Genomic DNA, 57,671 nt, shown 5'->3' with positions numbered 1-57,671 from the left:
GCCGGGGTGTGCTTTGTTTCCCAGCCCACGCTCAGTATTGCCATCCGCAAACTGGAAGACGAATTCGGGGCGGCGCTGTTTGAACGTCATCGCCACGAAGTGCTGGTGACACCGGCCGGTGAGCGGCTGGTGGAACAGGCGCGGCGTGTGCTGCAGGAAGCCGACTTGTTGAAGGACATGGCGCGGGCGGAGCGGGATGAGTTCGCCCAACCGCTGCGGCTGGGGGCCATTTTCACCGTCGCCCCTTATATCTTCCCGGCGCTGGTGCCGGCGCTGCATCGCAACGCCCCCTCGCTGCTGCTGTATCTGGAAGAAAACTACACCCATGTGCTGACTGAAAAACTGGCCAACGGTGAACTGGATGTGATCCTGGTGGCAGAGCCGTTCGATCTTCCGGAAACCCAGGTGCAGCCGCTGTTCAACGAAGAGTTCCGGCTGTTGCTGCCGCGTGATCACGCCTGGGCCGGGCGCGACTGTGTCAACGCTGCCGAACTGAACGAGGCCCCGATGCTGATGCTGGGCGAAGGCCACTGCTTCCGCGACCAGATACTGGCCGTGTGCCCGGTCAGCCATGCACGGCTGTCCAACGGCAATTCGCTGGAAACCCTGCGTTACATGGTGGCCAACGGCCTGGGCCTGACGCTGATTCCGGCCATTGGCGAACCCTTCCTGCTCAACGACAGCCTCACAGCCGTCCGCGTGGAACCCGCCCCGCACCGACGCATCATTGCGGTGTGGCGGCGGCGCTTTCCCCGGCCGAAGGCCATTCGCGCGCTGCTGGACACCCTGCAGTCGGTTCCCGTGCCGGGCAGCCTGCCGCCATGATGCAAGTGCTGGCGCAGACTTCGGTAATGAACCTGAAGGGCGTGGGCGCCGCCCTGGCCGAAAAGCTGGAACGCCTGGGCATCCGCACGGTACAGGACCTGCTCTTCCACCTGCCGCGTGACTATGAGGACCGCAGCCGCCTGACCCCGCTGGACCGGCTGGAAGTGGGGCGCAGCGTGCTGGTGGAAGGCATTGTGCACTCCTGCGAGGAAGTGCGCGGGCGACGGCCTTCGTTGGCGGTGCGCCTGACCGAGGGCAATCGCGGCCTCACCTTGCGCTTCTACCATTTCTATCCGCAGCAGAAAGCGCATTTTCCGGCCGGGCAGCGGCTGCGGGTGTTCGGCGAGGTGCGGCTGGGTTCGTCCGGGGTGGAGATGTATCACCCGGAGTACAAGATCACCCGCCCCGGCGAGCCCCTGCCCGAGGCGACGCTGACACCGCTCTACCCCGCCACCGACGGCCTGCAGCAACCGAAGATTCGGCAACTGGTAAGCCAGGCGCTGGCGCTGGTGACGCCGCAATCGCTGCCGGAGCTGCTGCCTCCCGGCGTCAGCCCGCGCTTCAGTCTGCTGGACGCGCTGCAAATGGTGCATCGCCCGCCTGCCGACACCCCGCGCGAGCCGCTATTGATGGGCCTGCACCCGGCCCAACAGCGGCTGGCCTTCGAGGAACTGGCCGCGCATCAGGTCAGCCTGGCGCAGCGCCGTCACCATATCCGCTCACAGCAGGCCCCGGCGCTGCCGCGCCAAACGCCGCTGGCCGCTCCGTTCCTTCAGGGCTTGCCGTTCAGCCTGACCGGCGCCCAGCAACGGGTGTGGGACGAAGTGGCCGACGATCTGGCCAAGACCCGGCCGATGCTGCGGCTGGTGCAGGGCGATGTCGGCGCCGGCAAAACCGTGGTGGCGGCGCTTGCGGCCTGCCATGCCGTCAGCGGCGGCTGGCAGACGGCGCTGATGGCCCCCACCGAAATCCTTGCGGAACAACACTTCCTGAACTTCAAGCGCTGGTTTGAATCACTGGGCATTGCCGTGGCCTGGCTGAGCGGCAAGCAGGGCGTCAAGGACCGGCGGCAGTCGCTGGAAAAAGTGCAGTCCGGCGAGGCGCGGATTGTGGTCGGCACCCATGCCTTGTTTCAGGAAAGCGTGCAGTTTGAGCGGCTGGGGCTGGTGATCATTGACGAACAGCACCGCTTTGGCGTGGACCAACGCCTCGCCCTGCGTGAAAAGGGGCTGGCCACCGGCCTGAGCCCGCACCAGCTGGTGATGACCGCCACCCCCATTCCACGCACGCTGGCGATGAGCGCCTACGGCGATCTCGACACCTCGATCATTGATGAACTGCCCCCCAACCGCACGCCGGTGACCACCGTGGCGCTGGCCAATACCCGCCGCGAGGAAGTGGTGGAGCGGGTGCGGGCGAACTGCGAGCAGGGACGGCAGGCCTATTGGGTCTGCACCCTGATTGACGAGTCGGAAGTGCTGGAAGCGCAAGCCGCCGAAGCTACATTTCTCGAGTTGCAGGAACGGTTGCCGCAGCAAAGGCTGGGGCTGGTGCATGGCCGTTTGAAGCCCGCCGAAAAACAGGCGGTGATGCTGGAGTTCAAGGAAGGCAAGCTGGACCTGCTGGTGGCGACCACCGTCATTGAAGTGGGCGTGGATGTGCCCAACGCCTCGCTGATGATCATTGAAAACGCCGAGCGGCTGGGGTTGTCGCAACTGCACCAGTTGCGCGGCCGGGTGGGTCGCGGCAGCACGGTCAGCTATTGCGTGCTGCTGTACAAGCCGCCGTTGTCGGCCATGGGCCAGGAACGGCTGACCATCATGCGCAGCACCACCGACGGTTTCCTGATTGCCGAAAAGGATCTGGAGCTGCGCGGCCCCGGTGAAGTGCTGGGCACCCGTCAGACCGGTCTGGTGGGCTTCCGGGTGGCCGATCTGGTGCGGGACGGGGCCATGCTGCCTGCCGCGCAGAAACTGGCTCGTCAACTGGAGCAGCAGGCGCCAGAACAGGCCGAGGCGCTGGTGCGGCGCTGGCTGCCGCAAGCGCCGAGGTACAGCGCAGTCTGAACCCGACGAGTTTTCACCCTTTCCCGAATTCATCCTTTTTCTCATCCCTGTTTTCATCCCGGCGGTGGATACCGCCCTCCCCCTGTTTTGCCCGAAAGTAGCCACCGCCGGGAGCCCGATGCAGGCCGCCTGTTGCAGCGACAGCCTGCCGCGCCCGTCATAAAAACAACCAAAACACGGGATATAACCATGAACAGCTCGCTGAAATTCGCCTGCGCCCTGGCGCTGGCCGCCTCCGCCCTCGTCAGCCCCGCCGCCAACGCCGGATACACCACCACCAAGTACCCGATTGTTCTGGTGCACGGCATTTTCGGCTTCAACAATTTCCTGGGTGCAGATTACTTCTACCAGATCCCTGGCACTCTGCGTAACGAGGGCGCGAAGGTCTTTGTCTCGACCGTGGCGGCAGGTAACAGCAATGAAGTCCGGGGCGAACAACTGCTGCAGCAAGTGCTCAGCTACAAGGCCATTTCCGGTGCGGCCAAGTTCAACCTGATCGGCCACAGCCAGGGCAGCCCCACCTCCCGATATGTCGCGGCCGTGCGTCCGGACTTGGTCGCCTCGGTCACCAGCGTGGACGGCGTCAACAAGGGCTCACGCGTGGCGGATATCGTGCGCAAGGTGGCTCCTGCCGGAACGGTGACGGAAGCCGTGGCTGCCACCGTCGGCAACGCCTTCTCCAGCCTGCTCAGTTTCGCCACCGGCAGCAGCAGCCTCAGCCAGAGCACTGTGGCCGCGCTGGACAGCCTGACTACCACCGGGCTTAGCAAATTCAACGCCAAATACCCGGCCGGTGTGCCCAGCGGTTGTGGTGAAGGCGCTTATTCCGTCAATGGCGTGAAGTACTATTCCTGGGGTGGCGCCAAGTCGCTGACCAATGTGCTGGACCCGCTGGACGCCGGCATTGGCCTGCTGTCTGTCGCCTTTGCCTTTAGCGGTGAAGCCAACGACGGTCTGGTCAGCACCTGCTCGCAACGGTTGGGCAAGGTAATCCGCGCCGACTACGGCATGAACCACCTGGACGCCGTGAACGGTTATTTCGGCATCGTCAACCTCTTCGAAACCAATCCGAAATCGGTCTATCGCGCCCATGCCAACCGCCTGCAGGCGGCCGGAATCTGAATCAACTCCATGGGGGCAACGCCTGTTCCTCCCTTTCATGCAGGCTGGCTCCGGCAGAAGGCGGCCTGCTTTTTTGGCAACCGGAATAACAGACAATCGTCCATCAATTCTCCGCTGCACGGTCCGCTACGGCGCACCCCTTGCTGTACAAAGACCAAGCAATTTTCAGGAATTAATCACGCCAACACTTGACGCTTTTTCACAATCAGACAGGGCTTTTGAGTGATATACAGGCGCGGTCAGCCACTGACACCCCCATAACAACAATAAACCCTGCCGGCCCCTTCCCCTCCGCCCGCGGACCGGACCGTGAACCGGCCACAATAAAACAGTGATGGCTATGGAAGACATCCTTTCCACCCAAACCGCTATCCCCGACAGTCCGGCGCTGATGCTGGACCGGCCCCGACTGCAGTTACCAGCAGAACTGCCGCGCGTAACCCTGGTCTGCGCACCCGCCGGCTACGGCAAGACCACGCTGCTGGCCGACTGGACCCGACACCACCACGTCAAGACCGCCTGGCTATCACTGGATGACGGCGACAACGACCCGCTGCGCTTCATGCTGCATTTCATCACCGCCATCCAGAGAGGCTTTCCCGGTTTCGGGCAGACCACCGTCGAGGCGCTGAGCCACACCCAGCCGCCGTCAGTGGCAGGGCTGATGCGGACGCTGATCAACCCCTTATGCCTGTTGTCGGAACAGCTATGTCTGGTGCTGGATGACCTGCACATGATCCGGGAGGCCACCATCCACGATGCGCTGGCGGCGCTGCTGGAGCATCGTCCACCACAACTGCACCTGATGCTGTCAAGCCGCAGCGAGCCGCCGTTTTCACTGGCCCGCCTGCGCGGACAACGGCAGTTGCACGAGATCCGCCTCGACGACTTGCGCTTTACCCCGGAAGAAGCCGCAAACTTCTGTAACGGCATCATGCAACTGAACTTGCCGCAACCGCAGCTGGCCATGCTGGAAAGCCGCACCGAAGGCTGGATCGTGGGGCTGCAACTGGCCGCGCTGTCGCTGCACAACAACCCGGACAAGGCCGGTTTCATCCGCCAGTTTGCCGGGGACGACCGCCACATTACCGATTTCCTGATGGAAGAAGTGCTGCGCAGCCGTCCACCGGAGATCCAGGAGTTCCTGCTGCAAACCTCCATCCTGGAACGCTTTACCGATGGGCTGTGTGCAGCCGTGACCGGGCATGCCGATTGCCGCAGCCGACTGGACGGGATGGAGCGCAGCAACCTGTTTCTGGTCAGTCTGGATCATCGTCGCCAGTGGTACCGTTATCACCATCTGTTTGCCTCACTGCTGCAGAGTCGCCTGCATCGGGAACACCCGGCGCTGGAACCGGAACTGCATCGCCGCGCCGCGCAATGGTATGCCGCCGAAGGGCATTTTCACGAAGCCATCCACCACGCCATTGCCGCCGGGGCCTTCGAAACCGCCGCCGCACTGATGGAGGAACACAGCGGCGAACTCTTCGCGCTGGGCCGCTTTGTCACCGCGCTGGGCTGGGCCTGGCGCTTACCGCCGGAGTTGCTGGCCAGCCACCCACGGCTGTCGATGACCTGCGCCTGGGGTAGCCTGGCTATGGACAACCTGCCGGAAACCGAACGCCATGTCCGCGCCGCCACTGCTTGCCTGTTACCCTTCAAAAACAGCCCCGTCGGCAGCCGCGAACGCACGCTGTGGGGGCAACTGGCGCTGATCCGCAGTTGCCAGTGCTGTCTGGCGGGAGATCTGGAAGGCGCCGCCCGTTCGGTGCAGGAAGCACTGGATGCGCTGCAACCGGGGCGGGTGCTGCACAGCGCCGCCATGGTCTGCCAGGCTTTCTGCCATTACGTCCGGGGTAATCTGGCGCTGGCGCGGCCGTTGTTTGCCCGCTGCACCGGCCTGCCCGAGGCCCGGGGCAACCTGATGATGCCGGTGCTGGCGGCGCTGGGACTGGGCCGCACCCATTTTCGTGAGGGTCATGCGCATCTGGCGCGGCGGGTCTACACTCAGACGCTGGCGGATTGTGAGGCGCAGGGCTGGCACGAACTGCCCGCCGTGGGCATGTTGTATCTGGGATTGGGCGAACTGGCGCTGGAAGCCGGTGACCTGCCCGAAGCCGGGCGGTTGCTGGCCAAGGGTGTGGAAATGACCGCCGCCGCTTGCATGCAATATGTGCATGCCTGGGGGCAGGTGCTGCTGGCGCAGGTGAAGGTGCTGGGCGGTCAGGCGGACGGCGGCCTGACTCCGGGCCAGGACAGCATGCTGGCTCGCTACTCGGGACGCTTCGTAGTGGAAATTCCGCCGTTGTCCGCCTGTCTGGTGCGCTTATGGCTGAGTCAGGGCCGGGTGGACCGGGTGGATGACTGGCTGGAGGATATCGATGTGCAGCTACAGGGTGACTTGAAGACGGAGCGGGAGGCGGAGTACCGGGCATTGGCCAAGGTATGGCTAACGCGAGGGGAAACAAGGAAGACGCTGGCGCTGCTGGACCGCTTGCTTCCATGGCTGGAAAACAGCGGGCAACGTCAGGCAATGGCCGAAATACGGCAATTGCGGGAAGAAGCCCTGCATCGGGAAAGTCGGCCGGAGCTAGCCGGAATGATTGTCGCCCCCGCCCGCCGCAACAGTCCGGTAGAACCCTTCCCCTTCCTGCTCAGCCGCAAGGAGAAGCAGGTGGCACGCCACCTGATCCGGGGCGCCACCAGCCCGGAAATTGCGGAACGGCTCTACGTCTCGCTCAGCACCATCAAGACCCACACCCGCAACATCTACGCCAAGCTGGGCGTCAACCGGCGGCTGCAGGCCATTGAAGCGCTATTGAAAGTGGACTTGGCCTGAAACTCACTTCAGGCCCAGCAACTCGATGCGGTAGCCGTCCGGATCTTCCACAAAGGCCAGGATGGTGGAACCGTGTTTCATCGGCCCCGGCTCGCGCACAATCCTGCCGCCCGCCGACCGGATCTTCTCGCAGGCCGCATAGACATCATCCACGCCAATGGCGATATGGCCATAACCCGCCCCCAGGTCGTAGCTGGATGTATCCCAGTTATGGGTCAGCTCCAGCACGGTACTGTCATGTTCTTCGCCATAACCGACAAAGGCCAGTGTGAAACGGCCTTCCGGATAATCCTGTTGGCGCAGCAGGCGCATGCCCAGTACTTGCGTGTAGAAAGCCAGGGAACGCGACAGGTCGCCGACCCGCAGCATGGTATGAAGCAGACGCATGGAAAAACCCTCCGGTGAACTAGATATCGGAAGGGGGCGCAACCGGCTCCTTCCAGAACAGCCGCAACAATAACTGCTTCAGCCGTTCCAGCTCCAGCGGTTTGGTGAGGAAATCATCCATGCCGGATTGCAGGCATTGCTGCTGCTGCTCGCGCAAGGCATGCGCTGTCAGTGCCACGATCAGCGACGCCGGGATGGCCGCCTCCTGCTCCAGCCGCCGGATTTCCTCGGTCGTCTGATAACCGTCCATCTCCGGCATTTCGCAGTCCATCAGGATCAGGTCGTAACTGGCCGGTCTGGACCGGTACAGCCCCAGCGCTTCGCGGCCGTTGTTGGCGACATCACTGGTGAGCCCCAGCTTGCGCAACATGCCTACAATCACCATCTGGTTGACGGCATTGTCCTCCGCCACCAGCACATGCTTGCCGGTCAGCCACTCGCGGAAACGTCCGGGATCGCTGCGCCGGTCGGTCTCGGAGCGGAACTCCTCCTGCCGTCCCAGCAGCTTCAGCAGGGCATCGCGCAGCACCGAAGCCGAGGTCGGTTTCTGGATCACCAGACTCAGCCCTGCCCGCGCCAGCTCTTCCCTGGAAGGATAGACCCGCATTGCCGTCAGCAGGATACGCCGGGTGGCCATCAGCATCGGATCGGTGGTCATCCACAGCGCAAGCTCCATGCCGCTCATGCCGGGCATGCGCATGTCGAGGGTTACGATGTCATAAGGTTCACCCCGCCCGGCCGCTGCCTGCATTTTCATCAGTGCGTCTTCACCGCTGTGGGCGAAATCCGGCTGCATGCCCCAGGCGGTGGCCTGTTCCATCATCATGTTGGCGAAGTCGGGCGAGTCATCCACAAACAGGATGCGCAGTTGGTGCAGCGCCGTCAGCGGCACCAGATGGTCATTCACGAAACCGGGGCTGGCGGCCACTACCGGCAGCGTAAACCAGAACTTTGAGCCCTGCCCGGCCTGGCTGTTGACGCCGATGCTGCCGCCCAGCAAGCCCACCAGATGATGACAGATGCTGAGCCCCAGGCCGGTGCCGCCAAAGCGCCGGGTCATGGAGCTGTCACCTTGTTCAAAAGGGTGAAACAGCCGCAGCTGATGTTCTGTATCCATGCCGACACCGGTATCGGCCACCTCAAAGCGCAGTACAGGCTGTGCACCCCGGCTTTCCGGCAACAAGTGTACTCGCAGGCTGACCTGCCCCTTCTGGGTGAATTTGAAAGCATTGCCCAGCAAGTTCAGCAAAATCTGGCGGATACGGGTGGGGTCGGAATTGATGAATACCGGCACATCAGGGTCAATGAACGCCAGGAATTCCAGTCGCTTCTGCTCCGCCGTCAGCGAGAACACCGAGGCGCATTCCAGCACCAGGTTGTCGAGATCCATGTCGATCTGCTCGATGTCCATCTTGCCCGCCTCGATCTTGGAATAATCAAGGATGTCATTGATGATGTTCAGCAGGGCTTTGCCTGAACCGCTGATGACCTGCACAAACTGCTGCTGCTGCGGCGTCAGCTCGGTATTCTGCAACAACTCGGTCATGCCCAGCACCCCATTCATGGGCGTGCGGATTTCGTGGCTCATGGTGGCCAGAAACAGGCTTTTGGCCCGGCTTTCCGACTGCGCCTGATACACCGCCTGCCGCGCCCGGATTTCCTCCTCGCGCGCCTTCAGCTTGGTGCGCAAGTGTTCCTCGCGCTCGGCGTTGGCCCGCCGCTCTTCGCTCAGCGCCTTGTCCTGCGCGTCCATGCGGTCCTGCCGGGCAATGTTGATGCGGTCGGCCAGCGCAAAGGACAGCAGCAGCACTTCACACAACTCGCCAATCTGGATACCGATATTCGTGAGGTTGGTTTTGGGGATGAAACCGAGCTGGCTGAGATCATAGAGCACCACCATGAACGCCAGGCAGGCCCAAGCCAGCACGAAATAGCGCGCCGCCCGGTTACCCGCCCGCCAGTTGAGGATGCCGGTGGAAATAACCGTCAGCGACACCCCCATCGACAGCACCAGCGTGATCACGATCATGATGCGATAAGGGAAAACAAGCCCGCCCAACGCCATCAGCCCCATCACCACCGCATAGCCCGACAGCAGACGGTTCATCAGCGGGTTATAGCGCCGGGTGTGCAGGAAATGCTTGCTGAACACCATGCTGAAACCCAACGCCAGACAAAGCACCACTACTACCGAACGGCCGTTCCACCACACCGCGTCCGGCCACAGGTACTGGTAGGTGAAACCATCCAGCGTTGCCAGCAGAGTGCAGAAGCAGATCACGAAAATGACGTAATAAAAGTAACTTTTTTCGCGGATGGACAGCCAGATGAACAGGTTGTAGCAGACCATCACCAGCAACGCGCCATAGAAGAATCCCAGCGCCGCCTGGCGGCTGGTGTCATGGTTCAGGAAGGCGTTCGGCTCCCACAGTGTCAGCGGAATCTGCAGACCACTGGTGCTTTCCACCCGCACCAGCAGGCGGTAGTCCTGACCGGGTTGCAGGCTTAAGGGAAACAGGAACAGCCGGTGCTGCACCGGGCGCTGACTGAAGGAGCCTCCGTCACCGCTATGGTACTGACGCACCGCCTGCCCGCCGGCGTCCACCAGCAGCACGGTGATGTCATCCAGCAAGGGATAGGCTATTTCCAGCATCCGCTCCACCGGGGCCGCGCTTCCGTTTCGCAACGACGCCTGCACCCAGAACGCGCTGTTGGAATAACCGAAATGGGGAATTTCTCGGTCAATGGTCTGCCATTGCCCCGCTGACGGCAGGTGTTGCCAATCCAGTTGCGCCGATTTGTCCTCGAAAACCAGCAGGCCGTGACCCAATCGCAGACGCGGATCGGACACCTCATGGGCAGGCACCGCCACCGCCACGCCGTGCAGCAGCGCCAGCAGACAGAATGTCACCCAGAACCTCAACCTGCACAGGCCATGCATGTTTCCGCAATCCGTTCATTTTTCTTATGACCTTAGCGTAGCCGGAACCCGTACAAACGGAAAGAAACAAATTCCGCCGTACCATTGGAGCCGCCAGCCTGCAGCGCTAGAATGACCGGATACCCTCCAAGGACTTCCCTTCATGAAAAGCAACATCGCCCACCTTCGTCAGGACTACATGAAAGAGCGTCTGGACGAACAGGATATGCAGCCCGGCCCCCTCGACCAGTTCCATCGCTGGTTTGAAGAAGCGCGCCTGGCCGAAATTCCCGAACCGAACGCTATGATCCTGTCCACCGCCGATGCACAGGGACGGCCATGCGCCCGCACCCTGCTGCTAAAGGAATACGACGATCAGGGTTTTGTCTTCTTCACCAACTACGAATCCCGCAAGGGCCTGGAACTGGCGGAAAACCCGCAGGCCTGCATGCTGTTCATGTGGCTGGAGTTGCAACGGCAGGTGCGGATTGAAGGCCGTGTTGAGAAGGTGTCGGCGGAAGAGTCGGATGCCTATTTCCTGCAACGGCCGCTGGGCAGCCGTTGGGGCGCGCATGCCTCACCGCAAAGCCGGGTGATTGCCGGTCGCGAAGTGCTGGAAGAGACGCTGAAGGCGGTGCAGGAGCAGTTTGGCGACACCCCGCCGCGTCCGGCGCATTGGGGCGGCTACCGGGTGATTCCCGAGAAAGTGGAGTTCTGGCAGGGACGGCCCAGCCGCTTGCATGACCGGCTGGTGTATGTTCGTGAGAGTGAGGGGTGGAAGGTGGAGCGGCTGGCTCCGTAAGCTCCCGTTGTAGGTCGGGCTTCAGCCCGACAACACTCCCCCGTTCAGAGGATATTGTCGGGCTGAAGCCCGACCTACACTACGGCTTTGATCAATGTTTTGAAAAGAGCGGCACCAGGACCGCTGCCAGAATACCGAACAACAGCCCGCCACCGAACAGAATCGCCGCCCACATCGACCACTTGCGCTGACTCTGGTTGAAATGCTCCACACTGTCCCAGCGCTTGTTTTGCCAGGCCATTTCACGGCCCTTGAAGCCCATCCAGAGCGCCACAAGAAAACCGATATACGGAAACATCGCCAACAGGGCGATGTAAGTCTTGTTGCCCAAACCCCATATCCAGTTCCAGCAAAAAGCGCCCCAGGACCAGCCACTGACACCTTCCGGAATCGGGTAGTCCTTGCCCATGCCGGAGGTATTGACCTGCTCGGCCCCCGGCCGCACCACCGATTTTGGCGGGTTGTACGGATTTATGTTATCGCTCATGAAACTCTCCTTGGATTTGGCGACAGTCGTGTGGCGGGATGCTTCGCCCCGCCCTCACCGGAAAAAGCATGCATGACAGTGAGAGGCTTTACAAGCCTGCCAGCAGCTTCACCCCCAACCCCGTCACCGCACTCACCGCGATCACTTCCATCACCCCCCGCTTGAACCGGAACAACGCCAGCGCCGCCGCCACTGCAATCACGGCCGACGCGACTTCAAACGCCCCGCCAAACCCCTTCGGCCACAGCACGTGATAGCCAAAAAACAGCGCCAGGTTGAGGATAACCCCCACCACCGCCGCCGTAATCGCCGTCAGCGGCGCTGTAAATTTCAGGTCGTTGTGCGTCGCTTCCACCAGCGGCCCGCCAATCAGGATGAACAGGAACGACGGCAGGAAGGTGAACCAGGTCACCAGCGTCGCCGCCACGGCCCCGGCCAGGAACTGCTGCTCCGGCCCGAACACCTGCGTCACATAACCGCCGACAAAGCCCACAAACGCCACAACCATGATCAACGGACCCGGCGTGGTTTCCCCCAGCGCCAGCCCGTCAATCATCTGCGTTGGCGTCAGCCAGCCGTAATGCCCCACCGCCCCCTGATACACATACGGCAACACCGCATAGGCCCCGCCGAAGGTCAGTAGCGCCGCCTTGGTAAAGAACCAGCCCATCTGCGTCAGGGTGCCTTCCCAACCGTAAATCGACCACAGCACCAGCATCGGCGTTTCCCACAACACCAGCCCCGCCAGCATCAGCCACGCCACTCTGGCCCGGCTGAAACGGGCATGCTCCGGTGCGGGGGTGTGGTCATCAATCACCGCCGGACCGAAATGCTTGTCCGCCGCGCCATGGCCGCCGCCTGCCCGGAACTTGTCCGGGGCCAGCTTGCCGCCGACATAGCCCGTCAACGCCGCCCCGGCCACAATCAGCGGAAACGGCAGGTGCAAGGCGAAAATGGCCACGAACGCCGCCCCGGCAATCGCCCACAGCACCCCGTTCTTCAGCGCCCGCGAGCCGATGCGGTGCGCCGCCTGCAACACAATGGCCGTCACAGCGGGCTTGATGCCGTAGAACAGGCCCTCCACCAACGGCAGGTGCCCGAAGGCGATATACACCCACGACAAGGCGATGAGAATGAACAACGACGGCAGCACGAACAGCACGCCCGCCACCACCCCGCCCCAGGTGCGGTGCATCAACCAGCCGATATAGGTGGCCAACTGCTGCGCCTCCGGCCCCGGCAGCACCATGCAGTAGTTGAGGGCATGCAGGAAGCGCTTTTCACTGATCCAGCGGCGGCGCTCCACCAGTTCGGTGTGCATGATGGCGATCTGTCCGGCCGGGCCGCCAAAACTGATGAAGCCCAGCTTCAACCAGAAGCGGAAGGCTTCCGCACGCGTCACGATAGGGGCGGTTGGATCAACTTCAGGGCTGGAAAAGGTCATGGCGGGCATCCTGCAACGGGGATTATCAACCTGACCTTAACGGAGGAAGATGAATAATCCAAGTAGACGAAGGTGGATGTCCCCTGCGCCCCTTGTCACCCGCCGCCAAAAACGGCACATTAACCGGCTTGCGGACCGGCCTGAATGCCCGTACTGCAAGGCAAACGCTCTTTCACCTCCGGGTTTTTCGCACATGGCCAAAAACAACAAACCCCAGCAAACCCTGAAAGTGGCCTTTCTGGGCGGCCGGGGCAGCGGCAAAACCACGCTCATGGCCAGTTATCTGGGGCACATGGCCAGCAGCCGCTGGCAAAAGGAACACCAGTATTACCTGAGCGCGCCCGATCCTTCCGACTCCAAGCGCCTCAACGCCCTGTTCCAGGGGCTGGTGGGCGGCCAGTTTCCCGAAGCCACCATCAAGCAGGCCAAGGCTTTCCGTTTCCACATGCATGTGCAGGACTGCGACGGCGTGCCGCTGGAAATCCAGTGGCTGGACTATCCCGGCGAGTGGTGGGAGCGCGAACCCATGGACGCCAAGGAGCGCAAGCTGCGGGACGAATCGTTGCGCAACATGGTGCACAGCCAGGTCTGCTTCCTGGTGATTGACGGTGCTGAACTGCGCCGCAACGGTGAGAAATACCTGCGCGCCCATCTGGCGCACATGACCAACGAGATTTCCAACCTGCTGCGCGAAGCCGACAGCCGTCGTCGCCGCAAGAAGGGCCACCAGCTGCGCGATGTGGTGTGGGTGATGGCGCTGAGCAAGGCCGACCTCTTTGACAACAACCTGAGCGCGTCCGACTTCTCCGACTTCGTCAACCGTTACGCCCATGACCAGCTGGACACCCTGCGCCAGCGCCTGGAAGAAGCCGGGCGGCCGTCCTTCGGCATGAATTACCTGCTGTTCTCCTCGGTGCTGGGCACCGGCCAGAAAATCCTGGACATCAACAAGACCATCGGCCTGGACCTGATTGCACCGCTGGCGATGCGCTCGCTGCTGGAAAAAGAGCTGCAGCACTTTGAACGTTCCGGTCTGCTGAAACGCATTTTTGCCGGCAGTGCCGATCGCGGTGCCTTGCAAGCCCTGTTCGGCGTGGCGCGGCAATGGCTGGCCAAATGGCCCGACCGCCCCACCCGCGAACTGGCCGACCTGATGTTTGCCCGCGTGGAAACGTGGATGAGCGGCCGCGCCGAGGAACTGCAAAAGGAACTGGACAGCCAGCGCCATCAGGGCAACAGCCTGAAAGCCGCCGACGCGCTGCTGAAGCTGGCGCTGGGCAAGCAGGAAAACCGCCGTTTCTATTACACCCCCCTGTCACGAGTACACCAGAATGCCTCGCCCTGAGTTCCCGATAGACGTTGATCGCCAACTGGTCTGGATGACCTGCGGCTGTGACGCCGGTTACCAGATTTTGCTCTCCCCCTCCAACAGCAAGGCCTCCTGGCTGGACATCCTGGAGTCGGCCTTTCCCGGCCTGGAGATTGGCCGGAGCGGCATCGTCAAGGCCGCCGCCGTGTTCCATGAAGGCAGCCCGGCGCTGGCGCTGGCCTTCTTCGACCCGGAACGTTGCGACAGCAGCTCTCGGCCGGTGAAGCATTTCCTGCTGCTGCTGGGCGCGACTGACGAGATGATCGGCAAGGGGCCGCAGTTGGTGGTGGCGTCGCTGCTGGCACAGCTGGAACCCGCCTATCTGGTGCTGTGGGACGCCACGCGCTATTCCCGCGAGGCGGACATTGCCAAGGATGCGCGCAAGAAGATGGCCGGACAGACCGTGCATCTGGACTTGTCCGCCAAGGTGGCGAAGCCGCCAAAGGTGAAGGAAAAGAAGGTGATCATCAACCCCGGCTTCCACGATCTGGAAACCGGTGATCTGGGCGACCCGGCGCTGGGGATGCCGAAATGGGCGGTATGGCTGATAGCTGTGGTGGTGGCGCTGGCGGGAGGTGCTGCGCTTTTCTTGAAGGCTTGACGACCGCCGAGTTATTATTGATAATTATTCGCATTACTATTAGCGGGTAATTACGCCATGTATGTCTGCCTCTGCCACGCCGTCACCGACAAACAGATCAAGCATGCTGTGGAAGACGGATGCTGTTCATTACGTGAAGTCAGCCAGTGCCTGAACGTCGGCAAGACCTGCGGCCGCTGCGTACCCGTCGCCCGCGAAGTCATTAGTGACACTCTGGCCGAACTGGGCGCGGATATCGCCCGCGTCGCCTGACACCCTCCCCCTTCGCAACACTCCCTCCACCATGACCGGGTTGCCAGCCCGGCATGAACGTCTATGATTAGCCAAACACTTACCCCGACCACTCCGGAGATACCGCCATGAAAGGCGACAGTCAGGTTATTGCCCTCCTCAACAAGGCGCTCAGCAACGAACTTACCGCCATCAACCAGTATTTCCTGCATGCGCGCATGCTGAAAAGCTGGGGGCTGACCAAGATTGGTGAACACGAGTACCACGAATCCATCGACGAAATGAAGCACGCCGACAAGCTGATTGACCGCATCCTGTTCCTGGAAGGCCTGCCCAACCTGCAACACATGGACAAGCTGCTGATCGGCGAGAATGTGGAAGAAATCCTGCAATGCGACCTGAAGCTGGAGCTGAAGGCCGTTCCCGACCTCAAGGATGGCATCGCCCATGCCGAGAAGGTCGGCGACTACATTTCCCGCGACCTGTTCGCCGCCATCCTGGCCAGCGAGGAAGAACACATCGACTGGATCGAAACGCAGGTTGAACTGATCGGCAAGGTGGGCATCCAGAACTATTGCCAGAGCCAGATGTAAGGCTTGACAGCGGACTGCCGTCCGGGCGGACAATGGGGCCTGCGCACCCGCACCCATTGTTCGTTCTCACCATGACTTCACCCGATACCCCCTCGCCCAAACGCCGTCGCGGCCGCCCCTCCCACGAGGAAGGCGCTGCCATCGCCCTGATCCGCAGCGCCGCCCTGCGTGAATTCGCCCGCGCCGGTTTTGCCGGAGTCAGCATCGCCGACATTGCCGCCGCCGCCGGGGTGGCCAAGCCGCTGATCCATTATCACTTCGAATCGAAGGACGCCCTGTGGGAAGCCGCCATCAGCGAAGGCTTCGAGGCCTTGCAGCGCGAGCTGGCCGCCTTCCGCGTCACGCTCGGCGCCGGGGCCGGTCCGGAAACCTTGCGGATGCTGGCGCACCAGTTGGTGCGCTATGGGGCGCGTTACCCGGAACTGACGCGGATTGTGATTCAGGAAAGCGGTGACGGTGGCGAACGCTGGCAGTGGTTGCTGCAGACCTATCTGCTGCCCGCCTACCGGTTGGCGGAGCTGGCTATCGAGGGCTTCCGGGCGGTGAGCGCGCAGCCGCAGGCGGTTCCCACGGCGGCGCATGTGATTCCGCTGATGCTGGGGATGATGAATTTCCCGTTTCTGGAAACGCAGGTGATCCGGGAGGCGTTCGGGGTGGAGGTGCAGTCGGAGGGGTATTTGCGGGAGCAGGGGGAGGTTTTGTTCAGGGTGATGAGGGCGTTGGTTTGAGGGGGCTTGGCCGTCAGATTCACGGGATCGCCAGTCGATGATGCGCAGGGGGCGCAGTGCCTGCGCCCTTGGTTGCAGGACACGACGGTTGTCAGGGTTGACGGCGGCATGTTCGGTTGAGAGGGCGCACGCAGTGCGCCCCTACAAAAAATAATTTTCTTACCGTTAATTCCTATCTTCTGGTCGCCAATACCCGCCGCTACCGTGATAAGTTTCAGCAGTTAGGTGGAAGAGCTGATTGCACTTAGTGCACTCAAAGTAATAGTCAACAAAATCACCCCAAACACCGCCGCTTGCAAGCGCACCAAAAGATCCGCTGTCACAACAGTTAAGTACACCCTTCGGCCAATAGCCACTTTCTCGAATCGTTCCGTCGGCTATATTGGCTGCAACAACTCGAATAGATGTTTCTAGTTCTCGCGGGCTGGATATCCGAAAGTATTGAAAGACATCCCTGCAATGTTCGCATGTTGGCTTAAGCATAAACTTTCAACTTTGCTCGTGATAAACGACTGCGTATCTGAATTTCCCTGACAGAGGATCGCCCTTCCAGCATTCCCGAAATCCCCACGCCCCAACCCTCCCAGCCTACCCCACCCCGACCCTCCCGACAACTTCCCTCCCTTTCCGACAAACGGTCACCCCTCCCCCGTGACAAATTAGACCGCCTGATATAATTTAATTATACCAACTGATCTAATTAAGCGAGACACCACCATGACCGCCCTCTCCACCCCGACCAACTACCCCTCGGACAACTCCACCCCCAACCGCTATGCCCGCTTCCACGACCCGGTCATGGCCCCCTTGCCCGCCCACGTCCGCGAAGCCCTGGCCGCCGGACCGCTGCCGCATGACCGGCTGCCCGGCTGCGACAGCGCCCCCTCCCTGCTGGAGCCGGGCTACGGTCGCGCCGAAACCGGCTACAGCCTGGGCGCGGATGGCTCTGCGCATGTGTATGTACTGACCACCATGCCCGGCGTCACCCCCGCCATGTGGGACTGGTGGTTCGGCTGGCATGGCAACGACCCGCAACGCTACCAACTGTGGCACCCGCAGGCGCATGTCCATGTCAGCTGGGCCGACGGCCTCCCCGATGAAGACCGCTACCTCGGCCGCACCTCGAACGTGGTGGAGTACATCGGCACGAAACGCCGCCGCTTCTCGATCCGCTTCATTCCACCGTCGGAAGCCGGTCTGGACGAAGCCCGGCTTGCGGCGCAGGGCGAGGTGGCGATCTGCGCACGCGCCGGACTCACCGGCCTGCCGGTGGATGCCAGCTGGATGATTCACCAATTGAGGCCGGTGCCGGCCGGTTGCGAAATGCGCTCCCGCTTCTGGATTGCCGGACACAACCTGTCGCTGCCCTGGCTGCCGGGCAAACCCGGTCAACTGGCGGCGCGGGCGCTGGGCTGGCTCGCCGCTCCCGGCAAGGCCGACGCCGAGGCCCTGCTGATCCATTGCGCCGAGGAGATGAACCATCTCGCCGCGCGCCTGCCCGCCCTTTACGCCGAATTCGGCCCCGGACGCTGAGGAGAACCACCATGAAACGTAAACGTGATCAGGGCACCGTCTGGGAACGCGCCACCCCCGGCTTCGACGCCGCCGTGCTGGCCACCAGCTTCAGCGGCCGCGACCCCGGCGTGCGGCCGAAGGTCTATCTACAGGCCAACCATGCTGACGATGTCATCGCCGCCGTGCAGCGTGCGCAGCGGGAAAACCTGAAGATCAGCCTGGTGTCCGGCGGCCACAGCTGGGCGCAGAACCACCTGCGCGAGGGCGGGCTGCTGATCGATCTGTCGCGCCTGCACCAGATTGAGATTGACGAAGCAGCAATGACCGCGCGCGTCGGCCCCGGCTGCTGGAGCGTGGATCTGGACATCGCGCTGAAGAAGCGCGGCCTGTTCTTCCCGGTGGCGCATGCCCCGGATGTCTGTCTGGGCGGCTTCCTGCTGCAGGGCGGTTTCGGCTGGAACGGCCGCCAGTTGGGGCTGGCCTGTGAAAGCGTGACCGGCATTGACGTGGTGCTGGCCGACGGCTCGCTGGTGCATGCGAACGCGCAACAACACGCCGACCTGTATTGGGCGGCGCGGGGCGCGGGGCCGGGCTTTTTCGGGGTGGTGGTGGCTTACCACTTGCGGCTCTATCCGCATCCCAAGGTCACGGCGCTGATGTTCCAGGTTTTCCGCATGACGCATCTGGAGGAGGTGTTCCGCTGGGCCGACGAGGTGGGGCCGAACGTGCCGCGTTCGGTGGAATTCCAGATGCTGCTGACGCCGAAGGCGCTGGGGATTTTCTCGCCGGGCATCGAGGTGATAGCGCCGGTGCTGGCCGACAGCTGGGAGGAAGCGCGGGAGGCGGTGTCGTTCATCCGCGACAGCCGCTTGCGGCCCAAGGCCAGTTTCACCCTGCCGCTGCTGCCAATGTCGACGGTGCTGATGTCCTACGGAGCATCGCTCACCCATTTCCCCGACCGCATGCGCTGGTGCGCCGACAACATGTGGACCAACGCCCCGATTGAAGACCTGCTGCCGGGCCTGCGCCATGTCGCCGACACGCTGCCGCCCGCGCCCAGCCATGCGCTGTGGCTGAACTGGCAACCGCCCGCCGAACGACCGGACATGGCGTTCTCGATGGAGGCGAACCGCTATTTTGCGGTGTACGGGGAATGGAAACGGGCGGCGGACGATGCCAAATATGAAAACTGGGCGACCGGGTGCATGGGCGGGATGGCGGCGCATTCGGAGGGCATCCAGCTGGCGGACGAGAATCTGGGCAGGCGTCCGGCGCGGTTCATGCGCGATGAGAAACTGGCGAAGCTGGACCGGATTCGGGACAAGTACGATCCGGAGGGACGGTTTCAGGCGTGGATGGGGCGGATTCAGCCGGGGCCGTGACTCAGGACAGCAATTGCGCCGCTCGCTCCTCCAGACAGGCCGGGACAATGGCGGCAAGTTCCAGCCGGGGGGCGTCCTGCAACCGGGCAAATTCCCGGCGCGACGCCTTGTGGTAGGCCGGGTCGTAATGCTCGCGCAACAGGCCCGCCACCAGTTCGCGCCACTCGCCCGCCGCCGCCAGCGCCCGCCAGCGCGCCACCGTTTCCTTGCCGTGCAATTCCACCAGCCGGTCCAGCCGCTGGCCCAGCCACTCGGGAGCCTGCAGGAAGTAATCGTAATCCCGCAGCAGGAAATCCACCCGCGCCTCGAAGGGCGCGTCCAGCCACAGCCGTTCCGCCGCTCCCATCGCCTGAAACAATACCGGCGGCAGCCGCAGGCTGCCCACCGTCTTGCTTTCCGACTCGGCGTACACCGGCCGGGCGGCATCGAATGAGGCCAGTTTCGCCGCCAGCGCGCTTTCAAACGCCTTTTGCGACGGCTGCGCCTCCCCCGGCAGCACGCCCAGCGCCGAGCCCTTGTGCCGCGCCAAGCCCTCCAGATCCAGCACCTGGCCGCCCTGCGCCGCAATGGCGTGCAACAACGCCGTCTTGCCGCTGCCGGTGGGGCCGCACAGCAGGCGCAGGCGAAGGTCCGGCGGGGTTTCCAGCAGCCGGACCACTTCGCGCCGGTAGGCCTTGTAGCCGCCCTCCAATCGCCGTGCCGCCCAACCCACCTGCTGCAACACCAGCGTCATGGCCCCGCTGCGCTGGCCGCCGCGCCAGCAATAGACCAGCGGCCTCCACGACTTCGGCCGGTCGTGAAACCGCTCCTCCAGATGCCGGGCGATATTGCGCGACACCAGCGCCCCGCCGACCTTGCGCGCCTCAAAGGGTGACACCTGCTTGTAAATGGTGCCGACGCGCGCCCGTTCCGCATCATCCAGCACCGGACAGTTGATGGCGCCGGGAAGGTGGTCATCGGCATATTCGGCGGGTGAACGCACGTCGATGACCTCGTCAAATTCAAGGCGCTGTGCTAGCGTCGCGGCAAACGGCATTCCGGGAGGACTCACGTGGATTCTCAGGCTCAGGAAACAATCAAGTTAACCCGATTCTCGCATGGCGGCGGCTGCGGCTGCAAAATTGCGCCCAAACTGTTGTCGGAACTGCTGGCGACCTCCGGGGTCAACGGCCTGTTCCCCAACCTGCTGGTGGGTGTCGAGACCAGCGACGATGCCGCTGTCTACCGCCTCAACGACCAGCAGGCGCTGGTCGCCACCACCGACTTCTTCATGCCCATCGTCGACGATGCCTTCGACTTCGGCCGCATCGCCGCCACCAACGCCATTTCCGACGTCTACGCCATGGGCGGCACACCCATCCTGGCGCTGGCCATTGTCGGCATGCCCATCAACAAGCTGCCGGTGGCCACCATGCAGCAGATCCTCGCGGGCGGCGCGGCGGTCTGCCAGGCGGCGGGCATTCCCATTGCCGGCGGGCACTCCATCGACTCGCCGGAACCCATCTACGGGCTGGTGGCGCTGGGCCTGGTGCATCCGGACAAGGTCAAGCGCAACCGCGACGCCCAGGCCGGTGATGTGCTGATCCTGGGCAAGGCGCTGGGTGTGGGCATCCTGTCGGCGGCGCTGAAGAAAGGCGAATTGTCCGACGACGGTTATGCCGAGATGATCGCCACCACCACACAACTGAATTCGGTAGGAGCCACGCTGGCGACCATGCCCGGCATCCACGCCATCACCGATGTCACCGGCTTCGGCCTGCTGGGACACACGCTGGAAATGTGTCGCGGCGCGGGGCTGACCGCCACCTTGCAGGCCGACAGCCTGCCGGTGCTGGAACACGCCCTGCCCTTTGCCAAAGCCGGTTACGGCCCGGGCGCCATTGAGCGCAACTGGACCAGCTTCGGCGAATCCGTCAACGTCGCGGCGGAGGTGCCTGACTGGCAGGTGCGGCTGATGCTGGACCCGCAAACCAGCGGCGGCCTGCTGGTGGCCTGTGCTCCGGAAGCGGTCACTGCGGTGCTGGCCGTGATGCAGATGCAGGGCTATGCCTCTGCCAGAATCGTGGGCCGCCTCAGCGCAGGCGACCCTGTCATTAACATTACTCTCTGACCCCCCATTACCGGAGCCTGCCATGACGGCCATTCTTTACCAATACGAACTCTCCCCCTTCTGTGACAAGGTGCGCCGCGCCCTCAACCTGAAAGGCATTGCTTACCGCACCGAAGAGGTCAACGTGCTGGACACCCTGCGCGGACGCCTGAAAAAACTGTCCCCGGCCGCCAAGCTGCCGGTGCTGGTGATCGACGGCGAAACACTGTCCGACTCCACCGACATCATCCACTGGCTGGAAACGCGCTATCCCGAACCCCGGCTGATTCCCGCCAATGCCAAGGAACAGGCGCTGGTGCACTTCCTGGAAGACTGGGCCGACGAGTCGTTGTATTTCCACGAAATGCACCTGCGCTTCACCCTGCCGCACAACGCCAAGCGCTGGGTGGCGGAAGTGACCGCCCACGACAACCTGATCATCCAGAACATCGCCAAGGTGGCGGTGCCCATCACCATGCGCAAGACCACCGAGGCCCAGGGCACCGGCCGCAAGCCGCTGGCGACGCTGCTGCACGACCTGGACCGCCACCTGCAAATGCTGGAACAATGGCTGGACGGACGGGAATGGCTGGTGGGTGACCGCCTGACGCTGGCCGATCTGGCGGTATATGCGCAGCTGTTCTGCATCGCCGGGGCGCTGGAAGGGCAGGATCTGCTGCAACGCCATGCCGGGGTCAGGGCGTGGATGGCGCGTGTCGAAGTGGCCAGCAACAAGGCATGAAGTGGGCTTGCAAGCCCTCACCCGCTAGCGGTCTGCCGACGCCTGCGGATGCAGGACCTCCCCCAGCGTATGCGCGCCCGGCGCTGCGGATGACAGGGCTAAACCGATCAGCGCCAGCAGGATCGCCGCCACCGCAAACGGCCAGGCGGTATGCTTGACGGCGGTAGAAAGCCAGTGCTGTCTTTCGGCTTGCCGCAGTCGCCGGTACAGGACATAGGACAAAGCCCCGTCTACCAACAGCTCGGCGAACAGCGTCGGAGCAATGTACACCACATAGAACGACGCCACCGCCATGGCGGCAAGGGCGGTGACAATAAAGAGAGGCATCGTCAGTTCGTCGGCCCCCGACAAGGCAGAAGCCGCATCACCAATGGCCGACGACTCTGCCGCATCACCCGGAGCGTCAAACGCCCCTTTGGCCCCGCCAAGGCCGTCGCCGGAGGGTTCTGGCAGCTCCACTTCGCTGTAGTCTTCGGCCTTGGTCCGCAACCATAGCCACAACAGCAGCAGGAAAACACCATAGGCAACGGTCACGGCCAAGGGGTATCGCACGGCCATGCTGTCCACACCCAGACGCAGCAGCACAAAGGATGCCAGCAGCCCAGCCCCACCGGTCAGCACCACCAACAAGGTCATTTGCAGACGCGGAAAGGACTCCGCCTCCAGTCTGGCTTGCACAAGCCCTGCCAGATAGCGGCGGGCCAGAAAGCGGGGGGTTGGCACGCATGTCTCCTTGGCGGCTTCAGCGGGTTGCTTCCGGGGATAATCCCTTATTCCGGCATCGGCGGCAAATCCGGCCGGCACTGCCGTCTCCCCGACGTCGCTTGCACCCTTCACCCGGTATTTGTTTGTCGGCGTGAGTTTTTAATACTCACTTAAGCTGCCACACGTATTGTAAGGAAATACCCTTTTCCAAACGCCTCCGGGAGATAAAAATGATCCGTTACACTGCCCCTGCCCTGGTACTGGCCGCTCTGCTTCTGAACGGAACCGCGCAGGCCCAAGTCTGTCCCAAGAACGTCAAGCTCACCACGCCGGACTCCCGTTATGAACTGCTGAACGAGGGTTCTGAAGTGCTGGACCACAAAACCAAACTGGTCTGGCAGCGTTGCAGCCTGGGTCAAGTCTGGGACGGCAGCACTTGTTCCGGCACGGCATCCCATTACACCTGGCAGCAGGCCATGGAAGCCGCCAAGGTTGCTACCGGTGGCTGGACACTGCCGGACTCCCACGCGCTTCGCACGCTGGTGGAGCGCGGTTGCAACAATCCGGCAATCAACGTGACCATGTTCCCCAATACGCCAAACGCGGGGTTCTGGTCATCGTCCTCAGCCAAGAATCGCAGCACCCATGCCTGGAACATGTATTTCAGCTACGGTAACGGCTACTTTGACAAAAAGAACGATCACTATGCGGTGCGATTGGTGCGCGCTCAGCAGGAGAAGTGAGAAAAAGGCGGCCTGGAGGCTGCCCCTTCTCTCTTATCTTTCTTAAGGCGTTTTATTGTGAACTGACCCTGATTTCCTCCGGATGGAGAAATCCGGCGCAATTCCATTGCGCCCTACGTGGACTAATAATCCCCACGTACCTCTGACATGAAGCCCGGCGGTTCATGTTCAATTACCGAGAAGCGCTGACGCAACAATCCCAGGATAAATGCCATGGCTCGTTGCTGATAGAGCCCGTACAACCGTATCTCCCGTTTGCCTGTAGGATGCTCCAACCGGATGAATCTTGCTTTTTCAGGCCCGACCACATGCACCTGATCCCCCGGTAATAGCTTCACTTCCAAATGGCCACCACCCGGCCCCTGATAGAGGCGCTTGTCGACCCAGACAAGATCCTCCGTTATCACCACTCTGGGCTTCCCCTTCAAACCATTACGGTATAACTCCCAACACAGCCAAGCCGCAATCAGGAAGGCAATTGCTCCTGCTGGAGCCAACGCTGAATATTCATGCCTGACAATCATCGTCGTCACGGTAAACGTCGCCGAAAAGCAGAGGGATATCAGTAGCGTCAACATATCCCCTGGACAGTAAAGCCTGTTTCCTTCTTCGAGCCAACGCTGATACCCAAACTTCAAGATTTTCATCATTCTTTCCAGAATTGCACCAGCCATTGAGGGTGCGATTAACGCCCCGCCTCAAGCTTACTCACCGCCGACGCCGGATCAATCAGAATCTTGGCATGATGCCCCGCCCCGGCCAGCGCCGTGAAGGCTTCATCCACCCCGCCCAGCCCGACAGTACCGGTAATCAGCGGCGCTGCATCCACCTCCCCCTCCGCCAGCATGTGCAGCGCCTGCCGGAATTCCAGCGGCGTATAGCCCACCGCAAAACGGATATCCAGTTCCTTGTTGATGCCGACGGCCGGTTCAATCTGGTCCGGCTGCATGCACACCCCGACCACCACGATGCGCGTAAACATCGGCACGCCGCTGAAGATTGACTGCAACACGCCTGGCGCACCCACGCATTCAAACACCACCGGATGCTTGCGCCCCACAATCCGCTCCCCTGCCGCCCACAGCGGCCACCAAGGCACCGGCAGCATGTCCAGCTTTTCCTTGGTGCCGACGGCCAGCTCGAACAGGTCCTGCGCTTCGTGGATGAAGCCGGACTTGGGATGGCTTTCAAATGGCGAACCTTGAGCCGGATCGATCACTTTCGTTGCACCGCAACGCTGGGCCATGGCGCGCCGGGCGGGTGAGAAGTCACTGGCAACGATCTTGCGCACGCCCTTGGCCTTGAGCAGGCAGATGATCGCCAGCCCGACCGGGCCGCAGCCGATCACAATCGCCACATCACTGGCCTTCACTTCGCCGCGCAACACCGCGTGCCAGCCCACCGCCAGCGGTTCGGTGAGCGCTGCAGTCTCGGGAGACAAGCCGTTGGGAATGGCCATCGCCAGCGAGGCTTCCACCAGCGTCCGTTCGGCGTATGCGCCCGGGGTGTAGGTGGACAGGCCGACCAGGTCGATTTCCTTGCCGCGCCGCAGCATCGGCACCGCCACAATGGGCGTGCCGGGTTTGAGCGAGGTGCGGGTGCGTGGGCCGCTGTCGAGGACTTCGGCGCTGAATTCGTGGCCGAAGACGACTTCCTGCGAGGAGCTTTGCAAGGCGGTGTAGCCGCTGCGCACCATCAATTTTCCCCAGTGGTCGCAGTGCTGGCGGACGTGCAGGTCGCTGCCGCAGATGCCGCAGCGGATGACCCGGACCAGCAGTTGGCCTTTGGCGGGAACGGGGTCGGGGCGGTCTACGACGGTGAGGATCTTGTCCTTGCAGACGACGGCTTTCATGGGGGAACTCCTGTGGGGGCTGAGGGGATCGTACCCTATTCGAGGCGATGTTCGAATGGCTTTGGCAGCACATGGCACGCGGCCTTTCGGCCAAACAGGATATATGGGAATGAGTGGGGTGTTCGGCAGTGCGCCCCTACGGTGGGTGTATTTAGTTGTCAGCCCCCAGTCTGAAGCCGGCCGCCTTGAATAATTGCAGCATACGACCGACCTCCGTTCCGGCAAGTGTGGTACTCAATGCCGGGGCAATGGTGTCCAGCATCTGCCGCAGATCAAGAACCTTGATCGGGTTTCCGCCAATGGCTTCCCGAAAAGACGCCTTCGTTTCCCAAAGTTGCCTGTCGCCGTTAACCTTGGTGACGGCCAGCACATAAGTGAACTCCCGTTGTCCTGTTGCGGACTCCACGGTAGACAAGAATGCCTCAGACCATTTGGGGATGACCAATTCCCGAAAACTGCGCCACGCCTCACGACCGCGAACCACTTTCTGCTGCTCGATATGCCTGATTTCAGCCGCCGGATCGAAACCGCTCTGCCAGCTTTTGCAACTGACGACCAGAACCCGGTCTGCGCCGGAACGCAACGGGTGATAGCCGATGACATCAATATCGCTATGGTTTGAATCCTGGGCCGACACAAAATCCGGATGGTCGCGCCGGGGCAGGAACTTCAGGTTATGACGGACAAAATAGCCCTGATGCAGCAGGTATTCTTCAACAAGCTGTTCGAGTATGTCTTCTTTGGTCGCCATAGTGATGAGGGTTCCGGAACACGAGCCTTTGGGATGTTCATCATCCTGCATTGTCATCCGATTTGGTTAGGAAAATCAGCCACATGAATCTTCTGTTTCGCCGACCGGTCTGTCTGCCAGTTGAGCGGGGGTCAACTCCCCCAGACGGGTCAGTTCAACATACTCGGGCTCGCACAATGAGGTAATCGGAGCAAACGATATCATGACCAGAAAGATAGATAGAACAATCATTGCGGCGATGCGAAGTCTGGGGAAACGCTGCGGGAGGCAGAGAAGCCAGACTGCAAATAATAGTCCCGCCCAGCATACGATTAAGACTATAAGCCGGTAAGCATTCAGATCCATATAATCGGCAAAATATCCTCCCAGAAGGATGATGCCATGACTAACCGTCAAGGGAAGTGAAATTGCCACCAACAAAACTGACCACCAGATAAAGGGGGACTTAAAGGTTTGCTCTATCAATTCTTTCATGATTTTTCTCCTCCGATTATCTATCTCGCTTCCATTTGCCATTCTATGCCAGTAAGGGCTAGCGTGTATGGAGCTCACTCCAGCATAAACGAAAAAAGGGGCGACCTCCCGGCCGCCCCTCCCTTCACCTTCCCTGAAACATTACTCCAGGAAATCCAGCACCACCTGCGTCCTCCCCCGAGCCTGCGGCAACAACACCGTCGCCCCGTTCAGCTCACCCCGGATTTCCGGACTGTAAGCCAACGCCACTTCCGTCACCTTGCCCGCCGCATCACCGCCCCCGGACACATCCTCAAAAGCCACTGCCAGCGTATTCGGCGTCCCGGCCGGGTTCAGACCGCTGCGACTGATCGGGTAGTAATCCGGATCGGTGTTCATCCACATGTCGCGCAGCGCCCGGCCCCAGAAGCCGCGACCAATCCAGCCGTCACCGCTCATCCAGCGACCCACCAGCTGGCCATTCAGCCAGATCGTCGCCTTCACCCGCTCGCCATTGAAGCGCACCGACAGCGGCGCATACTGGTTCAGCAGGCTCGGCAGTTGCGAGGCGTCGAACTTGGTGCGGTACCAGCGCACTTCACCCTTGGCCAGCGTCATCGGCAGGCTGTAGTTCGCCCAGCCGCTGTCATTGTAAGAGGTGTTCATCAGGCCCGTGCGTTCGCCGCCCAGATCAGCCCGCACCGACCAATTGGTCAGGTTGTTGCCGCCAATGCGCGCTGTGCCCAGCAAGCCTTTCTGGCTGTCAAAACCCAAGGCCGGCATCTTCATGTTGGTGGCGGCCAGGGTGCCGCGCGGCCACATGAAGCTGCCATGGCCCCAGATTTCAGTACGGAAGGCAATCACGTTCTTGCCCGCCTTCAGGTAAGGCTTCAGCGACGGGAACTGGTAGTTGGCGTTCCACGAATCGGAATCCAGCTCGGTGCCCAGCGGCAGTTGTGTGCTGAGGTAGGTGCCGTTGACATAGATGCCGACGATGTCCGAGGCATGTTCCACATACAGCGAGGCGTCTTCATACCAGTACGGGGCATGGTCAAAGTTGATCTCGGCGCGATACCAGGCGTGACCGGTGTAGATGCCCTTGCTTTCCAGCGACTGCGGCTGACCGGTCCACTTCGTCCAGGCGGTGGTGTCATAAGACGGGTTGGCTTCGCTCATGTCGCTGGCGGCCTTGCCGGTCATCAGGCTGGGCAGCGGCGTCAACGCGGGAATGGACGTCGGCTTGGTGTAGGTGGTGCTTTGCGTGGCCGCATCCCAGGCCGACAACACCGCCAGGCCGTTCACCATCACCTGACGCGGCGACATCACGAATAACGGACGGGTCTTACTGTCATATTCTGCGCCGGTAGAGAAGCGGTAATTGGTGACGGTGGCGCTTTCATCCAGATAATCCAGACCGGCGACGACCAGCTGCTGGCCGTTGGCTTTCGGGAACCAGAAGCGCCCGGCTTCCTCGGAGGTGGTCACCAGCACCCGCACCTTGCGGCCAGTGGCGGACTGCACCACCAGCTCCAGATGCGGGCTGTGGGTGTAGGTGACGGCCAGCTTGCCATTGCTGAACTCGGCAATATTGACTCCGCTGTCACGCGCCAGGATTTGCGCCCCGGCGCCCAGGCCGTCCAGCACCAGCTCGCCCTGGCCGTTGGCGGCGCCGTGCACAATCAGCAGCGCGTCGCCGTTGTAGTCACGCAGGGTCAGCAGTTCGCTGGTGGTCCACGCCAGCTTGCCGGCATTGGGGATGGGCAGGTCTTGCACCAGGATCATCGCGTATTCGTTGGAGGCGGTGCCGAACTGGCTGGGTGGCGCGTCCGGGTTCACCGGAACGGTCATCGGCACATATTTCGGCAGGGTCTGCCCATTCAGGCTGATGCCGTTCAAGCCCACCGTCTGGGCGCTGCCCGACGGGTTGACCACGTTCAGGAAACGCACACCCTGCGCGCCTTGCAGCCAGTAATTGACCTTGGCGTTGCTTTCCACCGAACCGAGGTTGGTGTTGGCAATGCTGTATCCCGTTTTCGAGGCAATACCGGCCGGGGCGAAATACGGCTCCACGCTGTCGAAGAACAGGTTGTCGCGGCGGAAACCGTGGAACGACGGACGCAGGATGCCGGACGGCGAAATCGGGCCGTAGTAGTCCACCACGCCGTGAAAGTAGGAAATCTGCGGCGAGACGAAGCCGTTCATGATGTTGTTGATGGTGCTGAAGTCGAAGGCGTTGTCGACGCTGCGGGTGTTGAGCACGATGGCGTTGCGGTAGCCAGGCGTCATCATCCCCACCGCGTTGAAGGCAAATGCCCCGTCGAGGCCACCCAGCAGTAAACGCTTGATCTTCACCGGGTCACGGTCCGTTTCCGTGGTGCCGCTGGGCATATTCACATACGCGCCGCCATGATTGGCGGGGTTGTGCATGTCGGTCAGCAAATCGACAGCGGTTTTTTCGGGCAGGTCGCCGCCCAGGCCGTTATAGATGTTGGGCATGGGAATGATGCCGGAAACATCGCCGGTGGCCGAGGCCTTGCCGTCACCGGGGCAAGTGGTCAGCGGCACGGTGATGCCGTCGTTGCGGACTATGTCGCGCAGCGCGCTGAAATAGGCCGTCGGGTTATAGGTCTGCCACAGCCCGCGCTCGGGACCGCCTTCATACCCAAACAGCTTGTCGGCTTCATGAAAAGGCTGGAACCAGTTGTACTCGTTTTCCAGCGAATAAAGGATGATGGGGCCGCCGCGATCGGCAAAGAAATCGCGGACTTCGGTGTTCAGGCGGCGCAGGTAACGGCCCGCATAGTTCAGGTAGTCCGGGTCATGCGTGCGCAGGTTGGGCTTGCCGTCCGCGGCGATGTCCTTCTTGGTGGACATGGCCGACAGCCAGCCGGGTATGCCGCCGCCGTCCATTTCATTGGTGATGTACGGGCCGGGACGCAGGTAGACATACAGCCCCATGTCCTTGCACAGCTGCACGAAGCTGCGCAGGTTCTGGAAGTTGAACTGGTTGTTGCGCGGCTCCACGGAGTTCCAGGCCACATACAGGTCAACGGTGTTGAACCCGGCGGCCTTGAAGCGCTGCAGGCGGTCACGCCATTCACTTTGCGGAATGCGGAACCATTGCACGGTGCCGCCGCGCAGCAGCTTGTACTGACCGTCAATCAGGTAGCCCTTGGCATCCACACTCACGGAATACGGCAGGCCATTCGATAACCCCGCGTTTGCCAGCCCGGAGGCGGAAGCCAGCGCGATGCCGGCGGCAAGCAACAGTTTGTTCATTGTGATGTCACCCAAAACTGGACAGAGGAAAATGCCTCTCAAAGAATCCAGCCACCAACCGACCGGATTGTCGGACAATATAGCAGGGTGATTTTTAAACGATTGATAATTCCCGACAAGCTTATTGGGAATTCAGGACAAGCTTCAGCAAATGGCGCAGATGGTAAAACTCTTTTTGAATTATACACTTGTATATGGTAAATCCCGGCTCGGGAGGCGCCCGGCCGCCCGCCGGGTGGCGGCCGGGGGCGGCATCGCGGCAGCTCACGCCGTTACAGTTTCCGCCACCGATACCGGCGCCGATTCCGGCTCATGGATGTAATAGCCCTGGAACCAGCGGATACCCTTTGCCCACAGCCCGGACAGGCTTGCCGCACGCTCGATGCCGCCGGCCACCACCGTGACGCCCAGAGCCTCGGCTGTTTCCAGCAGGGCGCGGTCGTCCGCCAGATACTCGCCGGTTTTTTCCAGACGGCGGCCCAGTCCCTCATCCAGCCGGGCATACAGCGGCCGCAACTGCTCCAGAATGGCGGCGGCATTGATGGAGCCGCCATAGCCGTTCACCATCAGTCCCAGACCCAGCTCCTGCAACAGCGCCGCCAGTCGCTCCACCTGTGAGCGGTGCGTGATGGCGGAGGCCTCGCTGATGGCGACCACCAGACGCTGGCGGGGGTTGCGCATCGGGGACATCGCGATCAGCGCCCGCAAGGTTTCCAGATAAACCGCGCTGCCAAGGCTTTGCGGGGAGGCGCTCACTACCAGCGTCAGCCCCTGTGCGGCATCAATTTGCGAAGTCAGGATGCGGTGCGCCTGACGGAGCAGCCAGGCATCCAGTTCCGGGAGCAGGCCGCTTTTTTCCAGGTCCGCCAGCAAGCTGCCGGCCGGCAGCAGTTGGCCGTCGGCGTCGGCCAGGCGCACCAGCACCGACTTTACCGGATCGCAATTCCCCTCGCCTTCCTCATCCAGGGTGGCAATCGCCTGATACACCACCCGCAGCCGGTCCGTCGGCAAAGTGCCGCTCGTCTCTATCGGGCCGGCATCGCCGACATACGCTTCGATGACCGTGCCCGGCTCGCCGTCCAGCGCCAGGCCCAGCGCTTGCTCCGCCTGCAACAGCACCGCCGCCGGGGCCTTGCCCTGACGCAGGTTGAGGATGGCCGCACAGGCCGACGAGGCAATCTCCTGCCCGTTGATGCTGTACGGGGCCACGGCAAGACGGCTGAGGATGGCGCTCACCCGCATGCGGTGGCCCGAAGGCGTGTCACGCGGCAGCAACAGGCCGACAATATTTTCTCCCAGCAGCGTCCAGACATCTTCCTCCAGACCTTCCAGCCTTTCCTGCCACAGCTGTTGCAGGGCCGCCATGCCCAGCACGCCGTGCGTCTCCAGCACCTTTGGCGCTTCAACCAGCGCCAGCAACACCAGCGCCGGGCGCACCATGCCCTCCCCGGCCTCATCCAGCGCCCATTCCAGGCGGTTGAAGAAGAAGTGCCGCGACAGCCCGCCGCCACCGGCTTGACGCGACAGCCGCGACACCCGCCCCTGAACACGCTTGCCGAGGCGGGCCTGCGCCAGCACGGCCTGCACCAGCGGCAGCCGGTCAACGGGTTTCAGCAGATAGTCGTCCGCACCCACGGCCATCGCCTGGCGGCGGACGCGGGTATCAGTATCGGACGTCAGGAAGACAATAGGAATGAAGGTGGTTTCGGCATCCTGGCGCAGCATGGTCGCCAGCTCAATGCCGTTGTATTCCGGCATGTTGACATCCATGACGATGACATCGGGATGGAACTCGCGCACTTTCAGCCAGCTGTCGGCGGGGCTGGTCACCCACTCGGCGGTCAGGCCGGCATGGCACAGCCAGGCGGCGACTTGCCGGGCCATGGCCTCATCATCGTCAATCACCAGGCAGCGCCAGCCGTCATCCAGCCGGCGGTCGGTCAACTGCGCCGCCACTTCCAGCAGCCGGGATTCCTCCAGCGGCTTGGCCAGATAGGCGTCCGCGCCAGCGCGGGTGGCTTCCATGCGGGAGCGGAAGTCGGCATGACCGCTGATCACCGCCACCGGTGTGCGCTGGCCGGTTTCGCCACGCAGGTGGGCAATCACCTCGAAGGCGGGGCCGCGACGGCCGGGAAACATCAGGTCCAGCAACACCATGGCGGGCTGGTGCTCCTGAAAATAGGGAATGGCCTTGGCCGGTGTTTCGAAGGCTGTCACCTGATAGCCCGCCGCCTCCAGCAGTGCCGACATGCGCTCACGCAGGAAGGGATCATCATCAATCACCACCACCGACTTGCCCGGCCCGGCCACAATCTGGGTCAGCACCGGCGTATCCGCAGGGGAATCCTGGTTAACCAGGGCATCCTTGATGACAAGCAGCAGGCTGTCCACCTGTTCTTCCAGCTTGAGGATGGTTTCAGGGCGGATATTGCGGGTGGAAGACTCCGCCCGCAGGATCTTGCCCAGCGAGATATCCAGCTCACGGGCGGTGCGGCTGACCTCGGGAAAACCGAAGGTGCCGCCCGAGCCCGCCAGATTGTGCGCCAGACGCTGCAACTCCAGTCCCTCCTGGTCGTCCCAGCCGTTGTGGCGCAATGTTCGCCAGTGACCTGCGATGGCCGCGCCCTTCTCGGGCAGGGCCGCGACAAAACCGGCCTTGACGCTGCGGATGCGGGCTTCGAGCAATGCCTTGCGTGGATCCATGACACGGAACTCCGGAATAATCGGGTAGGGACAGATTCGGCCTGAACAAAGCGGCCGGCGCCCCTGAAAAACACGGGCTGCACTATGGCAACCGCCATGACTGCTGTCCATAGTGACACAGGACAACAATCCACCATACACTGCCAACGCAGGGCAGCACACCATTTCCCAGCCGCACTCCGCATCACGCTGCCAATACCCGGCACGCGGCTGCCACACCGAGGGCCACCATGACCACCACGGCGACCGGATCCAGCAAGACCGAACTCCACAGCACCATGGCGGCGGAGTACGAGCGGCTGCATGCCCTGCACGCCCTGCAAATCCTGGACACCCCGCCCGAGGAGCGCTTTGACCGGCTGACGCGCATTGTCCGCGAAGTCTTCGGCATCCCGATCGTCATGATCACCCTGGTCGACGCTGACCGGCTGTGGACCAAATCCTGCTTCGGCATGGAGCCCTGCGAGGAAGCACGCTCCCGCGAGGACACTTTCTGCCATTACGCCATAAAGGGTGAGGACATCCTGCTGGTGCCGGATGCCCGGCTGGACACGCGCTTTGCTCATTTCAAGGCAGTGACCGGTGCCCCGCATGTCCGCTTTTATGCGGGCGCGCCGCTGCATGCCGGGGCCACGCGGCAACGGGTCGGCACGCTTTGCCTCATGGACTGCGAGCCGCGCACCCTGTCTTCGCGCCAACTGGAATTATTGCGGGATATCGCCGATGCCGTCGAGCAGCAGTTATCCATGCAGCAAACCGTGGATGCGGTGCGCGAGCTGAATGAGCAGCGCATCCTGCTCTACGCCATTTTTGAAAGCGTCGCCGATGCCATTTTCACGCTGGACACGCACGGCCTTATCGAGAACTTCAACCCGGCTGCTTTGCGCCTGTTTGATTATGCCGCTGATGAACTGGCCGGAAAACCGGTGCGGGAGCTGGTGCCGGCACTGGAACCGCACCTCACCGACGGCAGTGGCGGCGCCCTCGACAGCAACCTGGAAGGCAGACGCAAGAACGGCGTTGTCTTTCCACTGGAAGCCGGTATCAGCCCAATGCAGATGGCCGACCGCACCATGTTCACGGTCGTGATGCGGGATATCAGCGAACGGCGGCACATGGAGCGGCTGAAGAATGAATTCATTTCCACCGTCAGTCACGAACTGCGCACCCCGCTGACTTCCATTCGCGGCGCGCTGGGGCTGGTGCTGGGCAAGGCTTCCGACGGCTTGTCGCCCAAGGCGAAGCAGTTGCTGGAAACCGCCACCCGCAACAGCGAACGGCTGACCTTGCTGATCAATGACATCCTTGATCTGGAAAAAATCGAATCCGGGAGGCTGGAATTTATCTTTACCGCCCTGGACCTGGTCGCAGTCACCCGACAGGCGATCTCCGCCAATGAAAGCTATGCCAGCCAGCATCAGGTCAGCCTGCGCCTGGACGGCGCACCGGAACAGGCGCTGATCAGCGGCGACGAACACCGCCTGCTGCAGGTCTTCGCCAACCTGATTTCCAACGCCGTCAAGTATTCACCGCCCGGCGGAGTCGTCACCATCTGCATAGACCGCCAGTACCATTACTGGCGGGTCAGCGTTCACGACAACGGCAAGGGCATCCCCGATGCTTTCCGCCCCCGCATCTTCCAGCGCTTCGCGCAGGCCGATGCCTCGGACACCCGCGACAAGGGCGGCACCGGGTTGGGACTCAGCATCACCAAGGCCATTGTCGAACGACACGAAGGCGCCGTTGATTACACGTCCGCACCGGGCGACACCGAATTCTTCTTCACCCTCCCCGCCACCGAAATCGGCAACCCGGCCGGGGAAGCGGTCGAAGCCCGGTTCCGGCTGCTGATTTGCGAGAACAATTCCGATACCGCGCTCATGCTCAGTGAACTGCTGCAAGAGGAAGGTTTTGCCTGCGATATCGCCTTTTCGATCGCCAAGGTCAAGGCGCTGTTGATGATGCACACCTATGACGCCATGCTGCTGGACATCGCCATGACCGAGGGCGACAGCATGACGCTGTTGCAGGACTTGCGCGAGCATCCCGAGCACCGCAAGCTGCCGGTAATCATGATCAATGGCCATCAGGGCGATCCGACTTCCGGGCCGGGATTCGATGTCCTCAACATTAGCGACTGGCTGCACAAACCGGTTGACCCTGAACGCCTGAAACAGGCATTGAGGCAAGTACTGCAAGCCGGCGGCAAGCCGCGCATACTGCATGTGGAAGATGCGGAGGACATCCTGCAGATTACGCAATTGCTGGTCGAGGACATTGCCGACTACACCCCGGCGGCCAGTCTGGCGGAAGCCCGCCAGGCGCTCAAGAACGGTTTTTTCGATCTGGTGCTGCTGGACCTTGGCCTGCCCGACGGTAACGGCCTGTCGCTGCTGGAGCAGATTGATCCCCGCAGCCAGGTGCTGGTATTTTCAGGAAAGGAGAGTTCCAGCGCCATCAGCAACCGTGTTGCCGAATCACTTACCAAGTCCAAGACCAGTAATGAAGAACTGCTGGCGACCATACGCAAGCTGATTCATGCCTGAGCCCCTTGAACCCTTTAACGCCTGTTGGAGCCTGTAGATGACTGAACCTGTACGTGTCATGTATGTTGATGATGAACCGGATATCCGCACCATTGTTGAATTCGCCCTGGAAGACGAGCCGGGCATGTCGCTGTGCATCTGCGCTTCCGGGGCCGAAGCACTGGAAGCCGCCTTGCGATTCCTGCCGGACATTGTCCTGCTGGACGTGATGATGCCCGGCATGGACGGCCCCACCACTCTGCAACACCTGCAATTGATGCCCGAACTGGCAGGTGCGCGCTTCGCTTTTGTCACGGCCAAGGTGCAGCCGCAGGAAGTGGCCCACTTCAAGTCACTGGGAGCAACGGCAGTCATCGCCAAGCCCTTCGACCCAATGGCTCTGGCGGATCAGGTCTGGGCTATCAGGGACCGCAACTGAACCGGAAAATCAATAGTTTCTCCGAATAGCGCCGGCTAACCTGCACTCCCCGCCCAAATCCATCGCGACAATACCCACAATATAAATGTGACTATTACTCACAAAAGACGCTATAATTCTAATAATAATTGACGGAGGTTGATCATGAACAAGACAAAAATGTCATTGGGCTTGGCTGCGGTCGGCCTCACGTTATCCGGTTGCTTTTTTAACGACAACACCAATGTTGTCGTTCCGACAGTGCCTGATGTGTTGGCCTTCTTGGGCGGAGGCGGAGGTGGTGCCGAGACTTTCAACAACCCCGTAACCGAACGCAAGTACGGTGTGCTCAAGGTCGGCATGGATACCAGCGCCGGCACCCTGAAGCTGGGAATCACCGACTCCACCTTTCCCTTTATCTGGATCGCCAACTCCGGCGAAGGCACCATCTCCAAGCTGGATGTCACCACCGGCAAGGAACTGGGGCGCTATCGCACCGGCCCGGGTAACGGCAATCCTTCCCGCACAACGGTCGATCAGGACGGCAACGTCTGGGTGGGAAACCGCAACAACAACACCATTACCAAGGTCGGGCTGAAAGAATTCGGCCAGTGTATTGATCGTAATGGCAACGGTGTCATTGACAGCTCTACCCCGGTACAGGCAAACGCCGAAACAGAAACCGCCTTCAATCCCGATATCAAGGACTGGACCGGCGCGTTCGGCGACGGCTTGGGCATCACCAATGCCGCCGATGAGTGCATCCTGCTGCATGTGGCGCTTATCGGGAATGAAGCTGAGGATCCCACTCCAGCCGTAGTAATCAGCACGCCTACCGACATCCGTACTGTCGCCATTGACCCCGATAACAACGTCTTTGTCGGCGGCTATTATCAGAACTCCCTGTTCAAGGTGAACGGCACCACCGGTGCCGTCATCAAGTCCATGGCCACCCTACAGCCTCATTATGGCGGCGTGGTCGACAAGAACGGCAATCTGTGGAGCATGAGCAGCGGCTCAGGCAAGGTGCAGAAAATCGACAAGGAAATGACCACCAACACTTTGATTGATGTAGGGCACAATGGTTACGGCATCGGCATCGACAAGTTTGGCAAGATCTGGTCGACCGAACTCAATGGAGGGCGCTTCTCCGCCTTCGATCCGGCTGACCCGGCTGGCACCCTAAAAGTTTTTACCCAAACCGGTTACAGCAGATCTCAAGGGATTACCACTGACGATAACGGCGATGTCTTTATTGCCGGCTCCCTGTACAGCAATCATGTGGGCCACTACAAACAGGTGTTTACGGAGGGGGCATTCACGGGTGTGACCTTTGTTGCCAATTATATCGTTGGCACCGGACCAACCGGCGTTGCCGTGGACGGCTTTGGCAATGTCTGGTCCGCCAATGAAGTCACCAGCAACGCCACCCGCATCAAACTGGCAGCCGACCCGGTCAATGCCGTCATCGACACCTTTGCTGTGGGCAGCCGTCCCTACAACTACAGCGACATGACCGGCCGCGTGGTGCGCACCATCACCAATCGCCAGGGCACTTGGGAAGCCACCTTTGACGGCGGCAAACCCGACTATGTCTGGCAACGGGTGTTGTGGAAACTGAAGCAAGCCCTGCCGGCAGGCACCACGGTTTCGGCCTATGCCAAGAGCGCCAACAGCGAGATCGAACTGGGCGCCAAGGACTACACCGAAGTCCTGAACGACACCAATATGGCTGGCATCAAGGGACGTTTCCTGAAACTGAAGGTGCGGCTGACATCGGCCACGCCGGACAAGACTCCGGAAATCACCGAGATTTCGCTGAAGTAACCACTGCAATTGGACGCTTGAAAAGGGCGACCGGAGCAATCCGGCCGCCCTTTTTCATTACCGTGACCCTATTCCACCACCAGCACCACCTTGCCGGTCGCCCTGCGCTGCAACAGGTCGTTCAGCGCCTGCGCCGCCTGCTCCAGCGGGTATTCGGCGGAAATATGCGGTTTCAACTGCCCCTGCGCCAGCCAGGCGAACAGCTGCATCATGTTGCCCATGTTGTCCTTGGGCTGGCGGCGGGCAAAGTCACCCCAGAACACGCCGACGATTGCGCAGCCCTTCAGCAGCGTCAGATTGAGGGGAATCTTCGGGATATCGCCGGCGGCAAAACCCACCACCAGATAGCGGCCGCACCAGGCCATGCTGCGCAGCGCCGGTTCGGCATAGCCGCCGCCCACCGCGTCATAGACCACATCCACGCCATTGCCGCCGGTCAGCGCCTTGATCTGTTCGCGCCAGTCCGCATCGTTGTAATTCACCAACTCATCCGCGCCGGACTGACGGCATACCTCCAGCTTTTCAGCCGTGGACGCGGCGGCAATCACCTTCGCGCCCATCACCTTGCCCAGTTGCACCGCCGCCAGCCCCACCCCGCCGGACGCCCCCAGCACCAGCAGCGTTTCCCCGGCCTTCAGCTGCGCCCGGTCCTTCAGTGCGTAATACGAAGTGCCATAGGCATAGGCAAAAGTGGCGGCCACCTTGAAGTCGAACATTGGCGGCACCGGAAACACCTTGGCGGCGTCGGTCAGCACTTCTTCGGCAAAACCGCCCCAGCCGGTCAGGGCAATCACCGTATCGCCCGGCTTCACATGCTTCACGCCCTCACCCACCGCCTTCACCACCCCGGCAATTTCCCCGCCCGGTGAAAACGGCAAGTCCGGTTTGAACTGGTATTTGTTCTGGATGATGAGCGTGTCGGGGAAATTCACCCCGCATGCCTTGACGCTGATCACCACTTCTTTGGGGCCGGGCGTGGGCGAAGGAACATCTTCCAGCACCAGGGTTTCGGGTAATCCGTGTTGTTTGCAGAGAACGGCTTTCATAGTGGGCTCCAAAATCCCGCCCTGCGGGCGTCCCCTTTCCAAGGGGGATCATTGCAGCAACGGAGTGCATCATCAGATTTTCCCCCTTGGAAAGGGGGACCAAGGGGGTTTTACACTTTAGCCAGGAACTCTTCCATCGCCGCAATCACCGCCTGCGGTGTCTCCACCGTCGAGGTGTGTCCGGAGTTGGGGATTACTACCAGTTGGCTGCCCTGGATGGCGGCATGCATGCGCCGCGACTTGGCGGGAATGGTCGCCACATCCTCGTCGCCGACAATGATCAACGTCGGCAACTGAATGGACGGCAGGAATTCGTAAACCCCCTCGCGGTCAAACACGCCGGTAATGGCCTTGCTGATGTTAAAGGGATCGTTCTGCAACAGGCGGTTGCGCATTTCATCGCGCTGGGCCTTGCGCGCCGGGTCTTTGAGGAAGGTCTTGCCGAACATGATCTTCATCGCCTGCGGCGCCACCACCTTCATGCCCAGCAGGCGGGCAATGCGCGGCAGCAGGCGGTACTTGAACATGTTCTCTTCCGGCTCCGGGTCGGCGGAGGTTTCCAGCAACGTCAACGACTTCAACCATTCCGGATGGCGGATGGCCAGACGCATGCCGACAAAGCCGCCCATGGACAGACCCGCATAGTGCACCGGCCCGCCCGCCACTTCGCGGATCAGGCACAGCACGTCCTGGGTCAGCGTATCCATGTCATAGCCGTCGCGGGTGGCTTCGCTCTGGCCCTGCCCCCGGAAGTCGAGGGTGATGCAGCGGTAACGCCTGCTGAGGGCCGCCACCTGCGCCTCAAACATGCGGCCGCTCCACAGCAGGCCGTGGCCAAAGACGATCGTTTCCGGGCCGTCGCCGGTGACTTCATAGTTAATGGCAGCGCCGTTCAGCATCATGCGGGGCATGGCTGTTCTCCTGATTATTGTTATTCGTAGGTCGGGCTTCAGCACGCCAACCATCCTTCGACCGGAGAGCGTTGTCGGGCTGAAGCGCGACCTACATAAGCATGGTTAGCGTAGCGGATGTTTACATACCCGCCAGCGTCGGCAGGCGTTCCTGCAAAATGTCTTCCATCCGGGTGTGGATCAGCGGCTTGATCTTCTGATGGGTCAGAATGTAGAAACGGTCCTCGGCAATGGCCTTGAACACATCATCCGCCACCTTCTCCACCGGGATGCCGTTCTCCACCGACTGCTGCATGAACTTCGCCGTGTACTGGTTGACGCGGTCGGCCTTGCTCCAGTCGATGTTGTCGCCGACGGTGCGGTTGCGTTCGGCATTGGCGATGCCGGTCTTGACCCAGGCCGGGCACAGCACCGCCACGTGCAGCTTGGCCTTGCGCAGTTGCAGGTCGAAGTGCAGGCCTTCGGATATGGCCACCACCGCGTGCTTGCTGGCGTTGTAGGCCGCCGAGCCGGGTTGCGAGAACAGCCCCGCCACCGAGGCGGTGTTGATGATGTAACCCTCTTCGTCGTTGGCCAGCATGCGCGGGATGAAGCTTCGCAGCCCATTGGTGACGCCGTACAAGTTGACGCCCATCACCCATTGCCAGTCCTCGGGCGTGGTTTCCCACACCGGGCGGGAGATGGCGACCCCGGCGTTGTTGACCAGCAGGTGGACGTTGCCAAAGCGGGTGAAGGCGGCGTCGGCCAGCGCGTTCACTTGCGCGGCGTCACTGACGTCGAGGCGTTGGCCGATCACCGGCACGCCCTGGGCCTCGAATTCGGCAACGGTGACTTGCAGCTTGTCGGCGTTGATGTCGGCCAGCACCAGGTTCATACCTTCAGCGGCGGCGCGCTCGGCGATGGCTTTGCCGATGCCTTCGGCGGCGCCGGTGATGACGGCGGTTTTTCCGGAAAGGTTTTGCATAAAGTTGCCTGTCTTCACATGAGGGTCTGTCCCCTCTCCCCTTGTGGGAGAGGGTTAGGGAGAGGGGTGCGGAAAGCGGCCTGAACACACCATCCGTGCAAGCACCACTGCCGTACCCCTCTCCCCGGCCCTCTCCCACAAGGGGAGAGGGAGCTCATCAGCCGATCAGATAGCCGCCATCCACATTCAGCGCCACGCCGGTCGTATAGCTCGCTGCCGGTGACACCAGATACAGCACCGATCCGGCCATTTCTTCGGGTTCGGCGATGCGGCGCATCGGCACGTGCTCCAGTACCTTTTCCACAATCACCGGGTTCTTCACCAGCGCCGAGGCGAATTTGGTGTCGGTGAAGCCGGGCAGCAGCGCGTTGACGCGAACGCCCATGCTGGCGCACTCCTTGGCAAAGCATTGGGTCATGGAAATCACGGCCGCCTTGGTGATGGAGTAGATGCCTTGATACATGCCGGGAATGACGCCGTTGACCGAGGCCACGTTCACAATGGCGCCGCCGCCGTGCCTGGCCATCAGCTTCGCACCCGCCGCCGACATGAAGAAGTAGCCACGAATGTTTACATCCACCGTCTTCTGGAAAGCGGACAGGTCGGTGTCGACAATGGGACCGAAATGCGGGTTGGTGGCTGCGTTGTTGATCAGGATGTCCAGACGCTGGTGTTTGGCTTCGATGGCCTTGAACACATGTTCAATCTGCTCCATCTCGCCGATGTGCAGCGCCATCGCCTCGGCGGAACCCCCGGCGGCCTTGATGCCGTCCACCACCATCTGGCAGGCTTCCACCTTGCGACTGGAGACAATCACGTGTGCGCCGTTGGCGGCGAGTATCTGGGCGATGCTTTCACCAATGCCGCGACTGGCGCCGGTCACCAGGGCAATCTTGCCGGTCAGGTCAAACGGGTTGTTCACGCTCATGACTAATTCCTTTAACGATAAGTGACGAGATCCGCCCGGCGGTGGTGTTCCAGATGGGCGTGGTTATTAAGATAGCTGAGGCTGAGCCGATTGCCGCTGTAAAGCAACCGCGTGACGCCAGCATTCACCAGCGACCAGTTCAGGTTGAAGATGTGGCTGTCGGGAATGGTCAGCAGTTGCTGGGCGATGGCGGTAATGGGTCCGCCGGAGGTGAAGACCCAGATGTCCTGCGACGGCCCGGCCTGCTCGATGATCTGGTGCAGCCCTTTCCAGCAGCGCTGCTGGAAGGTGGGCCAGCTTTCCGCATATTCCTCGTCAAATTCACCGCTCAGCCAGCGTTCCACCGCCACCGCAAACAGATCCTGAAAGGCGCGGCGCGGGTTGGAAGTCGTGGCGAGATAAGCCGCCATCGCCGCCTTGTCACGGAATTCAGGACGGTAACGGTACAGCACCTGCTCATGGTCGAATTCGTTGAGGCCGGGGATCAGTAGAGGGGCATGGCGGCTCTGGCTGCCGCTCTGGAAATGTTCGGCGCTTTGCGCATGGCGGCGCGCCGGACCGATCACCACCTTCGACAAGGGCAGCTCGCAGTCGCGCTGCCACTGTCCCAGCAGGCGCGTCTGTTCCATCCCCAGCGCCGACAACTGGTCATAATTTTCCGCACCGAAACTGGCCTGGCCGTGGCGGACGAGATAAATAGCCCCCATTACAGCACCGATTCCTTCATCAGCCGCAAACACCGGCTTTCCAGATAATTCACCATCTGCCCGAATGGCGCGAACGCCGGATTCTTGGTCTGGCCGTGATAGAAGCGGTAGTAGATCTGCTGCAAAATCGCCGCCAGCCGGAACAGGCCATAGATGGTGTAGAAATCGAAGTTGTCGACCTTGAAGCCGGTCTTTTCGCCGTAATAGGCCACCACTTCGTCGCGGGTCAGCATGCCCGGCAGGTGCGTCGGCTGGCGACGCATCAGCTGCATGGTGGCATCGTCGTCGGCCTGCGCCCAGTAGGCCAGGGTGTTGCCCAGATCCATCAGCGGGTCGCCCAGCGTCGCCATCTCCCAGTCCAGCACGCCAATCACTTGCTGCGGGTTGTCCGGGTTCAGGATAACGTTGTCGAAGCGGAAATCGTTGTGGATCAGCGTGGTGGCGATATCCTGCGCGGGCATTTTCGCCTGCAGCCAGGTCATTACGCTTTCGAAGTCGTTGACGTCCGGGGTGCGCGCCTTGCGGTAGCGGTCGCTCCAGCCGTCAATCTGGCGCTTCACATAGCCGCCGCCCTTGCCCAGCGTGTCCAGCCCGGCCGCCTGGTAGTCCACCAGATGCAGTTCAATCAGCTTGTCGATGACGCTGAGGCACAGCGCCCGGGTTTCCTCCGGCGTCAGGGTCATGCCCTTGGGCAGGTTGCTGCGCGGGATGATGCCGGGGATGCGCTGCATCACGTAGAAGTCGGCGTCCATCACGGCGGGGTCGTCGCAAATGGCCAGCACTTCCGGCACGTAGGGATAGACCGGCTTCAGCGCGGCCATGATCTTGGCCTCGCGCAGCATGTCGTGCGCGGATTTGGCGCGATGGCCGAACGGCGGCCGCCGCAAAATCAGGTCACGGTCGGCGTAATGCAGCAGATAGGTCAGGTTGGACGCGCCGCCGGGGAACTGTTCCAGTTCCGGCGACCCTTGCAGGCCGGGGATTTTTGCCTTGAGAAAGGCGTCCACGCGGGCCAAGTCCAGTTCTTCGCCCTGGCGCACCGCCACGGCCTTGTCGAGCAAATTCTCTTCCATCTTATTTCAGTCCCAGCTTCGTCATTTGTTTCTTGTATTCGAGCTTGGCAATCAGCATGCGGTGGACCTCATCCGGTCCGTCCGCCAGCCGCAGCACCCGAGCATAGCCGTAAAGCGCGGCCAGCGGGAAGTCTTCGCTGAGTCCCGCACCGCCGTGAATCTGGATGGCCGCATCAATCACCTGCTGCGCCACGTTCGGGGCAATCACCTTGATCTGCGAAATCTCGCTCATCGCGCCCTTCACGCCCACGGTGTCCATCATCCAAGCCGCCTTCAGCGTCAGCAGCCGCGCCTGTTCAATAGCCATGCGGCTGTTGGCGACGATGTCCGGATTGCCGCCCAGTTTCGCCAGCGGCTTGCCGAAGGCGACGCGGGTGCCGGCGCGGCGGCACAGCAGCTCCAGCGCCCGCTCCGCCGCACCGATGGCACGCATGCAGTGGTGGATGCGGCCCGGCCCGAGGCGGCCTTGAGCAATTTCAAAGCCACGCCCCGGCCCGGCGATGATGTTCGCCAGCGGCACACGCACATTGGTGAAAGAGACTTCGCCATGGCCGGACGGCTCGTCGTAGGTGTTGAAGACGGTCAGCATGCGCTCGACCTTGACGCCGGGCGTGTCCAGCGGCACCAGCACCATGGAGTGCTGGCGGTGCTTGTCGGCAGCCGGGTCGGTGAGGCCCATGAAGATCAGGATTTGGCAGTTCGGGTGGCCGATGCCGGTGCTCCACCACTTGCGGCCGTTAAGGACCACTTCGTCGCCGTCAATGACCGCCGTGGCCTGCATGTTGGTGGCGTCGCTGGAGGCCACGCCCGGTTCGGTCATGCAGAAGGCGGAACGGATCTCGCCGCGCAAAAGTGGCAACAGCCATTCTTTCTTCTGCGCCTCGTTGCCATAGTGCACCAGCACTTCCATGTTGCCGGTATCCGGGGCGCTGCAGTTGAACACTTCCGGGGCAATGAAGCTGGTGCCGGTGATTTCGGCAAGTGGTGCGTAGTCCGCGTTGCTGAGACCGGCACCGTAGGTTTCGTTGGGCAGGAACAGGTTCCACAGTCCGGCTTCCTTGGCCTTCGCCTTCAGGTCCTCCATGATGGCGGGCTGTTGCCATTGTGTGTGGTCGGGGCTGAGGGTCAGCGACTTGAAATACGTTTCTTCGGCGGGATAGACATGTTCATTCATGAACGCGGTCAGGCGGGCGATGTAGTCCTGCGCTTTGGCGGAGTAGGCAAAATCCATGATGGCGGCACTCGCGGCTCGGTGGGGTTGTGCCGAGAGTAGTGCGCGCCATACAATCCAGCAAATGAATAGTTTGCATCATGGACTATAGATTCAGTGCATATTGATCGTTTCGACCTCAACCTCTTCATCGTCCTCGACGCCATCTACCGCGAAGGCAACATCACCCGCGCCAGCCAGAAACTGCACCTGACCCAGCCCGCCGTCAGCCACGCGCTGGGCCGCCTGCGCGAGCAACTGGGCGATCCGCTGTTCGTGCGTCAGGGCACGCTGATGCAACCCACGCCCTATACCCGCAACCTGATCGGCCCGGTGCGCGAAGCCCTGCAGTTGCTGGAACGCAGCGTCGCCGACGAACCGGCCTTCGACCCGGCTTCCGCCCGCCGCACCTTCAACCTCGGCCTGCGCGACGTCTTCGAGGCCACCGCCCTGCCGCCGTTGGTGGCGCGCCTGCAGGCACTGGCGCCCGGCATCGAGCTGGCCAGCGTGCGCATTGACCGCCGCGATGTGGAAGGCGAACTGGCCGCCGGCACGCTGGACCTGGCGCTGGACGTGCCGCTGGCGATGGGCGAGAGTATCCGCCAGCAGCGCATCTCCCGCGACCGGCTGGTGGTGGTGGCGCGGCAGGATCATCCGGGTATTGGCGGCGAACTGGATCTGGAAACCTACCTGGCGCACGCACACGTGCTGGTGTCGTCACGACGCAAGGGCTGGGGGCTGGAGGATTTTGAACTGAACAGGGAAGGACGGCGGCGGCGCATCGTGCTGCGCTGCCAGCATTATTTTGCCGCCAGCCGTGTCGCCAGCCGCACCGACCTGCTGCTGACCATGCCCGAGCAGTACGCCCGCATCGCCAACATGCAGTTCGGCAACCGTATCCATCCCTTCCCGTTGCAGACACAGGCGCTGGACGCCCACCTCTACTGGCACGCCACCGCCGAGCACGACCCCGCCAACCGCTGGCTGCGCGGGGTGATGCAGGACGTGGTCAGCGCCTGGCCAGACGAACCTCAATCTCAATGACGGGTGTAGTGCAGCAGCTTGCCCTTGTAGCCCTCACCGCTGGCCTGTAAACCGTCCAGACTGGATTCTTCACAGGTATAGCCCAGCGCCGTCATGCAGCGGCTGAAGCCGGGACGGTTGCCGCGATTGGGATCGACAATCAGCACCTCCACCGCCTGCTCGGCATGGCGCTCGATAAACGCGGACAACCGCGCGGGCTGGTCGCGCTCGTACAACAGGTCGCTGCCAATGATCAGATCAAAACGGCCCAGCGCCGGGTTTGCGGTTTCCCAGTTGCCGTTCTGGTATTTCGGCAGCCCCATACCGTTCAGCCCGGCGTTCCGGGTCAGGAAGTCCCCGGCCAGCGGATGACAGTCACTGGCGGTGATGTCCATGTCGCGGCGCTGGCAAACCAGACTGGCCAGACCCAAACCGCAACCCACCTCCAGAATGCGCTTGCCTTGCAGCTCAAAGCTTTCCATCAGCCCGGCCAGCATGCGGGCAGAAGGCCAGATCATGCCGAACAACGACCAGCTGGCCGGGGAAATTCCGGCCGCCGCCGCCGCGCCCAGCGGGTCGGCGTATTGCTGACGGTCCAGCAGCGAACGGATTTGCAGGTCAACCGCCCCGTTCAGGGACACGGCTTCGAATTTGACCAGATAACCTGGCATGGCAACGCTCTCATGGAGGCGTCTCGTGCAGCGGGAAAATGTTCGGCGACGAACAGGACACAAAACTTCAGGTGAGGCGGGAAGCATCATGCAGGCCTTGCGGCCTTTCGCGGGGCAAAAGCAGCGGATAGACAGGATTCAGCAAAGCGTGCAGCTTAGCATCCGGCTGCTCATAAAGCGAACCGGCGCGGCGGCTCAGTCCGGCTCACGGAAGGCAAACCAGGCCGCCACCGCCGTCAGCGTCGCCACCAGCGCCACCACCGCCCAGAATCCGCCATGCGCATCCGCCAGCGGAATGCCGCCGACATTCATGCCGAACAACCCGGAAATGATATTGATCGGCAGCACCAGCACCGACACCACCGTCAGCACGAACAGGCTGCGGTTGTTTTGTTCGTTGATTTGCCCGGCGATCTCTTCCTGCAACAGCTTGATGCGCTCCTGCAACAACGCGGTTTCCTGCAATACCGTCGAAAACTCTTCTGTGGACTGGCGCAGGTCCAGCAGGTCGCGTTCGCTGACCCAGCCCGGCGGCCGGTTCAGCAGGCGGAACAACGCCGCCGGCTCGGGAGCCATAAGGCGTTGCAGGCGCACCAGCAGCCGTCGCCAGGCGCCCAGGCTGGTCCGGTTGCGCTCCAGCCGGTTCGCCAGCAGGCGATCCTCCACGGAGTCCACCAGGTCGGCAATGTCCCGCACGATTTGTGTCAGCACGTCCGCCTGGTCACGCAGCAAATGCACCAGCAAGTCCACCGGCGACTCCAGCAGCAGGCCGCGCTTGACCGTGGCGCGCAAGCGGTCAATGGAGCGCAGGGGCTTGCTGCGGGCGCTGACCACCAGGTTCGGCCCCACATGCAGGTACAGGGTGGAAATATCGGAGGCATCGTAGGCAAAGTCGAACAACACATCGTTGATGACCGCAATCAGACAGTCATCGGCATATTCAATGCGGGTGGAACGGGTGCCTTCGTGCAGGGTTTCATGAAACGAGGCCGACAAAGCGGCATGCCGCTTCAGCCACTTTTCACAAGCCGAATGGCTGAGATTGACATGCAGCCACAGAAAACCGACCCCGGAAGGAGCCTGCGCCAGCCAGGCTTCCGCGTCAACGGAGGTCATGGGCCATGCCACCCCGTCCGCACTGAAATGATAGGCGCAAATCAGGCCGGTCGGGTCAGAGCCGTAGGTTGAAGCCGGGGAGTTCATGCCGGGTGCGCTCCTGTCGGAAATACCTGCGGATGGCGGCTATTTTCTGACTAATTGATGACAAAACAGTGACAGAACACTAATGCTTTGTCATCAAACTGAAACCTTGCCCGGCAGCGGCTGTGCTACCGTTAAGCGATTATCATAGCCAGCGAGATTGAAAACATGGGCCTGAAGAAATCCCTGCGGGAAGTGCTGCTCCAGCATCCCGAACTGTTCGACATGGTTCAGTTATTGACCAGCGGCGATGACTTGGTCGCCAGTGAGGAAACGACAGGGGATCAAACCCTGGTCACGATATCCCGCGACGGCAAGCCCAAGAAGAAAAAGCGTAACGAGCTGGTTTTTGCCAAAAGTGCGGATGGCTACCTGCTGCGCGCAACACCCCCCTCTTCCCCGGAAAAGAAACCGGACGACGCCGCCTAACGCCCGATACCACGTTTGAAATCGCGGGGCGTCACCCCGAACCAGCGCTTGAAGGCGCGGGTAAAGGCGCTCTGCTCCGAATAGCCCAGCAACAGCGCGATATCCGTAAACGACAAATGCTTGTCAGCCAGATAACGCTGCGCCAGCTCACTGCGGATCTTGTCCAGCACCCGGTTGAATTCCAGATCCTTTTCCTGAAGTCGGCGCTGCAGGGTGCGGGTGGACATCGCCATCAGCCCCGCCACCGCCGGCAGGTCCGGGATACCGTCATGCACGCAGCGCACAATCGATGAACGCAGGCGGTCGTAGAACGAGTCGGCGGCCGGCAAGGCCACCAGCAAGGCTTCGGCCTGCTGGGACAACAGGTCCATCAGCGCCGGGTCACGCTGCCGCAGTTCGCGGGTCATGGATGAAATCGGGAAGCGAACCCGCGTCACCGTGTCGGCAAAATGCACCGGACAGCCGAAGAAATCGGTATAGGGCTTGAGATCGGCGGGGGGCGGATTGACAAACGTCACCAGCAACGGCCGCAGCGGCTCCTCCACCAGAAAACGCACATAACTGATGAACAGGGCAATGGCGGTTTCATCCACCAGCGGACCCGGCGTACCGCGCTCCACTCCCCAGCGGATTTCAATCGCGTCGCCGTCCGCCATGATGCTGCCGGGATTGCCGTCGTAGACCAGGCGCTGGTAGCGGGCGTAACGCAACAGGGCTTCCCCGACGGTATTGCAGGACAGCGCCATATAGCCAATGATGCCGACATGCTTGGGAGCCACACAGGCGCCGATGGCCAGCCCCAGGGCCGGACGCGGATGACGCAGGGCAATCATGTGCAATAACTGCGACCATTCATCCAGCGCCAGACGGCTGGTGGGGGAATAGCGCTCCATCGCCTGCAGGCATTCCGGGGCGGTGATCTGGTTCTTTTCAATAAAGTCGCGCAGCATGCCCAGCATGGATGCGGTAACGAACAATCCCCCGAACATGGTCTGTCCCCATTTCTTGTTATTGGCCGCCAGTCCGGTGCCTCGGGCAAACGGCTGATGCAGTGATGGCGTCAAGAGTTAAAACGGACAGCGGCTGCTGTCAATACCGCCAGACAGCATACCGGATGAACAAGCAATTGCTTGGTATGGAACGTCAGATTTAAGGGCAATTGTGGCGCATGAAGCCAAGAAGTTTGGCGCAAAAGATCAAGTACATACCTGCACAAATGTACAGAATCTCAGACACTCCATAAGAAACATGATGTCACCCTTGGGGCGTCGGTCAATGACCGCCGCCCCGTTTTTTTTGCCTGCCGTTCAGCGCAGGCCCAGCACGTCCCGCATGTCATACAGGCCTGCGTTACGGGTGCCGATCCAAGCCGCCGCCCGCACCGCGCCGTTCGCAAAATTCATGCGGCTGGTGGCGATATGGCGGATTTCCACCCGTTCGCCTTCCCCCATGAACATTACGGTATGGTCGCCCACCACGTCACCACCGCGAATGGTCTGGAAGCCGATGGACTTGCGGTCGCGCTGGCCGGTATGGCCGTAACGCTCATAAACCGCCACATCCTTCAGGTTGCGTCCCAAGGCCCCGGCCACCGCCTCACCCAGCATCAGCGCGGTGCCTGAGGGGGCATCCACCTTGTAGCGGTGGTGGGCTTCAAGAATTTCGATATCGACAGTATCGCCAAAGGCCTTTGCGGCCAGTTCCAACAGCTTCAGCGAGACATTGACGCCCACCGAGTAGTTGCCGGAATAGACAATCGGAATGTCGTGGCTGGCCTCAATCAGGTATTCCTTCTGCTCTTCGCTGAGGCCGGTGGTGCCAATGACAATGCCCTTCCCTTCCTGACGGCACAGCGCCACTTCGGCAATGGTGGCCGACGGCGTGGAAAAGTCGATGGCGACATCCACCAGATCAATCTGGCTGGCCAGCGAACCGTTCAGCAACACCCCCATGCGCTCCAGGGCGGCCATCTCACCGGCATCGGCGCCGATCAGGGTGCTTTCGGGGCGTTCAATGGCGGCAGTGAGCTTGACATCCGGGCGGGCGACAACGGCGTGAATGAGGGCGCGGCCCATGCGGCCGGCGGCGCCGCAAATGGCGATACGGGTGGGGGTGGTCATGATGCCTTTCTCCAGCAGGAATTCCGTGAAGCTCCAAGCCTGCCAGTGTTGGCGCGGGCAGGCAAGCGGGAATATCCCCGGAGGTTCGGGTTTTGAGCGGATGCGACAAACGGGAGGGGGAATTCGGGGCCGGACGGACGTCCGGCCCCGAGGGGTGCATCAGGAGAACATGTCTTTCAGGCTGTCGAAGAAGCTCTTCTTGTTCGGTGAGTGCTTCTCGTTGCCATCCAGCGACTCCTGGAACTCGCGCAGCAGTTCCTTCTGGCGGCTGTTGAGGTTGACCGGTGTTTCCACCTTGATCTGGCACAACAGGTCGCCCGGCTCATAGGCGCGCACCGGCTTGATGCCCTTGCCGCGCAGGCGGAACAGCTTGCCGGTCTGCGTGCCTTCGGGAATCTTCAGCTTTACGCGGCCGTCCAGCGTCGGCACTTCGATTTCGCCACCCAGCGTCGCCTCCACAAAGCTGATCGGCACTTCGCAGAACAGGTCGGCGCCGTCACGCTTGAAGAGGGAATGGTCCTTGACCACAACCTGCACGTAGAGGTTGCCGGCGGGCATGCCATTGGCCCCGGCTTCGCCTTCCCCGGCCAGACGGATCTTGTCACCGGTATCAACACCGGCCGGAATGGTGACTTCCAGCGTCTTCTGCTTGTTGCTGCGGCCTTCGCCATGGCAGGCATCGCAGGGGTCCTTGATGATCTGGCCGCGGCCTTTACAAGTGGGGCAGGTCTGCTGCACGGTGAAGAAGCCCTGCTGCATGCGTACCTGACCGGCGCCGCCGCAAGTGCGGCAGGTGGTCTTGCCAGAGCCTTTCTTGGCTCCGGAACCGTCGCAAACCTCACAAGGGGCCGCCGTGGTGAAGCGAATCTGCTTCTTCGCGCCCTTGACGGCCTCTTCCAGCGTCAGCTCCAGCGTGTATTGCAGGTCGGAGCCGCCGCGCTGACGACCGCCGCCACCGCCGCCACGACCACCGCCGAAGATATCGCCGAACGCTTCGAAAATATCGGAGAAACCGCCAGCTCCACCGCCGAAGCCGCCCGCACCCATGTTGGGGTCAACCCCAGCATGACCGTGACGGTCATAAGCGGCACGCTTGTCGCCATTGGACAGGATTTCGTAAGCCTCGTTGGCTTCCTTGAATTTTTCTTCAGCCTGCTTGTCATCCGGATTGCGGTCCGGGTGGAACTTCATGGCCAGGCGGCGGTAGGCCTTCTTGATGTCCTCGTCACTGGCGTCCTTGGCAACGCCCAGCACTTCATAGAAATCACGTTTTGCCATCTGGCGAGTCTCCGCTGAAACAACAAACGCCAAACGGATGTTGGCGTTGGGAATTCGTGGTTCCCTCTCCCCTTGTGGGAGAGGGTTAGGGAGAGGGGTGCGGCAGAGGCCCAAACACACAGCGTGTCATGGCCACTTTCCGCACCCCTCTCCCCGGCCCTCTCCCACAGGGGGAGAGGGGGTTACTACACTTACTTCTTATCGCTGACGTCTTCAAACTCGGCGTCAACCACGCCGTCGTCGGCCTTTTCATGGCCTGCGCCCGGCTGGGTGCCGCCCGCTTGCTGCTGGTCGGCATACAGCTTCTGCATCAGAGGCATGGAAGCTTCGCTCAAGGCTTCCGACTTGGCGTCGATTTCGGCCTTGTCGTTGCCCTTGATGGCTTCTTCCAGCGCCTTGACGGCGGCTTCAATGGATTCCTTCTCGGCGTCGGTGGCCTTGTCGCCCACATCCTTCAGCGTCTTGCGGGTGGCGTGCACCAAGCCGTCAGCCTGGTTACGGGCTTCCACCAACTCGGCGAACTTCTTGTCTTCCTCGGCATTGGCTTCGGCGTCACGCACCATGGCCTGGATTTCTTCCTCGGACAGACCGGAGTTGGCCTTGATGACGATGCTTTGCGCCTTGCCGGTGCCCTTGTCCTTCGCGCCGACATGCAGGATGCCGTTGGCGTCGATGTCGAAGGTCACTTCGATTTGCGGCATGCCGCGCGGAGCCGGCGGAATGTCGCTGAGGTCGAAGCGGCCCAGCATCTTGTTCTGCTGCGCCTGACGACGCTCGCCCTGGAACACCTGGATGGTGACGGCGGTCTGGTTGTCGTCAGCCGTGGAGAACACCTGCGACTTCTTGGTCGGGATGGTGGTGTTCTTTTCGATCAGTGCGGTCATCACGCCGCCCATGGTTTCAATGCCCAGCGTCAGCGGGGTCACGTCCAGCAGCAGCACGTCCTTCTTGTCGCCCGACAGCACGGCGCCCTGGATGGCAGCGCCCACGGCCACGGCTTCGTCCGGGTTCACGTCCTTGCGCGGTTCCTTGCCGAAGAATTCCTTCACCTTTTGCTGCACCATCGGCATGCGGGTCTGGCCGCCGACCAGGATCACGTCACCGATTTCGGAAACGCTCAGACCGGCGTCCTTCAGCGCAATCTTGCAGGGCTCGATGGTGCGTGCCACCAGGCCTTCCACCAGCGACTCCAGCTTGGCGCGGGTCATTTTGATGTTCAAGTGCTTGGGGCCGGTGGCATCAGCGGTTATGTACGGCAGGTTGACTTCGGTCTGCTGGGCCGAAGACAGCTCGATCTTGGCCTTTTCAGCCGCTTCCTTCAGACGCTGCATGGCCAGCGGGTCGCCCTTCAGGTTGACGCTCTGTTCCTTCTTGAATTCTTCGGCCAGATAGTCGATCAGCAGCATGTCGAAGTCTTCGCCGCCCAGGAAAGTGTCGCCGTTGGTGGCCAGCACTTCGAAGGACTGTTCACCGTCGACATCCGCGATGTCGATGATCGAGATATCGAAGGTGCCGCCGCCGAGGTCATACACGGCAATCTTGCGGTCGCCTTCCTTCTTGTCCATGCCGAACGCCAGCGCAGCGGCGGTCGGTTCGTTGATGATGCGCTTCACGTCCAGACCGGCGATGCGGCCGGCATCCTTGGTGGCCTGGCGCTGGCTGTCGTTGAAGTAGGCCGGCACGGTGATCACGGCTTCGGTCACCGGCTCGCCGAGGTAGTCTTCGGCGGTCTTCTTCATCTTCTTCAGCACTTCGGCCGAGATTTGCGGCGGGGCCATGCGGTTGCCGCGCGCTTCCACCCAGGCGTCACCGTTGTCGGCGCCGACAATGGCGTAGGGCACCATGTTGATGTCCTTCTGCACCACGTCGTCCTTGAACTTGCGGCCGATGAGGCGCTTCACCGCGAACAGGGTGTTCTTGGGGTTGGTGACGGCCTGGCGCTTGGCGCCCGCGCCCACCAGGATTTCATTTTCGGTGTAGGCAACGATGGAAGGCGTGGTGCGCGCGCCTTCTGCGTTTTCCAGAACCTTGACCTGATCGCCTTCCATAATGGCGACGCAGGAGTTGGTGGTGCCCAGGTCGATACCGATGATCTTGCCCATGTCATGTCTCCGAAGAATTTGGTTTGAATCTGCGGTTCAGCCCGCGGCGCGGGGAACCGGTTTTTCAGTTAGCTGTTTGCTTGTAAGCTGATATGGCGATGGCCCCAGCTTTTTCAAGGTCAATTTATTACTGGGCGACCACAACCATGGCCGGGCGCAGCAGACGGCCGGACAGCGTGTAGCCTTTCTGGAAGACATTGACCACGGTATTGGCGGCCATGCCGTCCGGCGTGGGCTGGGTGGCCACGGCCTGGTGGTGCTCGGCGTTGAACGGCTGGCCCATGGGATCAACCTGCTCGACGCTGAATTTCTTCAGGGCATCCATCAGCACGCGGTGGGTCAGTTGCAGGCCTTCCACCAGCGCCTTGGTGCCGTCATCCTTCGGAGCGGCGGCCAGCGCACGCTCGAAGTTGTCGACCACGTCCAGCAGGCTGCCGGCCAGTTTCTCGACACCGAACTTGTGGGCGTTGGACACTTCGCGCTCGGCGCGCATCTGGATATTGCGGATCTCGGCCTGGGCGCGCAGTTGCGCATCCTTGAGCTGGGCTTCCAGTTCGGCAACGCGGGCGCTCAGCACCTCAACATCGGTTTCCATGATTTCGATATGGCCTTCGTCGGCTTCGGCGGCGGTGTTTTCGGTTTCGGGGATGGGTTGGTCGGCCATGACAGCACCTCAATGTGGCTGGTGGAAAGAAAGATGGGGGTGTTATGGGGATGTCCTTGGAAGTTTCAAGGGATTGGGTCGCAAGTCATTCTGCGTTACTGTTGAAAGCTGTCCCTTAATGTTGCTGCCGGTCCACCATGACCCCTGAAAATCCGCCGTCCCTCGCCACCCTGATGAACCGCGACTGCTACTGCCTCACCGTCGACCGCGACTTATTGCAGCAGGAACTGGACTGCGCCCCCGAATTCCGCCCGTTGTTCCGGCAACTGCTGCAAACCCACCCGCATCTGTTCGCCGAGGTCACCGTCTTTGTCTCCGACGAACAGCGACGCCAGATGCAATCGCTGATCGCCGCCATCGAGCGCGTCATCGCCCTGCCCGCCTGGCAAAGCCGCGTGCTGGGCGAAACCCCGGTCACTAGCCGCCGACCCACTGCCACCCAGGGTGTGTTCATGGGCTATGACTTTCATCTGGCGGAAGACGGCCCGAAGCTGATCGAGATCAACACCAATGCGGGCGGCGCGTGGCTGAACCTGATCCTGCGCAAGGCGCAGCAGGCCTGCTGCGAGGTAATGAACCCGCTGCTTCCGCCCGGTGAATCGCATGCAGAACTGCAAGATGCACTGGTGCAGATGTTCGAGCAGGAATGGCGACTGGAACGCGGCAACGACCGCCCGCTGCAAACCCTCGCCATTATCGACGAGAACCCCGAATTGCAGTACCTGTACCCCGAATTCCTGCTGGCGCGCTGTCTGCTGGAAAGCCGGGGCTACCGCGTCATCATTGCCGACCCGGCCACGCTGGCCTACCGCGATGGCGCGTTATGGCACGAAACCGACCGTCTCGACCTGGTCTACAACCGCCTCACCGACTTCGATCTGAGCGCGCCCGCTTCCGCCGCCCTGCGCGAGGCCTGGCTGGACGACACCGTGGTGCTGACGCCCAATCCGCGCCACCATGCCCTGTTCGCCCATAAGGCCAACCTGATGCTGCTGGGAGACACCGACTGGTTGCGCAATCACGGCGTTAGTAAAGACGACATTGCCACGCTGCAACAGGGCATCCCCGCCACCCGCCTTATGACCCCGGACAATGCTGAAATGCTGTGGAGTCAGCGCAAGGATTTGTTCTTCAAGCCGGTGGCGGGTTACGGCGGCAAGGCGGCCTATCGCGGCGACAAGATCACCAAACGGGTGTGGGAGGAAATCCGGGCGGGGGACTACGTGGCGCAGACGCGCATTCCACCGTCGGAACGGATGGTGCAGCAGCACGGGGAACAGGTGCTGTTGAAATTCGACCTGCGTTGTTATACCTATGCGGGGGGAATCCAGTTGATGGCGGCACGGCTGTATCAGGGGCAGACCACCAACTTCCGCACACCGGGCGGGGGGTTTGCGCCGGTGTTTGTCTTTCCCTGACGCCTAAATGCCCGGCGGCGCTTGCCTCCGGCGGGCGACGCGCTATTATCAGCCCACCTCAAAAACAACCTCGCCCACGGCCACCATGCTCAGCTCGCTCTCCATCCGCCACTTCACCCTTGTCGAACACCTGGAACTGGAAATCCCGACCGGATTCTCCGTGATTACCGGCGAGACCGGCGCGGGCAAGTCGATTTTGCTTGACGCACTGGGCCTGTGCCTGGGCGACAAGGCCGACGGCGCGGTGGTTCGGCATGGCGCGGACAAGGCCGAGCTGACCGCCTTGTTCGACGTTTCCCGCCTCAAGGATGCCTGCGACTGGCTGGCCGAACGTGACCTCAGCAACGGCGAAGAATGCAGCCTGCGCCGCGTCATCCATAAGGAAGGCCGCTCCAAGGCCTGGATCAACGGCACGCCGGTGACGCTGGGCGAACTGCGCACGCTGGGCGAAATGCTGATCCACATTCACGGCCAGCACGCGCCGCAAAGCCTGCTGCAACGCACCAGCCACTGCCAGCTGATCGACAACGTCGGCGACTTACACACTCTGGCGGCCGACGTCGCCACCGCACACCAGCACTGGCAGCAGGCGGCGCGCGCCCTCGCTGACAGCCAGGCCAACCAGGCCGCGCAGGCGGCGCGGCTGGAACTGCTGGATTCCCACCTCGACGAATTGCAGAAGCTGGACCTGAAACCGGCGGAATACCCGACGCTGGAACAGGAATACGACCGCCTCGCCAACTTTGAAAGTCTGATGCAGGACGGCCGCACCGCGCTGGACCTGCTGAGCGAGGGCGAAAGCCCGGTATTGCGCGCCCTGCAACTGGCGATGAAAAGCCTGGAACCGCACCGCAACCGCGACGACACCCTGACCAACCTTTGCGCCAGCCTGGACTCGGCGCTGATTGAAGTGAAGGAAAGCGCCAGTGAACTGCGCCATTTCCTGGAAGACCAGGAACTGGACCCGCAGCGTCTGCAATGGCTGGAAAGCCGCATCTCCGAAGCGCACCGTATCAGCCGCAAGCACAAGGTGCTGCCCGCCGAACTGCCGGAGCTGCAATTGCGGTTGCAGGCGGAACACAGCCGCTGCCAGGAAGCCCAGGATGTCGAGGCGCTGCAGGCCGCCGTCGAAACCGCCACAGCCCGCTATCAGGCGCAGGCGCTGGCCTTGCGCGAGCAACGGCAGCTGGTGGCGGGATCGCTGTCCCCCAGCATTGCCGGGCATCTGCGCAATCTGGGCATGCCGGATACACAGGTGGAGTTTGCCTTTACGGTGCTGGCCAAACCCGCCGCCCATGGGCTGGACGACGTCGAGTTGCTGTTCAGCGCCAACAAGGGGCAAGCGCCGCAACCGTTGGCGAAGGTGGTTTCCGGCGGTGAACTGTCACGTTTTGCACTGGCGGTGCAGGTGATCCAGGCCCAGCACAGCGCTGTGCCAGTATTGGTGTTTGACGAAGTGGACGTGGGCATCAGCGGCGGCACGGCCGAGGTGGTGGGCGAGCTGCTGCGCAGCCTGGGCGAACGGGCGCAGATTTTGTGCATCACCCACCAGCCGCAGGTGGCGGCGAAGGGGCATCACCACTGGCGGGTGGAGAAATTCAGCACCGATGACCGCACGCACAGCCGCATTGTGGCGTTGAGTCGTGAGGAGCGGATTCGCGAGATTGCGCGCATGTCGGGCGGGTTGACGATTACGCCGGAAACGTTGCGGCATGCGGAGAGCATGTTGGCGGGGTGAGGGGGACGTTAAAATCCCCCAACTTGGCCTCCCCACCCACCACCGTCACAGTCTGCAATGCACTATACTCCCCGCCACACCGCCGGAGACATCCGGCCGCATCACCCAAAAAAAAACAGGGAAACCCACCATGCCCATTTCCTGGCGTTCTGCCGGAAGCGCCGCCTTGCTGGCGCTGAGTCTTGCCAACACTGCCCTGGCCGCCAACCCGGATGAAGACGACCTGACCGTCAAACTGGGCACGGAATGGCGGCTGGTCAAGGACGATCACAGCCGTGACATCCGCACCTGGGCCAAGCTGGAGGACGGCAAGCGCTACCGCTCGTTCAAGATTGAAGTGCAGCTGGATGCCGATCTCGACACCATCGCCCGCGTGCTGTTCGATTTCGACAATTACCCGAAATGGTTCTGGGAAGTGCGTGAGGCCAAGTTGCTGAAGACCGCCTCCCCGACCGAACACTTCACCTATATTGTGCATAACGCACCGCTGGGCCTGCCTGACCGCGATGTCATCCTGCACACCACCATTGAACCAGCCACCCCGGCGCGTCCGGTGGCCTTGGTCAGAACCCACTCTGCCGTCAATTACCTGCCGTCCAAGCCGCCGCTGGTGCGCATGCTGGCCGAAGAAACCCTGGTGCGCTTTGTCCCCGCTGCCGGTGGCGTGATGATGGCGGTGGAAGGTTACGTCGATCCGGGCGGAGCCGCGCCAGTGTGGGCCACCAACTTCGTGCAGCGCAGTGCGCCTTATTCCATCGCCGCCGGCATCCGGCGCATGGTCAAGCAGGATG

Annotated in this window: 49 protein-coding genes (2 of these 49 cut by a window edge); 23 read left to right on the top strand and 26 right to left on the bottom strand. The window is 61.8% G+C overall.

The features are described from left to right. From Q7T36_RS05260 to Q7T36_RS05245, 4 genes are all read left to right on the top strand, one after another. Positions 1–825, top strand: partial view of a LysR substrate-binding domain-containing protein gene (locus Q7T36_RS05260; protein WP_304844777.1) — the 3' portion only. It extends 63 nt beyond the left edge of the window; only the last 825 of its 888 coding nucleotides appear in the window; its start codon lies off the left edge, out of view; its stop codon occupies positions 823–825. Then, positions 825–2,891 carry an ATP-dependent DNA helicase RecG gene (gene recG, locus Q7T36_RS05255; RefSeq protein ID WP_304844993.1) on the top strand — a complete coding sequence of 689 codons (2,067 nt, stop codon included), beginning with the start codon at positions 825–827 and terminating at the stop codon, positions 2,889–2,891. The genes Q7T36_RS05260 and recG overlap by 1 nt, the downstream gene beginning before the upstream one ends. Positions 2,892–3,080: 189 nt before the next feature. Then, positions 3,081–4,013 carry a triacylglycerol lipase gene (locus Q7T36_RS05250; protein WP_304844775.1) on the top strand — a complete coding sequence of 311 codons (933 nt, stop codon included), beginning with the start codon at positions 3,081–3,083 and terminating at the stop codon, positions 4,011–4,013. Positions 4,014–4,353: 340 nt separating this feature from the next. Beyond that, positions 4,354–6,852: a LuxR C-terminal-related transcriptional regulator gene (locus Q7T36_RS05245; RefSeq protein WP_304844773.1), complete on the top strand. Its 2,499-nt coding sequence runs from the start codon at positions 4,354–4,356 to the stop codon at positions 6,850–6,852. Positions 6,853–6,855: 3 nt separating this feature from the next. Here Q7T36_RS05245 and gloA read toward each other — a convergent pair whose 3' ends face one another. Both gloA and Q7T36_RS05235 read right to left on the bottom strand, forming a co-directional pair. Continuing rightward, positions 6,856–7,239, bottom strand: coding sequence for a lactoylglutathione lyase (gloA, locus tag Q7T36_RS05240; protein WP_304844771.1), 384 nt, complete (start codon positions 7,237–7,239; stop codon positions 6,856–6,858). Between the two features lie 19 nt (positions 7,240–7,258). After that, the gene (locus tag Q7T36_RS05235; RefSeq protein WP_304844768.1) at positions 7,259–10,180 is read right to left on the bottom strand and encodes a hybrid sensor histidine kinase/response regulator; all 2,922 of its coding nucleotides are present in this window, start codon (positions 10,178–10,180) and stop codon (positions 7,259–7,261) included. Positions 10,181–10,322: 142 nt separating this feature from the next. Between Q7T36_RS05235 and pdxH the strand changes: the two genes are divergently transcribed. Continuing rightward, positions 10,323–10,961 (top strand): pyridoxamine 5'-phosphate oxidase, encoded by a 639-nt coding sequence (gene pdxH / locus Q7T36_RS05230; RefSeq protein ID WP_304844766.1) that lies wholly within the window; start codon positions 10,323–10,325, stop codon positions 10,959–10,961. A gap of 91 nt (positions 10,962–11,052) precedes the next feature. Here pdxH and Q7T36_RS05225 read toward each other — a convergent pair whose 3' ends face one another. Together Q7T36_RS05225 and chrA are read right to left on the bottom strand one after the other, a co-directional pair. Continuing rightward, positions 11,053–11,448: a hypothetical protein gene (locus Q7T36_RS05225; protein ID WP_304844764.1), complete on the bottom strand. Its 396-nt coding sequence runs from the start codon at positions 11,446–11,448 to the stop codon at positions 11,053–11,055. An 88-nt stretch (positions 11,449–11,536) separates the two neighbouring features. Continuing rightward, positions 11,537–12,892, bottom strand: a complete 1,356-nt coding sequence (gene chrA / locus Q7T36_RS05220; RefSeq protein WP_304844761.1) for a chromate efflux transporter — start codon at positions 12,890–12,892, stop codon at positions 11,537–11,539. Between the two features lie 193 nt (positions 12,893–13,085). Here chrA and Q7T36_RS05215 point away from each other — a divergent pair, with 193 nt between their 5' ends. The 7 genes from Q7T36_RS05215 to Q7T36_RS05185 all read left to right on the top strand — a co-directional run bounded on the left by Q7T36_RS05215 (position 13,086) and on the right by Q7T36_RS05185 (position 19,311). Then, a complete protein-coding gene (locus Q7T36_RS05215) occupies positions 13,086–14,237 on the top strand; it encodes a hypothetical protein (protein ID WP_304844759.1) in 1,152 nt (383 codons plus the stop codon). Next, positions 14,224–14,862: a hypothetical protein gene (locus Q7T36_RS05210; RefSeq protein ID WP_304844757.1), complete on the top strand. Its 639-nt coding sequence runs from the start codon at positions 14,224–14,226 to the stop codon at positions 14,860–14,862. The genes Q7T36_RS05215 and Q7T36_RS05210 overlap by 14 nt, the downstream gene beginning before the upstream one ends. A 57-nt stretch (positions 14,863–14,919) precedes the next feature. Beyond that, entirely contained in the window at positions 14,920–15,114 is a 195-nt protein-coding gene (locus Q7T36_RS05205) for a bacterioferritin-associated ferredoxin (RefSeq protein WP_304844755.1), read from the top strand. Positions 15,115–15,221: 107 nt separating this feature from the next. Continuing rightward, complete coding sequence (gene bfr, locus Q7T36_RS05200; RefSeq protein ID WP_304844753.1) at positions 15,222–15,686, top strand: bacterioferritin; 465 nt, start codon at positions 15,222–15,224, stop codon at positions 15,684–15,686. Positions 15,687–15,757: 71 nt separating this feature from the next. Then, entirely contained in the window at positions 15,758–16,414 is a 657-nt protein-coding gene (locus Q7T36_RS05195; protein WP_304844751.1) for a TetR/AcrR family transcriptional regulator, read from the top strand. Positions 16,415–17,131: 717 nt separating this feature from the next. After that, positions 17,132–17,947 carry a DAPG hydrolase family protein gene (locus tag Q7T36_RS05190; RefSeq protein WP_304844749.1) on the top strand — a complete coding sequence of 272 codons (816 nt, stop codon included), beginning with the start codon at positions 17,132–17,134 and terminating at the stop codon, positions 17,945–17,947. An 11-nt stretch (positions 17,948–17,958) separates the two neighbouring features. Beyond that, positions 17,959–19,311 carry an FAD-binding oxidoreductase gene (locus tag Q7T36_RS05185; protein ID WP_304844747.1) on the top strand — a complete coding sequence of 451 codons (1,353 nt, stop codon included), beginning with the start codon at positions 17,959–17,961 and terminating at the stop codon, positions 19,309–19,311. Between the two features lies 1 nt (position 19,312). Here Q7T36_RS05185 and mnmH read toward each other — a convergent pair whose 3' ends face one another. Then, on the bottom strand, positions 19,313–20,362 hold the full coding sequence (mnmH, locus tag Q7T36_RS05180; protein WP_304844745.1) for a tRNA 2-selenouridine(34) synthase MnmH: 1,050 nt from the start codon (positions 20,360–20,362) through the stop codon (positions 19,313–19,315). Between mnmH and selD the strand changes: the two genes are divergently transcribed. Both selD and Q7T36_RS05170 read left to right on the top strand, forming a co-directional pair. Further along, entirely contained in the window at positions 20,363–21,421 is a 1,059-nt protein-coding gene (gene selD, locus Q7T36_RS05175; protein ID WP_304844743.1) for a selenide, water dikinase SelD, read from the top strand. It abuts the gene before it with no gap. A 22-nt stretch (positions 21,422–21,443) separates the two neighbouring features. Further along, on the top strand, positions 21,444–22,142 hold the full coding sequence (locus Q7T36_RS05170; RefSeq protein WP_304844741.1) for a glutathione S-transferase family protein: 699 nt from the start codon (positions 21,444–21,446) through the stop codon (positions 22,140–22,142). 24 nt (positions 22,143–22,166) lie between these two features. Here Q7T36_RS05170 and Q7T36_RS05165 read toward each other — a convergent pair whose 3' ends face one another. Then, positions 22,167–22,865, bottom strand: a complete 699-nt coding sequence (locus tag Q7T36_RS05165; protein ID WP_304844739.1) for a hypothetical protein — start codon at positions 22,863–22,865, stop codon at positions 22,167–22,169. 212 nt (positions 22,866–23,077) lie between these two features. Here Q7T36_RS05165 and Q7T36_RS05160 point away from each other — a divergent pair, with 212 nt between their 5' ends. Next, positions 23,078–23,590, top strand: a complete 513-nt coding sequence (locus Q7T36_RS05160; RefSeq protein ID WP_304844737.1) for a DUF1566 domain-containing protein — start codon at positions 23,078–23,080, stop codon at positions 23,588–23,590. A gap of 122 nt (positions 23,591–23,712) precedes the next feature. Here the strand turns inward: Q7T36_RS05160 and Q7T36_RS05155 are convergent, their stop codons facing one another. The 6 genes from Q7T36_RS05155 to Q7T36_RS05130 form a co-directional block, all read right to left on the bottom strand. After that, a complete protein-coding gene (locus Q7T36_RS05155) occupies positions 23,713–24,240 on the bottom strand; it encodes a hypothetical protein (protein ID WP_304844735.1) in 528 nt (175 codons plus the stop codon). Between the two features lie 35 nt (positions 24,241–24,275). Continuing rightward, positions 24,276–25,442, bottom strand: coding sequence for a zinc-binding dehydrogenase (locus Q7T36_RS05150; protein ID WP_304844733.1), 1,167 nt, complete (start codon positions 25,440–25,442; stop codon positions 24,276–24,278). 151 nt (positions 25,443–25,593) lie between these two features. Then, positions 25,594–26,193, bottom strand: a complete 600-nt coding sequence (locus tag Q7T36_RS05145) for a hypothetical protein (protein ID WP_304844731.1) — start codon at positions 26,191–26,193, stop codon at positions 25,594–25,596. Between the two features lie 75 nt (positions 26,194–26,268). Further along, positions 26,269–26,667: a hypothetical protein gene (locus tag Q7T36_RS05140; protein WP_304844729.1), complete on the bottom strand. Its 399-nt coding sequence runs from the start codon at positions 26,665–26,667 to the stop codon at positions 26,269–26,271. Between the two features lie 141 nt (positions 26,668–26,808). Then, complete coding sequence (locus Q7T36_RS05135; protein ID WP_304844727.1) at positions 26,809–29,925, bottom strand: beta-galactosidase; 3,117 nt, start codon at positions 29,923–29,925, stop codon at positions 26,809–26,811. A 264-nt stretch (positions 29,926–30,189) separates the two neighbouring features. Further along, positions 30,190–32,628 (bottom strand): response regulator, encoded by a 2,439-nt coding sequence (locus Q7T36_RS05130; protein ID WP_304844724.1) that lies wholly within the window; start codon positions 32,626–32,628, stop codon positions 30,190–30,192. A 230-nt stretch (positions 32,629–32,858) separates the two neighbouring features. On the opposite strand from Q7T36_RS05130, the gene Q7T36_RS05125 reads away from it, so the two are divergent. The 3 genes from Q7T36_RS05125 to Q7T36_RS05115 all read left to right on the top strand — a co-directional run bounded on the left by Q7T36_RS05125 (position 32,859) and on the right by Q7T36_RS05115 (position 37,398). Beyond that, positions 32,859–35,174: an ATP-binding protein gene (locus tag Q7T36_RS05125; RefSeq protein ID WP_304844722.1), complete on the top strand. Its 2,316-nt coding sequence runs from the start codon at positions 32,859–32,861 to the stop codon at positions 35,172–35,174. Between the two features lie 37 nt (positions 35,175–35,211). Then, complete coding sequence (locus Q7T36_RS05120; RefSeq protein WP_304844720.1) at positions 35,212–35,592, top strand: response regulator; 381 nt, start codon at positions 35,212–35,214, stop codon at positions 35,590–35,592. Positions 35,593–35,736: 144 nt separating this feature from the next. Next, a complete protein-coding gene (locus tag Q7T36_RS05115) occupies positions 35,737–37,398 on the top strand; it encodes a hypothetical protein (RefSeq protein ID WP_304844717.1) in 1,662 nt (553 codons plus the stop codon). Positions 37,399–37,466: 68 nt separating this feature from the next. Here the strand turns inward: Q7T36_RS05115 and Q7T36_RS05110 are convergent, their stop codons facing one another. The 7 genes from Q7T36_RS05110 to Q7T36_RS05080 form a co-directional block, all read right to left on the bottom strand. Beyond that, positions 37,467–38,444: an NADPH:quinone oxidoreductase family protein gene (locus Q7T36_RS05110; protein ID WP_304844715.1), complete on the bottom strand. Its 978-nt coding sequence runs from the start codon at positions 38,442–38,444 to the stop codon at positions 37,467–37,469. A gap of 110 nt (positions 38,445–38,554) precedes the next feature. Then, a complete protein-coding gene (locus Q7T36_RS05105; protein WP_304844713.1) occupies positions 38,555–39,355 on the bottom strand; it encodes an alpha/beta fold hydrolase in 801 nt (266 codons plus the stop codon). A 121-nt stretch (positions 39,356–39,476) separates the two neighbouring features. Next, positions 39,477–40,319 carry an SDR family NAD(P)-dependent oxidoreductase gene (locus tag Q7T36_RS05100; protein WP_304844711.1) on the bottom strand — a complete coding sequence of 281 codons (843 nt, stop codon included), beginning with the start codon at positions 40,317–40,319 and terminating at the stop codon, positions 39,477–39,479. Positions 40,320–40,476: 157 nt separating this feature from the next. Continuing rightward, positions 40,477–41,247, bottom strand: a complete 771-nt coding sequence (locus tag Q7T36_RS05095; RefSeq protein WP_304844709.1) for an SDR family oxidoreductase — start codon at positions 41,245–41,247, stop codon at positions 40,477–40,479. 11 nt (positions 41,248–41,258) lie between these two features. After that, a complete protein-coding gene (locus Q7T36_RS05090; RefSeq protein WP_304844707.1) occupies positions 41,259–41,954 on the bottom strand; it encodes a histidine phosphatase family protein in 696 nt (231 codons plus the stop codon). After that, complete coding sequence (locus Q7T36_RS05085; RefSeq protein ID WP_304844706.1) at positions 41,954–43,027, bottom strand: phosphotransferase family protein; 1,074 nt, start codon at positions 43,025–43,027, stop codon at positions 41,954–41,956. Before Q7T36_RS05085 ends, Q7T36_RS05090 begins: the two co-directional genes overlap by 1 nt. Before the next feature lies 1 nt (position 43,028). Next, positions 43,029–44,258: an acyl-CoA dehydrogenase family protein gene (locus Q7T36_RS05080; protein ID WP_304844704.1), complete on the bottom strand. Its 1,230-nt coding sequence runs from the start codon at positions 44,256–44,258 to the stop codon at positions 43,029–43,031. A gap of 96 nt (positions 44,259–44,354) precedes the next feature. Here Q7T36_RS05080 and Q7T36_RS05075 point away from each other — a divergent pair, with 96 nt between their 5' ends. After that, positions 44,355–45,281 carry a LysR family transcriptional regulator gene (locus tag Q7T36_RS05075; protein ID WP_304844702.1) on the top strand — a complete coding sequence of 309 codons (927 nt, stop codon included), beginning with the start codon at positions 44,355–44,357 and terminating at the stop codon, positions 45,279–45,281. Here Q7T36_RS05075 and Q7T36_RS05070 read toward each other — a convergent pair. Beyond that, the gene (locus Q7T36_RS05070) at positions 45,275–45,931 is read right to left on the bottom strand and encodes a methyltransferase (RefSeq protein ID WP_304844700.1); all 657 of its coding nucleotides are present in this window, start codon (positions 45,929–45,931) and stop codon (positions 45,275–45,277) included. The two genes, Q7T36_RS05075 and Q7T36_RS05070, sit on opposite strands and share 7 nt — an antisense overlap. Positions 45,932–46,126: 195 nt before the next feature. Then, entirely contained in the window at positions 46,127–47,134 is a 1,008-nt protein-coding gene (locus Q7T36_RS05065; protein ID WP_304844698.1) for a transporter, read from the bottom strand. 165 nt (positions 47,135–47,299) lie between these two features. Between Q7T36_RS05065 and Q7T36_RS05060 the strand changes: the two genes are divergently transcribed. Beyond that, entirely contained in the window at positions 47,300–47,560 is a 261-nt protein-coding gene (locus Q7T36_RS05060) for a hypothetical protein (RefSeq protein WP_304844696.1), read from the top strand. On the opposite strand, the gene Q7T36_RS05055 is transcribed toward Q7T36_RS05060, so the two are convergent. The 5 genes from Q7T36_RS05055 to grpE all read right to left on the bottom strand — a co-directional run bounded on the left by Q7T36_RS05055 (position 47,557) and on the right by grpE (position 53,724). After that, a complete protein-coding gene (locus Q7T36_RS05055; protein WP_304844694.1) occupies positions 47,557–48,624 on the bottom strand; it encodes an AraC family transcriptional regulator in 1,068 nt (355 codons plus the stop codon). The genes Q7T36_RS05060 and Q7T36_RS05055 overlap by 4 nt on opposite strands. 243 nt (positions 48,625–48,867) lie before the next feature. Continuing rightward, positions 48,868–49,680 (bottom strand): 4-hydroxy-tetrahydrodipicolinate reductase, encoded by an 813-nt coding sequence (gene dapB, locus Q7T36_RS05050; RefSeq protein WP_304844692.1) that lies wholly within the window; start codon positions 49,678–49,680, stop codon positions 48,868–48,870. A 159-nt stretch (positions 49,681–49,839) separates the two neighbouring features. Next, positions 49,840–50,958, bottom strand: coding sequence for a molecular chaperone DnaJ (gene dnaJ / locus Q7T36_RS05045; protein WP_304844690.1), 1,119 nt, complete (start codon positions 50,956–50,958; stop codon positions 49,840–49,842). Positions 50,959–51,149: 191 nt separating this feature from the next. After that, positions 51,150–53,078, bottom strand: a complete 1,929-nt coding sequence (gene dnaK, locus Q7T36_RS05040) for a molecular chaperone DnaK (RefSeq protein WP_304844990.1) — start codon at positions 53,076–53,078, stop codon at positions 51,150–51,152. Between the two features lie 109 nt (positions 53,079–53,187). Then, positions 53,188–53,724 (bottom strand): nucleotide exchange factor GrpE, encoded by a 537-nt coding sequence (grpE, locus tag Q7T36_RS05035; protein ID WP_304844688.1) that lies wholly within the window; start codon positions 53,722–53,724, stop codon positions 53,188–53,190. Positions 53,725–53,861: 137 nt separating this feature from the next. Between grpE and Q7T36_RS05030 the strand changes: the two genes are divergently transcribed. The 3 genes from Q7T36_RS05030 to Q7T36_RS05020 all read left to right on the top strand — a co-directional run. After that, complete coding sequence (locus Q7T36_RS05030; RefSeq protein ID WP_304844686.1) at positions 53,862–55,142, top strand: hypothetical protein; 1,281 nt, start codon at positions 53,862–53,864, stop codon at positions 55,140–55,142. A gap of 7 nt (positions 55,143–55,149) precedes the next feature. Beyond that, positions 55,150–56,880 carry a DNA repair protein RecN gene (gene recN / locus Q7T36_RS05025; RefSeq protein WP_304844684.1) on the top strand — a complete coding sequence of 577 codons (1,731 nt, stop codon included), beginning with the start codon at positions 55,150–55,152 and terminating at the stop codon, positions 56,878–56,880. Positions 56,881–57,010: 130 nt separating this feature from the next. After that, on the top strand, positions 57,011–57,671 hold the 5' portion of the coding sequence (locus tag Q7T36_RS05020; protein ID WP_304844682.1) for a hypothetical protein. 50 nt of this gene lie beyond the right edge of the window; the window shows 661 of its 711 coding nt (coding positions 1–661); it begins with the start codon at positions 57,011–57,013; its stop codon lies beyond the right edge, outside the window.

Source organism: Fluviicoccus sp., assembly GCF_030646115.1.
Lineage (GTDB): Bacteria > Pseudomonadota > Gammaproteobacteria > Pseudomonadales > Moraxellaceae > Fluviicoccus.
The sequence above is the reverse complement of the archived record's forward strand: the minus strand, read 5'-3'. Positions and strand labels throughout refer to the sequence as shown.

What these genes read in the sequence shown, in the direction of transcription:
- Q7T36_RS05110 (WP_304844715.1), bottom strand. Translation starts at nt 38,444, where the DNA reads ATGAAAGCCGTTCTCTGCAAACAACACGGATTACCCGAAACCCTGGTG.
- Q7T36_RS05130 (WP_304844724.1), bottom strand. Translation starts at nt 32,628, where the DNA reads ATGGATCCACGCAAGGCATTGCTCGAAGCCCGCATCCGCAGCGTCAAG.
- Q7T36_RS05145 (WP_304844731.1), bottom strand. Translation starts at nt 26,193, where the DNA reads ATGGCGACCAAAGAAGACATACTCGAACAGCTTGTTGAAGAATACCTG.
- Q7T36_RS05105 (WP_304844713.1), bottom strand. Translation starts at nt 39,355, where the DNA reads ATGCCCCGCATGATGCTGAACGGCGCTGCCATTAACTATGAAGTCACC.
- Q7T36_RS05210 (WP_304844757.1), top strand. Translation starts at nt 14,224, where the DNA reads ATGCCTCGCCCTGAGTTCCCGATAGACGTTGATCGCCAACTGGTCTGG.
- Q7T36_RS05190 (WP_304844749.1), top strand. Translation starts at nt 17,132, where the DNA reads ATGACCGCCCTCTCCACCCCGACCAACTACCCCTCGGACAACTCCACC.
- Q7T36_RS05155 (WP_304844735.1), bottom strand. Translation starts at nt 24,240, where the DNA reads ATGATGAAAATCTTGAAGTTTGGGTATCAGCGTTGGCTCGAAGAAGGA.
- Q7T36_RS05095 (WP_304844709.1), bottom strand. Translation starts at nt 41,247, where the DNA reads ATGAGCGTGAACAACCCGTTTGACCTGACCGGCAAGATTGCCCTGGTG.
- recN (WP_304844684.1), top strand. Translation starts at nt 55,150, where the DNA reads ATGCCCGGCGGCGCTTGCCTCCGGCGGGCGACGCGCTATTATCAGCCC.
- Q7T36_RS05140 (WP_304844729.1), bottom strand. Translation starts at nt 26,667, where the DNA reads ATGAAAGAATTGATAGAGCAAACCTTTAAGTCCCCCTTTATCTGGTGG.
- Q7T36_RS05125 (WP_304844722.1), top strand. Translation starts at nt 32,859, where the DNA reads ATGACCACCACGGCGACCGGATCCAGCAAGACCGAACTCCACAGCACC.
- Q7T36_RS05120 (WP_304844720.1), top strand. Translation starts at nt 35,212, where the DNA reads ATGACTGAACCTGTACGTGTCATGTATGTTGATGATGAACCGGATATC.
- Q7T36_RS05245 (WP_304844773.1), top strand. Translation starts at nt 4,354, where the DNA reads ATGGAAGACATCCTTTCCACCCAAACCGCTATCCCCGACAGTCCGGCG.
- Q7T36_RS05080 (WP_304844704.1), bottom strand. Translation starts at nt 44,258, where the DNA reads ATGGATTTTGCCTACTCCGCCAAAGCGCAGGACTACATCGCCCGCCTG.
- Q7T36_RS05225 (WP_304844764.1), bottom strand. Translation starts at nt 11,448, where the DNA reads ATGAGCGATAACATAAATCCGTACAACCCGCCAAAATCGGTGGTGCGG.
- Q7T36_RS05195 (WP_304844751.1), top strand. Translation starts at nt 15,758, where the DNA reads ATGACTTCACCCGATACCCCCTCGCCCAAACGCCGTCGCGGCCGCCCC.
- Q7T36_RS05085 (WP_304844706.1), bottom strand. Translation starts at nt 43,027, where the DNA reads ATGGAAGAGAATTTGCTCGACAAGGCCGTGGCGGTGCGCCAGGGCGAA.
- dnaJ (WP_304844690.1), bottom strand. Translation starts at nt 50,958, where the DNA reads ATGGCAAAACGTGATTTCTATGAAGTGCTGGGCGTTGCCAAGGACGCC.
- pdxH (WP_304844766.1), top strand. Translation starts at nt 10,323, where the DNA reads ATGAAAAGCAACATCGCCCACCTTCGTCAGGACTACATGAAAGAGCGT.
- Q7T36_RS05170 (WP_304844741.1), top strand. Translation starts at nt 21,444, where the DNA reads ATGACGGCCATTCTTTACCAATACGAACTCTCCCCCTTCTGTGACAAG.
- chrA (WP_304844761.1), bottom strand. Translation starts at nt 12,892, where the DNA reads ATGACCTTTTCCAGCCCTGAAGTTGATCCAACCGCCCCTATCGTGACG.
- grpE (WP_304844688.1), bottom strand. Translation starts at nt 53,724, where the DNA reads ATGGCCGACCAACCCATCCCCGAAACCGAAAACACCGCCGCCGAAGCC.
- Q7T36_RS05250 (WP_304844775.1), top strand. Translation starts at nt 3,081, where the DNA reads ATGAACAGCTCGCTGAAATTCGCCTGCGCCCTGGCGCTGGCCGCCTCC.
- Q7T36_RS05150 (WP_304844733.1), bottom strand. Translation starts at nt 25,442, where the DNA reads ATGAAAGCCGTCGTCTGCAAGGACAAGATCCTCACCGTCGTAGACCGC.
- Q7T36_RS05070 (WP_304844700.1), bottom strand. Translation starts at nt 45,931, where the DNA reads ATGCCAGGTTATCTGGTCAAATTCGAAGCCGTGTCCCTGAACGGGGCG.
- dapB (WP_304844692.1), bottom strand. Translation starts at nt 49,680, where the DNA reads ATGACCACCCCCACCCGTATCGCCATTTGCGGCGCCGCCGGCCGCATG.
- bfr (WP_304844753.1), top strand. Translation starts at nt 15,222, where the DNA reads ATGAAAGGCGACAGTCAGGTTATTGCCCTCCTCAACAAGGCGCTCAGC.
- Q7T36_RS05205 (WP_304844755.1), top strand. Translation starts at nt 14,920, where the DNA reads ATGTATGTCTGCCTCTGCCACGCCGTCACCGACAAACAGATCAAGCAT.
- Q7T36_RS05065 (WP_304844698.1), bottom strand. Translation starts at nt 47,134, where the DNA reads ATGAACTCCCCGGCTTCAACCTACGGCTCTGACCCGACCGGCCTGATT.
- Q7T36_RS05235 (WP_304844768.1), bottom strand. Translation starts at nt 10,180, where the DNA reads ATGCATGGCCTGTGCAGGTTGAGGTTCTGGGTGACATTCTGTCTGCTG.
- recG (WP_304844993.1), top strand. Translation starts at nt 825, where the DNA reads ATGCAAGTGCTGGCGCAGACTTCGGTAATGAACCTGAAGGGCGTGGGC.
- Q7T36_RS05060 (WP_304844696.1), top strand. Translation starts at nt 47,300, where the DNA reads ATGGGCCTGAAGAAATCCCTGCGGGAAGTGCTGCTCCAGCATCCCGAA.
- Q7T36_RS05215 (WP_304844759.1), top strand. Translation starts at nt 13,086, where the DNA reads ATGGCCAAAAACAACAAACCCCAGCAAACCCTGAAAGTGGCCTTTCTG.
- Q7T36_RS05115 (WP_304844717.1), top strand. Translation starts at nt 35,737, where the DNA reads ATGAACAAGACAAAAATGTCATTGGGCTTGGCTGCGGTCGGCCTCACG.
- Q7T36_RS05160 (WP_304844737.1), top strand. Translation starts at nt 23,078, where the DNA reads ATGATCCGTTACACTGCCCCTGCCCTGGTACTGGCCGCTCTGCTTCTG.
- Q7T36_RS05100 (WP_304844711.1), bottom strand. Translation starts at nt 40,319, where the DNA reads ATGCAAAACCTTTCCGGAAAAACCGCCGTCATCACCGGCGCCGCCGAA.
- gloA (WP_304844771.1), bottom strand. Translation starts at nt 7,239, where the DNA reads ATGCGTCTGCTTCATACCATGCTGCGGGTCGGCGACCTGTCGCGTTCC.
- Q7T36_RS05030 (WP_304844686.1), top strand. Translation starts at nt 53,862, where the DNA reads ATGACCCCTGAAAATCCGCCGTCCCTCGCCACCCTGATGAACCGCGAC.
- Q7T36_RS05135 (WP_304844727.1), bottom strand. Translation starts at nt 29,925, where the DNA reads ATGAACAAACTGTTGCTTGCCGCCGGCATCGCGCTGGCTTCCGCCTCC.
- Q7T36_RS05185 (WP_304844747.1), top strand. Translation starts at nt 17,959, where the DNA reads ATGAAACGTAAACGTGATCAGGGCACCGTCTGGGAACGCGCCACCCCC.
- Q7T36_RS05090 (WP_304844707.1), bottom strand. Translation starts at nt 41,954, where the DNA reads ATGGGGGCTATTTATCTCGTCCGCCACGGCCAGGCCAGTTTCGGTGCG.